At 39.8% G+C, this 57,671-nt stretch carries 49 protein-coding genes and 6 tRNA genes (1 of these 55 running past the window's edge); 26 read left to right on the forward strand and 29 right to left on the reverse strand.

Annotated features, from left to right (window positions below):
* Positions 1 to 215 precede the first annotated feature (215 nt).
* Positions 216 to 2,402 (reverse strand): OsmC domain/YcaO domain-containing protein, encoded by a 2,187-nt coding sequence (locus CMT41_RS11065; protein WP_058027296.1) that lies wholly within the window; start codon positions 2,400 to 2,402, stop codon positions 216 to 218.
* Positions 2,403 to 2,681: 279 nt separating this feature from the next.
* Positions 2,682 to 4,286: a SulP family inorganic anion transporter gene (locus tag CMT41_RS11070; protein WP_058027297.1), complete on the reverse strand. Its 1,605-nt coding sequence runs from the start codon at positions 4,284 to 4,286 to the stop codon at positions 2,682 to 2,684.
* A gap of 643 nt (positions 4,287 to 4,929) precedes the next feature.
* Here CMT41_RS11070 and CMT41_RS11075 point away from each other — a divergent pair.
* Complete coding sequence (locus CMT41_RS11075) at positions 4,930 to 6,384, forward strand: NCS2 family permease (RefSeq protein WP_088568975.1); 1,455 nt, start codon at positions 4,930 to 4,932, stop codon at positions 6,382 to 6,384.
* Positions 6,385 to 6,551: 167 nt separating this feature from the next.
* Complete coding sequence (gene hpt, locus CMT41_RS11080) at positions 6,552 to 7,082, forward strand: hypoxanthine phosphoribosyltransferase (protein ID WP_057181375.1); 531 nt, start codon at positions 6,552 to 6,554, stop codon at positions 7,080 to 7,082.
* 93 nt (positions 7,083 to 7,175) lie between these two features.
* Here hpt and CMT41_RS11085 read toward each other — a convergent pair whose 3' ends face one another.
* Positions 7,176 to 7,637 (reverse strand): Spy/CpxP family protein refolding chaperone, encoded by a 462-nt coding sequence (locus tag CMT41_RS11085; RefSeq protein WP_057181376.1) that lies wholly within the window; start codon positions 7,635 to 7,637, stop codon positions 7,176 to 7,178.
* 220 nt (positions 7,638 to 7,857) lie between these two features.
* Between CMT41_RS11085 and CMT41_RS11090 the strand changes: the two genes are divergently transcribed.
* Positions 7,858 to 8,586: a response regulator transcription factor gene (locus CMT41_RS11090; RefSeq protein WP_058027298.1), complete on the forward strand. Its 729-nt coding sequence runs from the start codon at positions 7,858 to 7,860 to the stop codon at positions 8,584 to 8,586.
* Positions 8,587 to 8,588: 2 nt separating this feature from the next.
* Positions 8,589 to 10,013 carry an ATP-binding protein gene (locus tag CMT41_RS11095; RefSeq protein WP_058027299.1) on the forward strand — a complete coding sequence of 475 codons (1,425 nt, stop codon included), beginning with the start codon at positions 8,589 to 8,591 and terminating at the stop codon, positions 10,011 to 10,013.
* Between the two features lie 101 nt (positions 10,014 to 10,114).
* Here CMT41_RS11095 and CMT41_RS11100 read toward each other — a convergent pair.
* From CMT41_RS11100 to CMT41_RS11190, 18 genes are all read right to left on the reverse strand, one after another.
* Positions 10,115 to 10,204, reverse strand: a tRNA-Ser gene (locus CMT41_RS11100).
* Positions 10,205 to 10,555: 351 nt separating this feature from the next.
* On the reverse strand, positions 10,556 to 11,614 hold the full coding sequence (gene nadA, locus CMT41_RS11105) for a quinolinate synthase NadA (protein ID WP_057181379.1): 1,059 nt from the start codon (positions 11,612 to 11,614) through the stop codon (positions 10,556 to 10,558).
* A 1,272-nt stretch (positions 11,615 to 12,886) separates the two neighbouring features.
* Positions 12,887 to 12,962 (reverse strand) — tRNA-Lys (locus CMT41_RS11110).
* Between the two features lie 119 nt (positions 12,963 to 13,081).
* A tRNA-Lys gene (locus CMT41_RS11115) sits at positions 13,082 to 13,157 on the reverse strand.
* A 119-nt stretch (positions 13,158 to 13,276) separates the two neighbouring features.
* Positions 13,277 to 13,352 (reverse strand) — tRNA-Lys (locus CMT41_RS11120).
* Positions 13,353 to 13,388: 36 nt separating this feature from the next.
* Positions 13,389 to 13,464, reverse strand: a tRNA-Lys gene (locus tag CMT41_RS11125).
* Between the two features lie 112 nt (positions 13,465 to 13,576).
* Positions 13,577 to 13,652 (reverse strand) — tRNA-Lys (locus CMT41_RS11130).
* Between the two features lie 174 nt (positions 13,653 to 13,826).
* Positions 13,827 to 14,618: a tol-pal system protein YbgF gene (ybgF, locus tag CMT41_RS11135; RefSeq protein WP_057181380.1), complete on the reverse strand. Its 792-nt coding sequence runs from the start codon at positions 14,616 to 14,618 to the stop codon at positions 13,827 to 13,829.
* 33 nt (positions 14,619 to 14,651) lie between these two features.
* Positions 14,652 to 15,206, reverse strand: coding sequence for a peptidoglycan-associated lipoprotein Pal (gene pal / locus CMT41_RS11140; protein WP_058027300.1), 555 nt, complete (start codon positions 15,204 to 15,206; stop codon positions 14,652 to 14,654).
* A 62-nt stretch (positions 15,207 to 15,268) separates the two neighbouring features.
* Positions 15,269 to 16,618, reverse strand: coding sequence for a Tol-Pal system beta propeller repeat protein TolB (gene tolB / locus CMT41_RS11145; RefSeq protein WP_057181382.1), 1,350 nt, complete (start codon positions 16,616 to 16,618; stop codon positions 15,269 to 15,271).
* 111 nt (positions 16,619 to 16,729) lie between these two features.
* Positions 16,730 to 17,674: a cell envelope integrity protein TolA gene (gene tolA / locus CMT41_RS11150; RefSeq protein WP_058027301.1), complete on the reverse strand. Its 945-nt coding sequence runs from the start codon at positions 17,672 to 17,674 to the stop codon at positions 16,730 to 16,732.
* A gap of 1 nt (position 17,675) precedes the next feature.
* A complete protein-coding gene (gene tolR, locus CMT41_RS11155) occupies positions 17,676 to 18,101 on the reverse strand; it encodes a protein TolR (RefSeq protein WP_057181384.1) in 426 nt (141 codons plus the stop codon).
* Positions 18,102 to 18,103: 2 nt separating this feature from the next.
* The gene (gene tolQ / locus CMT41_RS11160) at positions 18,104 to 18,796 is read right to left on the reverse strand and encodes a protein TolQ (protein ID WP_057181385.1); all 693 of its coding nucleotides are present in this window, start codon (positions 18,794 to 18,796) and stop codon (positions 18,104 to 18,106) included.
* On the reverse strand, positions 18,786 to 19,214 hold the full coding sequence (gene ybgC / locus CMT41_RS11165; protein ID WP_057181386.1) for a tol-pal system-associated acyl-CoA thioesterase: 429 nt from the start codon (positions 19,212 to 19,214) through the stop codon (positions 18,786 to 18,788). The genes tolQ and ybgC overlap by 11 nt, the downstream gene beginning before the upstream one ends.
* Before the next feature lie 210 nt (positions 19,215 to 19,424).
* The gene (locus CMT41_RS11170) at positions 19,425 to 21,248 is read right to left on the reverse strand and encodes a DEAD/DEAH box helicase (protein WP_057181387.1); all 1,824 of its coding nucleotides are present in this window, start codon (positions 21,246 to 21,248) and stop codon (positions 19,425 to 19,427) included.
* 368 nt (positions 21,249 to 21,616) lie between these two features.
* Positions 21,617 to 21,910, reverse strand: coding sequence for a hypothetical protein (locus CMT41_RS19575; RefSeq protein ID WP_232299947.1), 294 nt, complete (start codon positions 21,908 to 21,910; stop codon positions 21,617 to 21,619).
* A 394-nt stretch (positions 21,911 to 22,304) separates the two neighbouring features.
* A complete protein-coding gene (locus CMT41_RS11185) occupies positions 22,305 to 24,722 on the reverse strand; it encodes a Lon protease family protein (RefSeq protein ID WP_057181388.1) in 2,418 nt (805 codons plus the stop codon).
* 147 nt (positions 24,723 to 24,869) lie between these two features.
* Positions 24,870 to 25,355, reverse strand: coding sequence for a zinc ribbon-containing protein (locus CMT41_RS11190; protein ID WP_058027304.1), 486 nt, complete (start codon positions 25,353 to 25,355; stop codon positions 24,870 to 24,872).
* Positions 25,356 to 25,551: 196 nt separating this feature from the next.
* Here CMT41_RS11190 and leuS point away from each other — a divergent pair, with 196 nt between their 5' ends.
* From leuS to lipA, 13 genes are all read left to right on the forward strand, one after another.
* Positions 25,552 to 28,146 carry a leucine--tRNA ligase gene (leuS, locus tag CMT41_RS11195; RefSeq protein WP_058028214.1) on the forward strand — a complete coding sequence of 865 codons (2,595 nt, stop codon included), beginning with the start codon at positions 25,552 to 25,554 and terminating at the stop codon, positions 28,144 to 28,146.
* Between the two features lie 15 nt (positions 28,147 to 28,161).
* The gene (locus tag CMT41_RS11200) at positions 28,162 to 28,680 is read left to right on the forward strand and encodes an LPS-assembly lipoprotein LptE (protein WP_058027305.1); all 519 of its coding nucleotides are present in this window, start codon (positions 28,162 to 28,164) and stop codon (positions 28,678 to 28,680) included.
* Positions 28,681 to 28,741: 61 nt separating this feature from the next.
* Complete coding sequence (holA, locus tag CMT41_RS11205) at positions 28,742 to 29,806, forward strand: DNA polymerase III subunit delta (protein WP_057181391.1); 1,065 nt, start codon at positions 28,742 to 28,744, stop codon at positions 29,804 to 29,806.
* Positions 29,807 to 29,824: 18 nt separating this feature from the next.
* Positions 29,825 to 30,496, forward strand: coding sequence for a nicotinate-nucleotide adenylyltransferase (gene nadD, locus CMT41_RS11210; RefSeq protein ID WP_232299948.1), 672 nt, complete (start codon positions 29,825 to 29,827; stop codon positions 30,494 to 30,496).
* A 93-nt stretch (positions 30,497 to 30,589) separates the two neighbouring features.
* The gene (gene rsfS / locus CMT41_RS11215) at positions 30,590 to 30,910 is read left to right on the forward strand and encodes a ribosome silencing factor (protein ID WP_057181393.1); all 321 of its coding nucleotides are present in this window, start codon (positions 30,590 to 30,592) and stop codon (positions 30,908 to 30,910) included.
* Between the two features lie 199 nt (positions 30,911 to 31,109).
* Positions 31,110 to 31,580 (forward strand): 23S rRNA (pseudouridine(1915)-N(3))-methyltransferase RlmH, encoded by a 471-nt coding sequence (rlmH, locus tag CMT41_RS11220; protein ID WP_057181394.1) that lies wholly within the window; start codon positions 31,110 to 31,112, stop codon positions 31,578 to 31,580.
* A 65-nt stretch (positions 31,581 to 31,645) separates the two neighbouring features.
* On the forward strand, positions 31,646 to 33,607 hold the full coding sequence (gene mrdA / locus CMT41_RS11225) for a penicillin-binding protein 2 (protein ID WP_058027307.1): 1,962 nt from the start codon (positions 31,646 to 31,648) through the stop codon (positions 33,605 to 33,607).
* Positions 33,607 to 34,722, forward strand: coding sequence for a rod shape-determining protein RodA (gene rodA / locus CMT41_RS11230; protein ID WP_057181396.1), 1,116 nt, complete (start codon positions 33,607 to 33,609; stop codon positions 34,720 to 34,722). The genes mrdA and rodA overlap by 1 nt, the downstream gene beginning before the upstream one ends.
* A 90-nt stretch (positions 34,723 to 34,812) precedes the next feature.
* Positions 34,813 to 35,676 carry a septal ring lytic transglycosylase RlpA family protein gene (locus tag CMT41_RS11235; RefSeq protein ID WP_057181698.1) on the forward strand — a complete coding sequence of 288 codons (864 nt, stop codon included), beginning with the start codon at positions 34,813 to 34,815 and terminating at the stop codon, positions 35,674 to 35,676.
* Between the two features lie 181 nt (positions 35,677 to 35,857).
* Positions 35,858 to 37,057: a serine hydrolase gene (locus tag CMT41_RS11240; protein ID WP_057181397.1), complete on the forward strand. Its 1,200-nt coding sequence runs from the start codon at positions 35,858 to 35,860 to the stop codon at positions 37,055 to 37,057.
* Positions 37,058 to 37,274: 217 nt separating this feature from the next.
* Positions 37,275 to 37,538, forward strand: coding sequence for a DUF493 family protein YbeD (gene ybeD, locus CMT41_RS11245; RefSeq protein ID WP_057181699.1), 264 nt, complete (start codon positions 37,275 to 37,277; stop codon positions 37,536 to 37,538).
* A 128-nt stretch (positions 37,539 to 37,666) separates the two neighbouring features.
* The gene (lipB, locus tag CMT41_RS11250) at positions 37,667 to 38,299 is read left to right on the forward strand and encodes a lipoyl(octanoyl) transferase LipB (protein WP_057181700.1); all 633 of its coding nucleotides are present in this window, start codon (positions 37,667 to 37,669) and stop codon (positions 38,297 to 38,299) included.
* The gene (gene lipA, locus CMT41_RS11255; protein WP_057181398.1) at positions 38,292 to 39,278 is read left to right on the forward strand and encodes a lipoyl synthase; all 987 of its coding nucleotides are present in this window, start codon (positions 38,292 to 38,294) and stop codon (positions 39,276 to 39,278) included. Before lipB ends, lipA begins: the two co-directional genes overlap by 8 nt.
* Positions 39,279 to 39,407: 129 nt before the next feature.
* Here the strand turns inward: lipA and CMT41_RS11260 are convergent, their stop codons facing one another.
* The 3 genes from CMT41_RS11260 to CMT41_RS11270 all read right to left on the reverse strand — a co-directional run bounded on the left by CMT41_RS11260 (position 39,408) and on the right by CMT41_RS11270 (position 45,928).
* The gene (locus tag CMT41_RS11260) at positions 39,408 to 42,083 is read right to left on the reverse strand and encodes a DUF5011 domain-containing protein (RefSeq protein WP_198149742.1); all 2,676 of its coding nucleotides are present in this window, start codon (positions 42,081 to 42,083) and stop codon (positions 39,408 to 39,410) included.
* Positions 42,084 to 42,335: 252 nt separating this feature from the next.
* Entirely contained in the window at positions 42,336 to 44,195 is a 1,860-nt protein-coding gene (locus CMT41_RS11265) for a protein kinase domain-containing protein (protein WP_058027309.1), read from the reverse strand.
* A gap of 119 nt (positions 44,196 to 44,314) precedes the next feature.
* Positions 44,315 to 45,928 (reverse strand): sigma 54-interacting transcriptional regulator, encoded by a 1,614-nt coding sequence (locus tag CMT41_RS11270; protein WP_058027310.1) that lies wholly within the window; start codon positions 45,926 to 45,928, stop codon positions 44,315 to 44,317.
* Between the two features lie 137 nt (positions 45,929 to 46,065).
* Between CMT41_RS11270 and CMT41_RS19170 the strand changes: the two genes are divergently transcribed.
* Positions 46,066 to 46,206, forward strand: a complete 141-nt coding sequence (locus CMT41_RS19170; protein WP_157466366.1) for a hypothetical protein — start codon at positions 46,066 to 46,068, stop codon at positions 46,204 to 46,206.
* Positions 46,207 to 46,347: 141 nt separating this feature from the next.
* Positions 46,348 to 47,589, forward strand: coding sequence for a methionine gamma-lyase (gene megL, locus CMT41_RS11275; RefSeq protein WP_058027311.1), 1,242 nt, complete (start codon positions 46,348 to 46,350; stop codon positions 47,587 to 47,589).
* 200 nt (positions 47,590 to 47,789) lie between these two features.
* On the opposite strand, the gene CMT41_RS11280 is transcribed toward megL, so the two are convergent.
* From CMT41_RS11280 to CMT41_RS11290, 3 genes are all read right to left on the reverse strand, one after another.
* Positions 47,790 to 48,224, reverse strand: coding sequence for an HIT domain-containing protein (locus CMT41_RS11280; protein ID WP_058027312.1), 435 nt, complete (start codon positions 48,222 to 48,224; stop codon positions 47,790 to 47,792).
* 39 nt (positions 48,225 to 48,263) lie between these two features.
* Positions 48,264 to 49,196, reverse strand: coding sequence for a ribosome biogenesis GTPase YlqF (gene ylqF, locus CMT41_RS11285; RefSeq protein WP_057181403.1), 933 nt, complete (start codon positions 49,194 to 49,196; stop codon positions 48,264 to 48,266).
* 91 nt (positions 49,197 to 49,287) lie between these two features.
* Positions 49,288 to 50,205, reverse strand: a complete 918-nt coding sequence (locus CMT41_RS11290) for a helix-turn-helix domain-containing protein (RefSeq protein ID WP_058027313.1) — start codon at positions 50,203 to 50,205, stop codon at positions 49,288 to 49,290.
* A 152-nt stretch (positions 50,206 to 50,357) separates the two neighbouring features.
* Here CMT41_RS11290 and exaC point away from each other — a divergent pair, with 152 nt between their 5' ends.
* The 5 genes from exaC (at position 50,358) to CMT41_RS11315 (ending at position 54,939) form a co-directional block, all read left to right on the forward strand.
* Positions 50,358 to 51,878: an acetaldehyde dehydrogenase ExaC gene (gene exaC, locus CMT41_RS11295; RefSeq protein WP_058027314.1), complete on the forward strand. Its 1,521-nt coding sequence runs from the start codon at positions 50,358 to 50,360 to the stop codon at positions 51,876 to 51,878.
* 358 nt (positions 51,879 to 52,236) lie between these two features.
* Positions 52,237 to 53,046, forward strand: coding sequence for a ribonuclease H family protein (locus CMT41_RS11300; protein WP_058027315.1), 810 nt, complete (start codon positions 52,237 to 52,239; stop codon positions 53,044 to 53,046).
* Positions 53,047 to 53,120: 74 nt separating this feature from the next.
* Positions 53,121 to 54,389 carry an MFS transporter gene (locus tag CMT41_RS11305; RefSeq protein ID WP_057181407.1) on the forward strand — a complete coding sequence of 423 codons (1,269 nt, stop codon included), beginning with the start codon at positions 53,121 to 53,123 and terminating at the stop codon, positions 54,387 to 54,389.
* A 75-nt stretch (positions 54,390 to 54,464) separates the two neighbouring features.
* Entirely contained in the window at positions 54,465 to 54,701 is a 237-nt protein-coding gene (locus CMT41_RS11310; RefSeq protein WP_057181408.1) for a hypothetical protein, read from the forward strand.
* Positions 54,702 to 54,747: 46 nt separating this feature from the next.
* A complete protein-coding gene (locus CMT41_RS11315; RefSeq protein WP_057181409.1) occupies positions 54,748 to 54,939 on the forward strand; it encodes a hypothetical protein in 192 nt (63 codons plus the stop codon).
* A gap of 22 nt (positions 54,940 to 54,961) precedes the next feature.
* Here the strand turns inward: CMT41_RS11315 and CMT41_RS11320 are convergent, their stop codons facing one another.
* Complete coding sequence (locus CMT41_RS11320; RefSeq protein WP_057181410.1) at positions 54,962 to 55,306, reverse strand: YajD family HNH nuclease; 345 nt, start codon at positions 55,304 to 55,306, stop codon at positions 54,962 to 54,964.
* Between the two features lie 102 nt (positions 55,307 to 55,408).
* Positions 55,409 to 55,819 (reverse strand): acyl-CoA thioesterase, encoded by a 411-nt coding sequence (locus tag CMT41_RS11325; protein WP_057181411.1) that lies wholly within the window; start codon positions 55,817 to 55,819, stop codon positions 55,409 to 55,411.
* Positions 55,820 to 57,049: 1,230 nt separating this feature from the next.
* Here CMT41_RS11325 and CMT41_RS11330 point away from each other — a divergent pair.
* Both CMT41_RS11330 and CMT41_RS11335 read left to right on the forward strand, forming a co-directional pair.
* Entirely contained in the window at positions 57,050 to 57,334 is a 285-nt protein-coding gene (locus tag CMT41_RS11330) for a hypothetical protein (protein ID WP_058027316.1), read from the forward strand.
* 115 nt (positions 57,335 to 57,449) lie between these two features.
* Positions 57,450 to 57,671: the 5' portion of a PKD domain-containing protein gene (locus CMT41_RS11335; RefSeq protein WP_157466367.1), read on the forward strand. It continues 1,527 nt past the right edge of the window; the window shows 222 of its 1,749 coding nt (coding positions 1–222); its start codon is at positions 57,450 to 57,452; its stop codon lies off the right edge, out of view.

Consider the following 57,671-nt stretch of genomic DNA (forward strand, 5'->3'; position numbering starts at 1 on the left):
CAGGCGAACCAAGCGCTGTGGCTAAACAGTAAAAACATGCCATAAGTCCGTCGTAAATGAGCGAGCTTATTCAATAAAGCTCAGTAACACTGATGATATTCGCTCACACGGCATAAACACTTGATAAAGAGGACATTAGATAGAAAAAGCCAATATTCACGATTAATATTGGCTTTTTGATTTATTCACCGTGCTGACAGCACCAGCTAATTAGGCTATTTCTCTGCAGCAAGCTTACGCGCTTGATGCAATTTCTTGTAGCTCTCAATCAAACGTTGATGCTTATCTAAACCTTCAAGCTTCATACTAGTAGGTGTTAAGCCAAAGAATCTGACTTCACCAAAAACAGAGCCAACAACATTGGCCATATTCTCTTCACCAAACATTCTATTGAAGTTACCGATAAAGTCTTCCAGTTCCATTTCTTCATCAATAGTAACTTCAAGGACAGCATGAATTGCTTGATAAAATAAACCACGTTCTACCGTATTATCATTGTATTGTAAAAACTCGGCGACTAACTCAATAGCATCTTCAAGTGCGCCAAGTGCTAGGCAGATTAGAATTTTCAATTCAAGAATAGTTAACTGGCCCCAAACGGTATTTTCATCAAACTCAATACCAATTAAGGTTTTGATATCAATGTAATTATCTTGTTGGCTTTCTTCTAAACGGTCAAACAAACTGGTTAATTGCTCTTCACTTAAACTATGCAGATTTAAAATATCTTCACGATAAGCAAGTGACTTATTAGTATTATCCCAAATCAAGTCTTCTACCGGATAAATTTCCGAATAATCTGGTACTAGAATACGACAAGCAGTAGCACCAAGTTGATTAAACTCCGCAATATACACTTCTTTACCTAGGCCTTTTAAAATGTCCATTAAGCCGGCATTTTCTTCTTCATTGCTGCCAGAGAAATCCCATTCGACAAAATCATAATCATGCTTATTAGAAAAGAAACGCCATGAGATAACACCGGTTGAGTCAATAAAGTGATCAACAAAGTTTTCCGGCTCAGTCACCGCCATGCTATTAAAAGTAGGTTTAGGTACGTCATTTAAACCTTCAAAGCTACGACCTTGCAATAATTCAGTTAAGCTACGCTCTAATGCCACTTCAAAACTTGGATGGGCGCCAAATGAGGCAAAGACTCCCCCGGTTTTTGGATTCATCAAGGTGACGCACATCACTGGGAATTTACCGCCTAATGAAGCATCTTTTACTACCACAGGAAAGCCCTGTGCTTCTAAGCCTTCAATGCCCGCTAATATGGCTGGGTATTTAGCAATAACTTCTTTAGGTACATCAGGAAGAACGATTTCTTCGGCGATGATTTGCTTTTTAATCGCGCGTTCAAATATTTCTGACAAACATTGTACTTTCGCTTCAGCTAAGTTGTTACCGGCGCTCATGCCATTACTTAAAAATAAATTTTCAATTAAGTTTGAAGGGAAGTAAACCGTGGCACCATCAGACTGACGCACATATGGAATTGAACAAATGCCACGTTCCGCCATACCCGAGTTAGTATCTATCAAATTTGAACCGCGCAACTCATCTTCAGGGTTGTATATAGCTAAACAATAGTCATCTAAAATATCCTTGGGTAGCGCATCATCATTGCCCGGCTTAAACCATTTTTCATTGGGATAATGAACAAAGTCACTGTTAGCAATGTCTTGACCGAAAAATTGATCGTTATAAAAGAAGTTACAGTTAAGGCGTTCAATGAACTCACCTAAGGCTGAAGCAAGTGCACTTTCTTTGGTTGCGCCTTTACCATTAGTAAAACACAGTGGCGATGCCGCATCACGAATATGTAATGACCAAACATTAGGCACAATATTACGCCACGAAGATATTTCGATTTTCATGCCAAGGTCAGCCAAAAGGCCTGACATATTGGCAATGGTTTCTTCTAGTGGTAAATCTTTACCTAAAATAAAGGTGCTAACACCATCTTCAGGTCGTTGCATCAACATAGCTTGAGCATCTTCTTCAAGGCTAGTAACGGCCTCAACTTTAAATTCTGGCCCATTCTGCACGACTTTTTTCACGGTACAGCGGTCAATTGACCTTAAAATACCTTTTTTGTCTTTTTCAGAAATACTGTCAGGCAACTCCACCTGAATTTTAAAGATTTGGTTATATCTGTCTTCTGGGTCAATAATATTATTTTGTGATAAACGAATATTATCCGTTGGGATATCACGAGCATTACAATAGACCTTAACAAAGTACGCTGCACAAAGCGCCGAAGATGCTAGGAAGTAATCAAAAGGACCTGGCGCTGAACCGTCACCTTTATAGCGAATAGGCTGATCGGCGATGACAGAAAATTCGTCAAACTTGGCTTCAAGCCTGAGGTTGTCGAGAAAGTTAACTTTGATTTCCATTGATATATTTCCGAAGTTGTATGCCGCCAATCGATAGACTGGTGTTAATGGCGCTAATTATCGGATTTTTTGCGCCATTAGTCTTGGATTAATTAAGCAATAATGAAATAAAATGAATAAAGCGCTATTTTTTGGTGATATGTAAGTCAGTCCGTAACTTTAGCGGAAGATACCTAAGGATAAATAATAAAAAACTGGTTAGTAAACCGAGTTTTTTATCCAGATAAAATATTACTATGACTAGCAGTAAGCCAAGCACTTAATATTAAATATTCTACTTTAGACTCTTTGTTTAAGGTAAGTCAGTGCATCTAACCTTGTAGAAAAGATATGCTCAGCAGGAATTTTATCAAGTAATTTTAATTTATTAAAATCTTCTCGTACACGGTCACAGACACTCGATAGTAAAATATCGCGCCCTTGATTTCGATAACTGACAATAATTTCTTCGATAGCAATGGTACTGGTAATACCAACAAAGCGGGCATCGGTTAAATCAATCAATAACGTTTTATTTTGATCCGTCTCTGAAACACTTTGTTTTAATCCGCGCGCAACACCGAAACCGATGGGCCCTGAGATATTAAGTAATAACACGCTATCGTCCATCGCTTCTAATAACTCTCTCTCTGGCTTTGATAGATGCTCGGCCTCTTTGGCTGTGCATAGCTTTATATTATCGAGTTGGATGTCTGACAAACGGCGAATGGTCACTAGGTTTGCTATAAAAACACCCACTAATACCGCGGTAACTAAATCAAAGGCGACCGACATTATCATAGTAGAGATCATCAAGCCGACACTAAACAAAGGCACTTGATGAAGGCGTTTAAGGAAGTTCCAATCAATAATGCTGATGCCAACATGGGTCAAAATTGCCGCTAACACAGCCACAGGAATATAGGCGGTGTATTCCCCTGCCCATAAGACAATAGCTAAAATAAACAGTGCATGAAGAATGCCCGATAAAGGCGTAGTACCTCCAGCCCTTAAATTGGTTACTGTGCGCATAGTCGCGCCACCACCCGGTAATGCACCAAAAAGGCCGGCGACAATATTACCAATACCCTGACCGACAAGCTCTTGGTCAGAGTCATGTAATTCGTTGGTGATACTATCCACCGTTAATGAAGTCATTAACGAGTCTAAAGTACTTAAGGTGGCAATTAATAACGCCGATTTAATCATTTCACTGGCTAAAGAACTTTCCCATACCGGCATATTAAAAGCAGGTAATTCACTGGCAATAGCGCCAACAACCGGCATTTCCGCGCCAGAAAAAACATAAAAACAGGTTGCGCCAGCAACCGCGATAATACTTGCGGGTACTACCCGACTATATTTTTGCGGCCAAATGAAGAGTATTGCTAAACAAGCTAAACCCAATAAAGTATTCGTGCTAGTTAAAGTGCTTAATGACAGCTCTAATTCAGGTAATGAGTGACCAAATAAGGGCTCAATTTGCGAGAGAATAATGAGTATGCCAATACCCGAGGTAAAACCTGAAATAACCGGATATGAGACTAAAATGAAGTACTTACCTAGCTTAAAAAAGCCAAATAACATTTGAAATAAACCCGCCAGACTGACCACAGTAAATGCTGCGGCAATACCATTGTCCGGAGATTGCGCGACAAAGCTGGTTAATATAGCAACCATAGCAACCGTTAAACCGGTATTAGGGCCAGATATTTGTTGATTTGTGCCACCAAATAAAGAAGCAAATAATCCGGTTATAATCGCACAATAAATACCGGCACTAGCACCCGCGCCTGAGGTAACGCCGAAAGCTAAAGCAAAAGGTAGAGCAACGATGGTTGATGTTAACGCACCAAAAATATCACCTTTAATGGTTTTTCGGTTAAAATGTGCTAGAGAAAGCATGGCTACCTAATTTAATTGATTGTTAGTGGCATTTACTTACCTTAAAAGTATTCTCGCAGATAGATATCGCGTACTTTTCTCGCGTAATGCCATGAAAACACTATGACTAAACGATTTACAACGTTATTGCTATAAGTCGAATCAGACCCTAATTCAAATTGTACACTAAAAAAGCATTCTTGACACTATTGACAAGTTTTCTATTTTAAGGATAGGATGAAGTGTTAATGATCAGATAAAAACCAAAGACAATAACTACTTTAACAAGAACCAAATTCTGGGAGCCATGTTGAAACCTTTGAATTTATGGAATTAAGTTCAACTCGATTTTACCAAGTGAAATTGTACATCTAACTTTTCACCGTACTTTCTAGTTAACTTTAATTTTATCGGCTATAGCGAATACCCTATAGTTTTGATGAGTTTCACCATGTGGAATTAACAAACTGTTATACTTATTAACTTTAAATTTTATTTGTGCACTAATGAGTCAGCTAAACGGAAATTGGGTCCAACACAGCCTCTTTCTAACATTAGCAATCGTTGTTCTACCTGCTGTATCGGTAGCACTGCGACAAGCAGGTCACACTTAAAAAACACCAATAAACGACCTTTAATATCAACCAATGAGAGAACTGTAGTTATGGAACAGGTTAGTAAATCTTACGAAAACGAAGAAGACAAAGAAGATAAAACTAATGACGTCGGTCTGTTAGAACGTCTTTTTAAACTATCAGAGCATAATACATCGGTAAAAACTGAGCTTATGGCCGGTCTTACCACCTTCGTGACCATGTCATATATTATGTTTTTAAACCCGGTTATTATGTCAAATACTGGCATGCCATTTGATGGTTTGTTCTTAGCAACCTGTTTAGGTGCTGCTATTGCCACTATCATAATGGGTTTGTACGCAAACTGGCCTGTTGGTCTTGCGCCAGGAATGGGCTTAAATGCTTTCTTCACTTTCTCCGTCGTCGGTGGCATGGGTTATAGTTGGCAAATTGCCTTAGGTGCGGTATTCCTGTCAGGGGTCCTTTTTGTTTTTATGAGTGTTACCCGACTTAGGGAATGGATGCTTGATAGTATTCCCATGAGCTTACGGCTTGCCATGACCGCAGGTGTTGGGCTTTTCTTAGGCTTCATCGGCCTACGCTTCACCGGCATTATTGTTGCTAGTCCTGATAACATAGTTGCCCTTGGCGACATGACTCACTTTGGCTTTGGTCAATTTGGGCCAGAAGCACCAGCACTAGGTTTCTTAAGTTTCTTACTTATTTCTGTGCTTAGCTATCGTAAAGTTTTTGGTGCGGTAATCATTGGTATTGCGTCAGTAACCTTACTTGCATTTGTTATGACTTGGGTATTACCTGTTGATTTCTTTGTTGTTGCCGAGGCTGCTAAATCTTTTGCTCCTCAATCTGGTTTTGTTGCTTATAATGGCATACTAGCTGTTCCTGAGTTTTCGGCTCTTGAACCCATTTTATGGAAAGCCGATATTGCTGGCGCTTTTCAAGTAGCGTTAATTCCTGTCATTGTAACTTTCTTATTTGTTAACATTTTTGATACCGCGGGTACCTTAATGGGTGTTGCTGAGCGCGCTGGTTTGCAAGACAAAAATGGTAAGATTAAAGGCTTAAGCAAGTCTTTAAAAGCTGACTCTATTGCTTCTGTTATTGGTACAGGTTTTGGTTGTCCTCCGGTAACTTCTTATGTTGAGTCTGCCGCTGGTGTAGCTGCTGGTGGTCGTACTGGTCTAACCGCAGTAACCATAGGTTTATTATTTGCTGTTGGGATGTTCTTCTTACCCCTGGCAAAAATGCTACCTGCCTTTGCCGTAGATGGCGCTCTTATCTATGTAGCTATGTTAATGATGAGCTCACTTAAAGGTTTAGATTGGGATGACTTGACGGAATACGCTCCAGCTGTCTGTACTACAATTATGATGGCGTTTACCTTCTCTATTGCGAACGGTATTGCTTTTGGTTTTATCACTTACACTGTCTTAAAAGTGGGTACAGGTAAATCTAACCAAGTATCTAAAGGTGTTTGGGCGTTAACTGTTTTATTTATTGCTAAATTTATATTTTTAAACTAAAAACAGCATTTGCTTAACGTTAATAAAAAGCCTTTGCTCGCAAAGGCTTTTTTGCATGAATAATAGCGACAAAAGCTAACACCTACACCTATTATTGACATAGGTTATACCCGACCAGGCAGCTAATCGCTGCCTTTAATAATTAACTCAATAAGAAATAAATAACAATGAAACATACCATTGAGGTAATGATCTCAGCAGAGCAAATTAAAACGCGCGTCGCCCAATTAGGGCAACAAATCAGTGAACATTATCAAGATAGTGATAACTTAGTTATGGTTGGTTTACTGCGGGGCTCATTTGTTTTTATGGCTGATTTAACCAGAGCCATTTCTGTTCATCATAGTGTTGATTTTATGACCGCATCGAGCTATGGCAATAACACGGAAAGCTCTCGTGATGTTCATATACTAAAAGACCTTGATGATAATATTGAAGGCAAAGATGTGTTGCTGGTAGAAGATATTATTGATACCGGCAATACCTTAAGTAAAGTGCTGGAAATATTAAAGTTACGTGGCCCTAATTCTATTCAAATATGTACTTTATTGGATAAACCGACTCGCCGTGAAAAACATGTCGATGTTAAGTGGGTAGGTTTTGAAATTGCCGATGAATTTGTCGTTGGTGTCGGTATTGATTATGCACAAAAATATCGCCACCTGCCCTATATAGGTAAAATTATTCCTACTGAATAAAAACGCTAATCGCTGCCTTCGTACATAAAAAATCCGACACTAGGTCGGATTTTTTATGTTGAAACTCAATACATTTAATATAATGCCAAACAATTATCGATGTGAACGTTTATGTTTCATCGAATAAAACTTTTCAACTTGCTCCTCAGTCAATACACTTTTCATGGCAAATTTACTTTTTGCTTTTACTAACGCCATCGCCGCAAAGACATCTTGGTTACTCGCCTGCAATTGGCTAAAAGCTTGCTCATCAAAACTTTCCGCCGACATTAAGGTTTTAACTTGCTCTCGAAAGGCATTCATTGCTGGTTTTAATGCTAGCATTTGCAGCTTTTCTTCCTTTTTAAGTGCTTTTATATCGGCTTGCTGGCTTGCAGACAAACCCAGTTTTAGGGTCAGTTTAGCGAATTTTTTTTCACTCATTTGCTGGTAGCTTTTATCGCTAGCTTTATCATGAGCATGATTACCCTCATAACCGGCAAGGCTAACAGGCGATAACAGCAAAGCTGAGCAAAGCGAGATGGCAATAGTAATATTTTTAAGTTGAGTTTTCATTTGATATTTCCTTGTTAGGTATTTTCAACTCTCTTGTTAACGAGTTAAATTATCTTTAATTAGCTTAAGCTTTAGTATAACGAGGCTTTTTGCAAAACAGTGCAAAGCAGTGTAAAGCTATGTAAAGTTATCTTCTGCTGAGCGAAGATCACGTAAACTAATGAAATAATGAACTTCCTAGCCAGAAGCTGCTGTCACTAACATAAAAAGAGCCCTTGAAATGAGCAAAAGTACCTCACAAGTTAAACACATTTTATTGATAGATGATGATAAAGAGTTTGCCGAGTTACTTACCGAATATCTTGCCTGTGAAAACATCAAGGTAACGGCTTGTTTAGATGGTGCCAGTGGTTTAGCAAAAGCATTTGATGACTGCTTTGATTTGATTTTACTTGATGTCATGATGCCTGTACTCAATGGCTTTGAAGTGCTAAAAGCATTAGGTGGCAATCATAAAATCCCTATTTTAATGCTAACCGCTAGAGGCGATGATAATGATAAAATTTTAGGACTAGAGTTAGGTGCCGATGATTACCTAGCAAAACCGTTCAAACATAGAGAGTTATTAGCACGTATAAATGCCATTTTTAGACGTATCGCCATTGTAAAAAAACAAAATACTACAGCGATAAATGAACCGACCGAGCAACTTATCATTAATCAGGTCAGGATAAACCAAGCTACTCGTGAAATTTTTTGTCGAAATAAATTACTTGAACTAACGGGCACTGAATATTTAGTACTGGTTTATATGCTTAAACATCACGGTAAAATTCTCAGTAAAGCAGAAATATCCGAGCAAGTGTTACAACGTAAACTAAGCCCGTATGATAGAACTGTCGATGTGCATGTCGGCAATGTCCGTAGAAAGCTACTCGCTATTGACCCAATAGATAAGATAAAAACAGTGCGCGGAGCGGGTTATGTGTTTTTACAAGGAGAACAGTAACTATGCTCAAGCAATTATCACAGTGGTATAAAAATTTCTCTTTAGGCATTAGCTTAAAGCTATTTCTGGCGTTTTGGCTGGTCATTCTCACCTCAGTACTGATCAGCTACCTAGTGACCATGCAATTTAGGCATACTCCCACCCAAGAGCAAGCCAACCCAGAGCAATTAAAGCTATTAACAAACTACCAGCAGAAACTGGCGGGTAAATCGCACATTAGACTGAGAGAAATACAGCATAAGTTTCACCAAAAACATCAACAGTATTTAATTTTTAAAAGACTAAGTACCAACGATATCTATACACCAAGGCAGCGTATTTGGTCAAAGGTAAAAAACTATTTAAAAAGACACCCGTTAGAGAACCCAGTCACTATTGACTTTGCCTTTACCCAAGTGACCAGTTCGCAACCTATAATGCTCAATGGTCAACAGTTTCAATTATTTATTGCCAGTGAACCACACCATAAACGCTTGGTTAGCTTGGTCAACCGACTCCCTGTTGCTTTGCGTCTGATCTTATTGCTAGCCATCAGTTTTTTGTGTTGCTGGTTACTCGCAAAAAGCTTTACTAACCCCTTAATAGCGCTGCAAAAAGCCAGTAAAGCCTTAGGTGATGGTAAATTATCAACCCGCATCACAAAGTTTGACCGACGCTCAGATGAGTTTGGCGATCTAGCGCGAAGTTTTAACCAAATGGCACAGCAATTAGAAAACAATATTACTGCGCATCAACGTTTATTAGGCGATGTCTCCCATGAACTAAGGTCGCCACTAACACGCTTACAGTTAGCCATTGCTCTAGCTGAAAAAAACATGGGCAATAGCGCTGAGCAACAAAAACATTTGACCCGTTGTGAAACTGAAGTCGACCGTCTAGATGAAATGATAGCCGATGTACTTACGCTTTCAAGACTTGAGCATAGCCATAATACTTTTACTGTCGATGAGGTAGAATTAAAGACGTTACTTACCCAAGTTGTTAATGATTGCCAATACTTTGCTACCAGTAAAAATGTCACTATAGCGATAAAAGGGCTAGTTAGCTGCACCCTTTTCGCCGACAGTAAACTACTCGCCAGTGCTATCAGTAACATATTAAATAATGCGATAAAGTATTCGCCCAATAGCCAAATAGTGACAGTTGAATTATCTCAGCAAGATGACAAAATAAGGCTAAGTGTTATCGACCATGGTCCTGGCGTACCAAGTGAAATGATAGCAAAGATTTTTACGCCGTTTTTTCGAGTGGCTGATGGTAGAGAACGCAGTAGCGGTGGCACAGGTTTAGGGCTAGCCATTGCCCAGCAAGCCATTCATTTGCATCAGGGTGATATATTCGCACAAAACCAACCGACAGGAGGACTAAAAGTAACCATTACACTACCGGCATTATTGAATAAAAATGAAAACAATACGTCATTATAGACAAGAAGAAATTTAAGCTTTTTATTGTGGATTGTAATGAGGGTCTATTCGAATAGGTCTAAAAAAAGGGTCTCAGATATTAATCTAAGACCCTTTAATAATGGCGGAGAGCATGAGATTCGAACTCACGGAAGGGATAAACCTTCACTCGCTTTCCAAGCGAGCGCCTTAAACCACTCAGCCAACTCTCCAAAACTTTTCTCAATCCTGATAGTATAAAAAACTGTCTATCAAAATTGTCTAATTACTGTATAACAATCTCTTTTTCAGTATGCTAAGTTATTATTTAGTAATAACTCTAAACGTGATGGTGTGTATTTAAACTCTCGTTCGGGGCTAAATCTAAACACTCTTTGTATGTGTATCAATTCAACCTACAGACACTCAGCTAGCGCACCACAATTTAACAAGCGCTATGGTAAAAAAAAAGCGGCACAGGTGCAAGGCTATTTTAGCTTAATCGTTGTTTAATTTTAGCAAAATAGCTTAACTGCTGCTTATTTATTCATAAATGCTAAGGAATCAATAAAGTAGGCGATTAACTAAGCATTACCCTTAACTATCAACTTATTTTCAGCCGCAAAATTAAGCATTCTATTTAACGGTATTAATGCTTTTGCAGCTAGCGCTTCATCTACGTTTATTACTTTACCTACCGGGCTTACTAACGCATCATGAATCGATTTTAAGCCATTCATTGCCATCCAAGGGCAATTAGCACAACTACGACAGGTTGCGCCGTTACCGCCTGTAGGTGCAGCGACAAAGGTCTTTTCTGGGCTAGCTTGTTCCATCTTATAAAAAATACCTTTATCGGTTGCGACGATAAAGTGTTTATTAGGCATTTCTTGACTTGCTTTAATTAGCTGACTAGTAGAGCCCACGGCATCAGCAAGCTCAATGACATTGCTAGGCGATTCAGGGTGTACTAATACCGCAGCATCAGGATATTGTAGCTTAAGGTCACGTAATGCCGAGGCCTTAAATTCATCATGGACAATACAAGCACCCTGCCACATCAACATTTTAGCGCCGGTTTCTTTTTCTATATATGCGCCTAAGTGACGGTCAGGCCCCCATAAAATCGGTTTTCCTTCACTCGCAAGCATCTCGACTATTTCAAGGGCAATACTCGAAGTAACCACCCAATCAGCTCGCGCTTTAACAGCAGCTGAGGTATTTGCATAAACTACCACGGTATGATCAGGGTGTTGATCACAAAAAGCTGAGAACTCCTTAATTGGACAGCCTAAATCTAATGAACAAGTTGCTTCCAGCTCAGGCATCAACACCAATTTTTCAGGTGTTAATATTTTAGCGGTTTCGCCCATAAACTTAACACCTGCAACAATTAATGTTTCTGCTGCATGCTGCTTACCAAAACGAGCCATTTCAAGAGAGTCGGCAACACAACCTCCCGTTTCTTCGGCAAGCGCTTGAATTTCAGGGTCAGTATAGTAGTGAGCCACCAGTACGGCATTTTTTTCTACTAAGAGCAGTTTAATTTTCTTTATGTATTGCGCCTTTTCATCATTTGTTAAAGGCTTTGGCTTAGCTGGGAATTGAAAATCAAAATCTACCGCGATATTACTTACACTCATGGGTTCTCTCTAAATCAGGACACGTTCAAACGCGGCAATTATAAGGGAAAGCGCTACTAATGTGTAGTAGATAATAAGCAGTATAACCGCTTCGTTATAGAGTAACTGTCAGCTATATATCAAGACATGCTAATAAAGTGTTTTAACTGAGTGAGATTGGCTTAAATAAGCTAGCTAGGGTAAATGAGAGTATTTAGTATGCTATGAGTAAGAAATGTCTTATTGAGTAGTAGGGTTGGTGATTTTATTGAATTAGCAGTGGTCGGCCGTGAAGAATTTGAACCTTCGAATTAATTGCGGTAACGGTTAAAAGCTTGGCTTGAATTATAAGTAAGTACTTTCAATTAGCAGTGGTCGGCGGTAAAGGATTGGAACCTTCGAGCTAACTGAGTTAACGGTTAAAAGCTTGGCTTGAAATTATCAGTAAGTACTTTCAATTAGCAGTGCTCGGCGGTAAAGAATTTGAAGCTTCGAATTAATTGCGGTAACGGTTAAAAGCTTGGCTTGAATTATAAGTAAGTACTTTCAATTAGCAGTGGTCGGCCGTGAAGGATTTGAAGCTTCGAGCTAAGTGAGTTAACGGTTAAAAGCTTGGCTTGAATTATAAGTAAGTACTTTCAATTAGCAGTGGTCGGCGGTAAAGGATTTGAAGCTTCGAATTAATTGCGGTAACGGTTAAAAGCTTGGCTTGAATTATAAGTAAGTACTTTCAATTAGCAGTGCTCGGCCGTGAAGGATTTGAACATTCGAGCTAAGTGAGTTAACGGTTAAAAGCTTGGCTTCAATTATCAGTAAGTGCTTTCAATTAGCAGTGCTCGGCCGTGAATGATTTGAACCTTCGAGCTAAGTGAGTTAACGGTTAAAAGCTTGGCTTGAATTATAAGTAAGTACTTTCAATTAGCAGTGGTCGGCTGTGAAGGATTTGAAGCTTCGAATTAATTGCGGTAACGGTTAAAAGCCTTGCTTAAATTATCAGTAAGTACTTTCAATTAGGAGTGGTCGGCTGTGAAGGATTTGAAGCTTCGAATTAATTGCGGTAACGGTTAAAAGCCTGGCTTAAATTATCAGTAAGTACTTTCAATTAGCAGTGGTCGGCCGTGAAGGATTTGAAGCTTCGAATTAATTGCGGTAACGGTTAAAAGCCTGGCTTAAATTATCAGTAAGTACTTTCAATTAGCAGTGGTCGGCTGTGAAGAATTTAAAGCTTCGAATTAATTGCGGTAACGGTTAAAAGCTTGGCTTGAATTATAAGTAAGTACTTTCAATTAGGAGTGGTCGGCCGTGAAGGATTTGAACCTTCGACAAATTGGTTAAAAGCCAACTGCTCTACCAACTGAGCTAACGGCCGTTCCTAATCTCTATAACTTAACTACTTCACCAATCAAACGTTCAGGCTGACCTTTCGTTAAACTGGACAAAGCTTAAAAGCTTTAATCGTTTTCTTTTACAACACTAATCAATTAGGAGTGGTCGGCCGTGAAGGATTTGAACCTTCGACAAATTGGTTAAAAGCCAACTGCTCTACCAACTGAGCTAACGGCCGTTCCTAATCTCTATAACTTAACTACTTCACCAATCAAACGTTCAGGCTGACCTTTCGTTAAACTGGACAAAGCTTAAAAGCTTTAATCGTTTTCTTTTACAACACTAATCAATTAGGAGTGGTCGGCCGTGAAGGATTTGAACCTTCGACAAATTGGTTAAAAGCCAACTGCTCTACCAACTGAGCTAACGGCCGTGCCTAATTGTGAGTAAACGATAAATAGTCTTGAATTGGTCGGCCGTGAAGGATTTGAACCTTCGACAAATTGGTTAAAAGCCAACTGCTCTACCAGCTGAGCTAACGGCCGATTCAAGTTTTCTATTTTATAATTTACTTGCTCCACCCTCTATTACGAGAAGGAGACTTTTCATTCAAACTCAACTTAACCACTTATAAAGTCATTACTTTGAATTAGAAAGTGGTCGGCCGTGAAGGATTTGAACCTTCGACAAATTGGTTAAAAGCCAACTGCTCTACCAACTGAGCTAACGGCCGACGTTGTGTTGAGTTACTGCCTCAACGCGGGGCATATAATACTCATAATATATTTAAGTGCAACAATAAATTTCGTTTTTATTGATATAATTTACTGCTAGTGTAATTTATCAACAATACGCTAGTTTTATCAACAACAAAAAGCCAATAAAGGTGATTCTCGTCCAAATTAGCTTAGTTTGTTAAACTAGCTAAGCGGGGCTTGGCAAGTTTTGCTGCTGTTGATTCCGGGTATTCTACTAATAATTGTTGATAGCGAGCAATGGCTTTTTTATTATCTTTTTGCTTTTGAGCAACAATAGCAAGTTTTAATAGCGCATCAGGACGCTTAGATGACTCTTTATGCTGGTTAACGACAATGATAAACTCTTGGCTTGCTTGGGCAAGTTCCCCTTGATTAAAGAGCAACTGACCTAACCAGTAATGAGCATTGGGTGCGTAACTAGAATTTGGAAAGTGCTTATTAAAGCCTTTAAATTCTAGAATAGCTTGCTGGTAACGTTTATCCTTTAACACTAAATTAAGGGCACGGTCATACGCTTCATTTTCAGTTAAATTATCGCTATAACTGCCCGCATTGACTGCCGTATTAATACTCATACTAGGACGATGAGCAACTGAAGCAGGCTTACTGGTTGAGACAAGTACTTCATTGACTCGTCTATCAATTTCTTGATAAAGCTCTCGTTGACGCTCTAATACTTGGCCTAATTTATGAGTATGTAATTCTGTTATACCACGAAGTTCATTCACTTCTCTTTGTAGTTGGTCCAACTGACGCTGAATATTTACTTGCGCCTTATTACGTGAGTCTAACTTACGTGACAAGGTGCTTAATTGCTCTATCAACACAGCAGAATCAATAGCATTGGCGTTAACATCAATGACTGGCGCTTTAGCTACAGCTAACGCACTCATGGCGCTAGCTGTAATCATCATGCCAAACAAAACTTTATTTAGTTTCATTCAGTTACCTGTTTAGTTGAGGCGTATTAAGTATTAGTAAACTAATACCGCACGACGGTTTTTAGCAAAAGCATTTTCGCTACGATCTTTAATCATTGGCTTTTCTTCACCATAGCTAACAACAGTAATTTGGCTAGCGGCAACACCCATATTCTCTAAATAAGTAACGACAGATTTAGCACGACGCTCACCTAAAGCGATGTTGTATTCTGGCGTACCACGCTGATCGGCATGTCCTTCAACTAAAATTTTAATCTCTGAATTAGCAGTCAAAAATTTAGCATGAGCATCTAAAATTTCTGAAAATTTCTCATTTACATTTGAAACATCAAAGTCAAAATAAACAATGTGCTCAGCACGTAATGTCTCTAACTCTTGACGTTTTTGTTCTTCAATTTCTGCAGCACGTTTAGCAGCAGTAACGAGTACGGCTTCTTGCTCTTTTTGAGCGGCTTCAGCATTTTGAGTAACTTGGGCATTAGTATCTATTTGGCTTTGCTCATCTGTATCTGAGTTTGAGCTACAAGCTGACAAAACGGTAAGAGGTAAAGCAATTGCTAAGCATTTTACTATGTTATTAAAGCGCATTTTATTTTCCTTTATTCAAAAATATAAGTTAAAGATTAATTAGTTTTTTTTACATATTATTATTATAAAAATGGTGACCAGGCTGGTGACTTCACTTGACCATCAAGTGCCGGTAATCTAGCTTTAAATCGTCCGTCTACCGACACTAAACCCAACACTTGTCGATTATTATATAAGGTGCTATATATGATCATACCACCATTAGGTGACACACTTGGCGACTCGTCTAAACGTGTATCGGTTAATACCTGGAATAAACCAGAAGTTAAGTCTTGTTTCGCTAAACGATATTTACCGCGAGTTCTATTGACCATGATCAGCTGTTTACCATCAGGGGTTACTGAACCGCCAAGGTTCATTTCGCCGTCAAACGTCAAACGTCTTACTTTCCCCCCGGCTAAATCTACGCGATATAGCTGAGGTTTTCCACCCCGTTCTGAACTAAATATCAATGATTTACCATCAGGTGTCCAACTTGGCTCGGTATCTATTGCTCTATTTCGGGTAATACGACGTATTTTTTTGCTCGCTAACGACATGACATAGATATCCGGATTGCCATCTTTTGACAGTACCATAGCCATACTTTTACCATCGGGTGAGAAGCGAGGTGCACTGTTTATGCCCTTAAAAGAGCTGATCAGCTTGCGCTCACCAGTATAGATATCAATGGTATGTATTTGTGCTTGACGATTTTCAAAGGAAACATACGCCAACTGCTCGCCATTTGGTCGCCAGGTTGGCGACATTAGTGGTTCTTTAGAACTTAACAAGACGTGTTCGTTAAAACCATCATAATCGGCAAAAGCCAGTTGATATGGATATTTCCCTTGATCGCGAACAATAATATAGGCAATTTTACTTAAAAACGCACCTTTACTGCCGGTGAGTTTTTCATAGATAACATTGCTAATACTATGAGCATAACGACGAGCTTGGTTAGTATTAATATTGGCACTGCTTTGCGCTAAGATATGATCTTGTGCTTGCACCAGTTTACCATTACTGAGCATTGACGTTTGACCGCCGGTAATTTGCCCGCGAATAACGTCAATTAATTGGTAGCTTACTTGATAACGGCCGATGGAAATTTCTTTGATTTGACCAATAACAAGGGCTTCAGCACCCAAACTTGCCCAAGCACTGTAATCAATATTTTTCTCATCAACAATAGTCTCAGGGAACTTGTCTGCTGCGATAGGACTAAATTTACCACTTCGTAATAAATCATCACTAATAACCTGTGATAATGACTCAGGTCTGACGCCACTACCCAGCCATTTAAAAGGAACAATGGCAATAGGACGAGCACTATCTACGCCGCCGGTAATGACTATTTCTAATGCTGCCATCGCACGAGGTGAAGCCAACGCAATAAGTGCGCTGATTAGTATGCTTGGTAATAATCTCATGTTCTCTATTTTATCCCTTTAATTAGGTGCATTTTTAACGTAATACCTAGGGCAAAACTACGTTCGGCACTAAATATTTTTTACTCAACACCACGTTAGCGCTAATAAATGCTAAAACTCAGGTACAACGGTTACTGCTAATCGACGCATTTCTTTAAAGACTTCAGGGTCTTTAGATACCGGTAAAGTACCCGCTTTATAAATGGCATTTTTCGCCGCAGCACATACCGTTTTATCACCTTGCCCCACTTTAACGTCGGTAACAAAGCCTGAAGGCGCCAAACTGATGGTCAATTTACAAGACTTATCAGCCATGGTGCTACGATCTTTTCTCATATGACGATTGATACTCTGGGTGATCAAGGCAGAATACCGTGCAATCTCAGTCATCACTTGTTGCTGACGAGCTTGATTACGGCTTGCCATTTCAGCCGCCATTTGTTTTGCTAACATATCATCTTGAATTGCTTGTTCTTTAGCGGCTACTTCTTGTCGCTTACGTTCAGCAATTTTTTCAAGACGAAGCTCTGCTACTTTTTTAGCTGCAGCTTCTTCTTTTAAACGCTTTGAGCGAGCAACGGCAGCCGCTTTTTCAGCCACTTGCTTTTCTTGCTCTTTTTGTAAGCGAATTTTTTCAGCTTTGGCCGCTTTTACTTTCGATGACTTAGCCGCTTTATCCGCCTTAATTTTTTCTTGTTCTTTTTTCTTACGCTGACGCTCTAATTTCTTGATACGAGCTTCTTCTCTGGTCCGACGCTTTTTGGCATCAGTTACCCGCTTTTCTACCGCTTTTAAACGTTTTTTCTCTGCATCAAGTTGTGCTGTTTTTTGTTGCTGTATTCTCTTTATTGCTTGTTCAAATTTTGCTTTATCGATAATCACAGCTTTTATCGGCTCTAAAGTTTGTGCTGACGGGGTGGGTTTCGGCTCGGGAATGGAGGAAAAATCCCCGGCAAACAAGCCAAAAAGTAACACTAGGTGTAAAGCAATACTGAACGCTATGGCTTTAGAATAGGCCGATTTTTTAATAAAAACAGAAGCTCGTTGCTGTGCCACGCTATTCCCCTATAGAGTCTGTCATTAAACCTATCGATGGCACACCGGCAACAGTTTGCAACAAGACCATAAGTTGAATAACCGCATTATAAGAAACAGCGCCGTCACCATTTACCAGCACAGGTGTTCCCGGTTCAATCGCTAGATGCGCTTTTACTAATATTGCCACTTCTTCTGCCGACATAGGCTCTTTTTCGTTGGCCCCGACGGTGAGGTAATACCGTCCTTGCGCATCAATACTGGCCACTAATGGCGTTTTACTTTGCTCATCTAAGGGCTCAGCGTCCGCTTGTGGTAAGTCAACTTTAACCCCTTGGGTAATTAACGGGGTGCTAATCATAAAAACAATTAGCAATACCAACATTACATCGATATAGGGTACTACATTAATTTCAGCCACTATACGGCGTCTAACTCTTTTGTACATAGTTATGCCTTACGTGCAGATTGCTCAGCGGCAGATTGACGTTGTAATATACTTGAAAATTCATCCATAAAATTGCCATAGCTGTTCTCCAGCTTTTCTACTTTATGACTAAAACGGTTAAAAGCAATGACGGCAGGAATAGCAGCAAAAAGACCCATGGCGGTAGCGATTAATGCTTCGGCAATGCCGGGGGCCACCATAGCAAGTGTCGCCTGTTTTACCGCACCTAAAGCGATAAATGAATTCATGATACCCCACACGGTACCAAATAAACCAATATATGGACTAATAGAGCCAACGGTTGCCATAAAGGGCAAGTGGGTCTCTAAACTATCTACTTCTCGGGATAATGCGACACGCATGGCACGATAAGTACCATCGATAATAATTTGTGGGTTATCAATATGACTTTTTCTTAATCGGGCAAATTCTTTAAAGCCGGCAATAAATAAGGTTTCAATACCTTGCACTTGAGGTTTAGCCGAGATATCACTATAGAGCTTACTTAAATCGGCACCACTCCAAAATTTATCTTCAAACGCCTTTAACGCTAACTCGGCCTTTTTCAGTACGTTTCTCCGCTGGAATATCATTGCCCAGCACATAATTGAGAAGATGAGTAAAACAAGCATAACAAATTGCACTAATATGCTTGCTTCTATGACTAAGCGAAAAAAGGAAATTTCAGCTGACACGTTTAAAGACTCCTAGTATTGGTTTTGGAATAGCACAGGGTTTTTTCTGGCTAAAATCAACACAAGCAACACGTATTTTAGCGGTACAAAGTACTTGCTGTGCTTGGTTGGTTATTTGTTGTTGAAACACTAAACTGGCACGTTTCAAGGTTATTATTGTTGACTTCACCTCAAGTAAATCATCGAGCATGGCTGAGGCAAGGTTATCCATTTCAACCTTTCTGACCACAAAGCCTAGTTTTTGTTGCAAAAAATATTGTTGATTTATCCCTATCTCTCGTAACCATTCGGTACGTGCTCGCTCAAAAAACTTTAAGTAATTGGCATAATAGACAATACCGCCAGCATCCGTATCTTCGTAATAGACACGAATAGCAAAATGGTGCACGGTTGATAATTTAGATACTTCTTCAGACATTACTATGGGTATTATTTTGTAGTTGATTGATGACTTAAGCTAGATGGCTCTATAGTAATAGAAAAAGCAACAGGCAAACAAGGTTGCGGAGTTAATAATTTACAATTTTTAGCAGAAAAACCACTAAAATCGCTTTTCTGCTAACAAAAAACAAAAAAAGCGCCATCAGGCGCTTTTTAAAGATTAAATATTAACAAACATTAACAAATATTAACTATGGCGTGGTGCACGGTCAGTACGACGAGGTGCACGTTTTTGACTAACAATAACTTCATCTGAAGTAGTGATTGCTAGAGGTTGACGACGGACACGGACAGCTTTTAATTTGTTAAACAAGTCGGCAGGAATACCTTTTGGTAATTGCACAAAACTATGTTTATCGTGCAAGTTAATCGCACCGATATAACTGCTATCAAGTGAAATTTCATTGGCAATAGCACCAACGATATCACCTGGACGTGCCCCATGGTCTTTACCTACTTCAAGACGGTAAGTCTGCCAATCAACATCGTTACGGTTTACTTTTTCTTTACGAGGTCTGTCATCACGTGAGCCACGGTTGCCATTTCGCTCTCCACGGCTATCACTACGAGAGTCACGACGATTATCTCTACCACCTCGGTCATTACGATCTCGGCTGTTTCTGTCGCGACTATTATCACGAGTATCACGACGCGGTTTAGGATCTTCTTTCGGCTGTAGTGGTTGCTTTAACTGTTTTTGATATAACAAAGCTGCGGCTAAATCAGTCATTGACAGCTCAGACTCTGCAGCCATGGCTTCAATAATTTCGCGCATACTAGTTAAATCTTTATCACTGACAATAGTCGAAATTTCAACACGAGCACGTTCAATACGTTTTTTACCAAGTTCTTCAATATTTGGTAACTCATACATATTCACTGTGCCAGAGGTTAAACGCTCATAGTGACGTAATGAATACATTTCACGAGGACGAACAAATGAGATTGCTGTGCCTTCACGACCTGCACGTCCGGTACGACCAATGCGATGCACATACGCTTCGTTATCACCAGGCAAGTCATAGTTAATTACATGAGAAATACGTGGGATATCTAAGCCACGGGCAACAACATCGGTTGCTACTAAGATAGAAGATTGACCCGACTTCATTTGAGTAATACAACGTTCACGTTGTACTTGGTTCATATCACCATTTAAGGCTAGTGCAGGATAACCAGCACGCTCTAACTTTTCAGCAATATCAACGGTATCATTTCGTGTACGAACAAAAACAATCATGGCATCAAATTCAACAGTTTCAGCAATACGTTCCAATGCCGTCATTTTGCTAATACCGCTTACTTTCCATGCGTACTGAGTAATATTTGCTTTGGATTTTTTTAATGCTGCAATTTTTATATGCTCCGGATCTTTTAAGAAACGGTTAGCAATTTTTCTGATTGCTTGTGGCATAGTTGCCGAGAACAAACACATTTGTGTAGTTTTTGGTAAATGGTCTAAAATCCACTGGATATCTTCTAAGAAACCCATGTTTAACATTTCATCGGCTTCATCTAATACACAAACGCGTAAGTCATCTAATTTTAAGCTTTTACGACGTAAATGGTCCATTAAACGACCTGGAGTGCCGACAACAACTTGTGCGCCACGCTCTAGTTGTTGAAATTGTGGTCCATAGGATTGACCACCATATAAGGTAGCAACACGTAAACCTTGCATGTTTTTACCGAAAGATTCTATGGCTTCAGCAACTTGCATTGCTAATTCACGTGTTGGTGCTAAAACCATCAATTGTGGTTTTTTAATTGAAGTATCTATTTTTGCTAGTGCAGGTAAGCCAAAAGCAGCTGTTTTACCTGTACCTGTTTGCGCTTCACCTAAAACATCTTTACCAGCTAAAAGCGGAGGAATAGTTTGTGCTTGAATATCAGTTGCTGAAGTGAAGCCGATAGACGTTATCGCAGATAATAAATCTTCAGGTAAACCTAAAGAATCAAATGTAACAGCTTCAGTATTTTCGGTATTTTCGGGATTGCTTTGATCGGTCATAATAAATGTTCATCTTCTCAAGGCAGGCATATTACTTGGGAGCAATATTAAAAATCAATCACCAAGAGGCCGCCAAATTAACGGTTGTTAATTAGCTGCACTTTTATAGCATTTGATTTAAATTGCTAAGTCTTAACCTGCGTAAATATACGAGGAAACCACCAGGAAGACTTTAGGCATATAGCGTGCTCTTGACGCTATATTTCTTGCTAATTCTAGGGGCGAATTAGCTGGGCAAGTCTATTGGGCGGTAAAACCCCACTCATCTCGATATACTTATACATTTGTTTAACTATTTGATAATTAGTATAAGTAAGCCGTCGGACTAACTTAAGGTAAAAACATTCACCTTGTTATCGAGGCGCGCATTATACAGAGAACGACAGAATTAACAAGAACTTTATAAAATAACGTCTTGATATAGGTTGGGGGTATTTGATTTTGTCTGAATTAAATAGAAACGTTCTTAATGCCTGCCGACCTTGTTGTAAGTCTGTAAATTTAGCGGCAACAACATTTTCTTCATGTTGAACCAAGTCAAGTTCGAGTTTTAGCGGCTCTTCGCCCGCTAAACTCATTTCTAATGAAGCCTGCTGTAAATCTAAGTTCTTACCCTCGGAGCTAGCAATTTTTAACGTTAACCCAGTGGCAGAAAGTGACATCAATTATTTCGGGGGTAGCTAACTTAGGTGAGAACTCACCTAAGTTATTCAGTGAGAGCGAGACAGGAAACCATAATTGATAGTGACTAATTTCGGCTAATAGTGTTAATTTACTGCCAACTAACACTTGTTTTAACGATTGCGGCACCTCAGTTTGCATACGTAAGCTGGTGTTGTGTACCCGTCACCATGCAATCAGTTGATGTTTTAGTAAAAATATTATTGAAAAAATCCAGTTCTTCCGTCGAAAATTCCATTTAAATGTTATACCGCAGGTTTGGTTAGGTTAGGTTAAACACCATAACAAAAACCTGGACGCACTGTAATTATTGAGCTACCAGAGCTTGCATTTACACTAGGCATGAATACAAATAAGATGACTCTTCGGCGCCATTTATTCCTCAGCACCATTAAGTAAATCGGCAAAATTTTGGAGTTTATCAAGGGCTAAACCATGAATAGATTTACGTGGATAGCGCCCGGTTCGACTAATAACACCGGCATCAACTTTCATTAAGAGTTCCAGCGCTTGATCAATAGTTTCAACGGCATAGATGGAAAATTCACCGCGAGAAACCGCCGCTATCACCTCATCATTAAGCATTAAATTAATAACATTGGTTTGTGGAATGATGACCCCTTGCTTTCCGGTTAAACCTTTGTCTTGGCACAACTGGAAGAAACCTTCTATTTTCTCATTAACACCGCCAATAGATTGCACTTCACCATGTTGATTAATTGATCCTGTTATCGCTAGGCTTTGATCTATCGGTAATAAGGTAATGGCAGAGATAAGTGCACAAAGTTCAGCCATAGAAGCACTATCACCATCAATATGGCCATAGGATTGTTCTATGGCAATATTAGCGGAAATATTTACCGCAAATGTTTGCCCGTATTTATGGCCTAAATATCCTGTTAACAGTAAAACCCCTTTTGAATGAATAGATTTGCCTAAGTCTACCTCTCCCTCAATATCGGTTACGCCTTCACTACCCGCATATACGGTTGCGGTTATACGGGCTGGGGTACCAAAAACACTATCACCTATTTCTAAGACAGTTAAACCATTTACCTTAGCTAGGCATTCCCCTTCGGTATTAATTAAAACTTGCCGCTCTTTAATTTCACTGAGCCAGGTTTCACTGATTCGACCAATACGACGTTTTTTAGCCGCTTGTGCCAAAGCAATATGCTGTGCGGTTAAATTCCCCGTAGCACCTTGCTGTTGCCAGCAATAATTTGCTTCATCGAGTAAATCATTTACTTGCACTATATTGGCTGAAATTTTGTGTTTATGTTCACCGCGTCTTAGCGCATAACGAACCAACTCTAATACCGCTTCATTACTAACCTCGGGGTAATTATATTGCTTAGCACGTCGCCTTATTAAACGACCAAAAGCAATTAAATTACTATCCGTTTTATCGAGATGGCGATCAAAATCAGCTAACACCCGAAAAAGTTCAGTAAACTCCTGATCATAATCTTGTAAGGTATAATAAATTTCAGCATCACCAAGTAGTACCACTTTAACTTGCAGGGGGATTTTTTCTGGCTGCAAGCTATAGCCATTTGGCTGACTAAGGTCTGAATAAGGATTCTCAATGGTAATTTGCTGAGTTTTCAAGGCAAGTTTCAAGCGCGACCACACCATAGGTTGGCTTAATACTTTATCGGCATCTAATAATAAATAACCGCCATTAGCCTTATGTAAAGCACCAGGTCTGATTAAACGATAACTGGTATAACTACTGCCTTGAAAGCTGGCAAAATCAACATGACCAAATAGGTTTTGATAGCTTGGGTTTTGCTCATAAATGACCGGAGCGCCTTGAGATTCATCGCGAGGTACAAGTAAATTGGGCAAAAAACGCTCCACCATCAATTTGCGTAACTCTTTATCTGTTGGTGCATCATCAGATTCGCTGACTAAAATCTCTAATACCACATCCACTACATGGTTTTTTACTGTCTCTAAATATTTTAATACATCTTGATTATTACTAAATGATTTTTCCAATTCAGTTAAATAAGGTTTAATGGCTTTTTCAGCGGTGTCATTTTTAAGTTTTCTTAATTGATCAAAAGACAGTCGCTTCCACAGTGGTAATTCTAATAATTGCTCAGAAAGAACATTCTCTAACACGCTCAGTAGTTGATAAAACTTGGTTCGTTCCGTTTCCTTTAAATTAGCAAATTCTTTATCACTTAAGGGTTTACCGTCAACCAAAGGCGAGAAGCCCAATTCGCCATTTTCTTCATATAAAACCACGTTATCTTTTAAGGCCGCTTCTTCCACAATACTAATGGCTTGGTCGTATTTTTTATTAAATTCCCTATCAATGGCTGATTTTTGTCTTTGGTAACCCGGGTTATCAAAAACATCAGGGAATAAACTGAGTAAACCATCAATAAACTTATTCATGCTGAATAATAGTTGCTTGCCATCGCCTGGTTTAAGGGACAAGGTTAATGGAATATGGCTTTCCTCAAAGTTATTGGTGTAGCACCATTCATCAGGTGCCTTTTTCTCAGTGGCCAGCGAAGTTAACATTTGTTTAATTAATGTTTGTCGCCCCGTGCCGTGTTCACCCATAGCAAAAACATTAAAACCTATGGTCGACATTGATAAACCGAATGCTAAGGCCTCTTTGGCCCGTTCATGGCCAACAAAGCCTTGTGAGTCAGTATCAAGGGCGCTACTGGCTGATTTTTGATTATCGGAAAATAATGAAGCTGACAAGGGAGAGGTTAGATCATCTACCCCAATACGGGTTTGATCTGCAAGGGCAGTAAAAGTTTTAGTCATATAAATCCTTTAAAAAGCGTTATTAAATAACGAGTTTAATAAATAACATATCGACGCTAATATTTGGAAATCATTGCATCGAATTAATGTATCGAAAATTGCGCTAGTGTACTGGCAAATATTTAGGCTAACAAGTTGATTATAAAACTAAGGGTTTAGCGGCAGACGAAAAAACTCTGTTGAGCCACAATGAACACAATCACCAATTTCACTAAAGTGCAAAATAGTTATTTTTTCATCGCATTGTTGACATTGCAGCTCGCCAAAACCAATGAAGTCACCACTTTTGTATAAACCATCATGACTAAAATCTTCAACCAGTTCAGCCCATTCTACTTGTGATTTATCGGTTAACTTAGCGAGAGTATCCCAAAGGCTTTCATTTAATAATCCCAAGTAGAGCGAATGTTTAACTTGTGAGCGATTTAATTGATAAAAGTCATGCAGATCATATTTTAAATTATCGGCAAATTGTTTCAGCTTTTCTTCAGACATAGCTTCAGCGGCATTGGCATACAACTTAGCCTGTTTAATAAATTCATCAATGTGTGGCTTTTGCTCAGCTTTTACTGCGACTAACCAGTTATTGAGATTTTTATAGATATCAGCAAAGTAATCATTTTGATGTGACATTAATATTCTCCCTCACGCGTATTACTTTCACTATAGGTTCAAGTATAGGAAAAGTTGAAAGATCTGCTTGTTGTTACCCAACGAGATAAGGTATTCTACTGCGATAATCTAACATTGGTTTATTCACTATTCATGCAAATTCCCCTTGGGTAGTAAGCAAGCCGGTAACACCTTAAAAGCATTCGAGAAAACCTTAATGGAAGCCATTTATAATCATCAAGCTATTGAAGCAACAGTACAAAAATTTTGGACTGATAACAACACATTTAAAGCGACCGAAGACCCTGACAAAGAAAAGTTTTATTGTTTAGCTATGTTCCCTTACCCAAGTGGTCGGTTACACATGGGACATGTGCGTAATTACAGCTTAGGTGATGTTATTTCTCGCTACCAACGTATGCAGGGCAAAAATGTCATGCAACCTATGGGCTGGGATGCTTTTGGCTTACCTGCTGAAAATGCGGCTATTAAAAATAATACCGCGCCAGGAAAATGGACCTACGAAAATATTGATTATATGCGTAATCAATTAAAATCACTTGGTTTTGCTTATGATTGGAGCCGAGAATTAACGACCTGTAAGCCAGATTACTATCGTTGGGAACAATGGTTTTTTACCAAACTTTTTGAGAAAGGCTTGGTATATAAGAAAAATTCTACCGTCAATTGGGATCCCGTTGATCAAACTGTGCTAGCAAACGAGCAAGTGATTGACGGTCGTGGTTGGCGTTCAGGCGCTCTGGTCGAGCGTAAAGAAATTCCACAATGGTTTATCAAAATTACCGATTACGCCGAAGAATTACTCGATGATTTAGATCAGTTAACCGAATGGCCTGAGCAAGTAAAAACCATGCAACGTAACTGGATTGGTCGCTCGCAAGGTGTTGAGATGACTTTTGTGCTTGCAGATTCAACAGAAAGTTTTGATATTTACACCACACGACCTGATACCTTAATGGGTGTTACCTATGTAGCGCTCGCCGCGCAGCATCCATTAGCGCTAGCAGCAGCAAAAGATAATGCCGATTTAGCGGCTTTTATTGATGAATGTAAAAACAGTAAAACCACTGAAGCCGACATGGCCACAATGGAAAAGAAAGGTGTCGATACCGGTCTTAAAGCTATTCACCCTATTACCGGTAAGTTAGTGCCTGTTTGGGCGGCTAACTTTGTCTTAATGGATTATGGCTCAGGTGCCGTTATGTCAGTACCCGGTCATGATCAACGCGATTATGAGTTTGCCACTAAATATGGCTTGGCCATAGAGCAAGTGATTGCCGGTCAAGAGTCTGATGATATTAGTAAAGCCGCTATCACAGAAAAATCGACTTTAATAAATTCTGGTGAGTTCGATGGTTTAGATTTTGAACAAGCATTTAAAGCCATTAGCGATAAATTGACCCGTGAAAATAAAGGTAAAGTTACCACAAAATACCGTTTGCGTGACTGGGGCGTTTCTCGTCAACGTTATTGGGGTACACCAATCCCAATGATTAACCTAGCAAACGGTGAATCAGTGCCCGTACCTGAAGATCAATTACCGGTAATCTTACCCGAAGATGTGGTAATGGATGGCGTGACCTCGCCGATTAAAGATGATGCAGAGTGGGCAAAAACCACCTATAACGGCGAAGAAGCCTTACGCGAAACAGATACCTTTGACACCTTTATGGAGTCTTCTTGGTATTACGCCCGTTATTGTTCACCCAATGACAATAGCCAAATGATTGACCCGGTTAAAGCGAATTATTGGTTACCGGTAGATCAATATATCGGTGGTATTGAACATGCTATCTTGCATTTACTTTATTCACGATTTTTCCATAAATTATTACGCGATGTCGGCTTAGTTAACTGTGACGAACCTTATAAAAAGTTGTTATGCCAAGGCATGGTATTAGCTGAAACTTATTACCGTGAAGCTGACAACGGCGCGAAGGATTGGATTGCACCAACAGATGTTGAAGTATTAGAGCGTGACGATAAAGGTCATGTTACTTTAGCAATAAGTAAACTTGATGGTCTGCCAGTATTATCTGCTGGCATGAGCAAGATGTCTAAATCGAAAAATAACGGTATTGACCCACAAAAAGTGATTGAAAAATACGGTGCTGATACGGTGCGTTTATTTATCATGTTCACTTCACCACCAGAGCAAACTTTAGAATGGTCTGATGCCGGTGTCGAAGGCGCGTATCGTTTTGTTAAACGTGTTTATAAATTAGCCCATGATTTCGTTGAAATGACCACTGATACCCCCGTGGCTGATATTACTGGCTTAACCTTAAACAGTGACCAGAAGAAGTTACGTCGTGAGTTACATAAAACCATTGCTAAAGTAACCGATGATATAGGTCGTCGTAATACCTTTAACACAGCTATTGCTGCCATCATGGAGTTAATGAATCACTTAGGCAAAGCTAAACTTGAAAGCGCTGAAGATAAAGCGGTAATGCAAGAAGCTATTCGTGCTGTCGTGTTAATGCTAACACCTATCACCCCGCATGTATGTCATCACTTATGGCAAACGGTTGGCGGTAGCGACTTACATGTTGAAGATGTCAGCTGGCCAGTCGTTGACCAAAGTGCTCTCGTTGAAGATGAAAAATTGATTGTGGTACAAGTGAACGGCAAATTACGGGCAAAAATCACCGTTGCTATTGATGCCAGTAAAGAAGAGGTTGAAGCACTGGGTTTAAATGATGTAAACGTGTTGAAATTTACCACGGGTAAAACGGTACGAAAAGTTATTTATATCCCAGGTAAGTTACTTAATATTGTCGCTAATTAACGTGGTAAATGCCCAATGACTAAATTAAGCCTTGTCATTAAAAGCTTAACCTTTAGAAAATTAGCTATCGCTCTGTTAACCACAAGCTTATTGTCTGCTTGTGGTTTTCAACTTCGCGGTGATTATTTACTCGACGATGAGTTGCAAACACTTTACCTTAGTTCCAGTGATGTTCACGGTGAGTTGACTCGGTTAGTTAAACTCAGTTTAACACGCAACCAAGTTCAGGTATTAAAGCACGCTAAAACTGACATTCCTGAATTACGTATTCTTACTGATAAATTAGATAGACGGACGTTATCGGTATTTTCTAACGGTCAGGTGGCAGAATATGAATTGATTTATTCAGTGCATTATCAAGTACGCTTTACTGGCGAAGATGCGCTAGATTTTCGCTTTGAACTCTATCGCGATTATCAAGACGATCCTAACCTCGCCCTAGCAAAAAGCCGCGAGTTATCATTATTGTTAAGTGAAATGAGAACATCAGCGGCCGATAAAATACTACGTGATTTAGCAAGAATCCAACGCTAGTTATTCGCACAGCGCTTTTGTTAAAAAAAGCCAGTTACTGTAAAATTTACCTAGGGTATTTATGAAAATTTACCATAACCAGCTAGACAACACCTTACGACAGGGATTCAAACCTGTTTGGTTGGTTTTTGGTGATGAACCTTGGCAAAAAGATAACAGCCTAGCGGTTATTAAAGCTCATGCAAAAAAACAAGGTTTTAGTGAAGTTATTCGTTTTAGCAGTGACGCCAGCTTTGACTGGCAACAATTACTTGATGAGTATCAAGCGTTAAGTCTTTTTGCCAGTCAACGTATCATTGAAGTGGAGTTAACTACGGTAAAAGTAGGCGATTCAGGTAATAAAGCCTTATTAGCTTTAGCGGAACGATTAACACAAGACTTCACGGGTGCCCATGCCCCACAAGATGTAATGTTCATATTTCACGGCGCAAAACTTGATGCGGCGAGTGCTAATCGAAAGTGGTTTAAGAGTCTATCGCAATTAGGCTGCTATTTACCCTTGTATGATATTGAGTTAAAAGCCATGCCGCAATGGTTGAATAATCAAACCAGACAGCGACAAGTTAATATATCTAGCGAGTTAAACGCGCTACTTATTGAACTGTATGAAGGTAATTTACTCGCCCTTGCCCAAGAGCTAGATAAACTTGCTTTATTATTTGGCTCACAGCCCATCAGCATTGAGCAAGCCGAGCCGTTAATACTAAAACAAGCAAAGTTTAACCCCTTTCAAGTTATCGATGCCTTACTTAGAGGGGATTGCGCAAAATGTATCGTTATGCTCGATCAACTGCAGCAAGAAGGCATGGCACCCGCACAATTAATTTGGGTTTTCCATAAAGAAATAAACCAACTCTACAGCATGCTAAATCAATTAGCTCAAGGTGAGAGTCTTGCTAATATTTATAAAGAATTTCGTATTTGGGACAAGCGAAAACCCTTGTACCAACATGCCTTAACTCACATCAAACTTGATAACATAAAACGTGCCATGAGTCGTATTGCAGATATAGACCTATTAAGTAAAACCAGCAGCGAATTTAATATTTTCATCTTGTTGGCTGACTTGTGTATCACTGTGTATCACGGCGAAAAGACTGCCGCCTTTAGCCTGAACTATGGCTAATAACTGATGACTAGTGACATGAGTTCAGCAACGCCTGCTATGACTAAGGGTATAGGTGTTTTAGGCGGTACTTTTGATCCAATTCACTTGGGGCACACTCAATCAGCACAAGCGGTTGCCCATGAGCTGGGCTTAACTAAGATACTGTTAATTCCTGCCCATATTCCCCCACATAAAGCCTCAGCAGATCTAGTGCCCAGTGCCAGTGCTGAGCAACGCGCCGCTATGGTGGAAATTGCTTGCCTAGACAGTAGGCTATTTAGCTGTGATCAACGAGAATTAAAACGTGCTGGCCACTCTTACACTGTTGAGACCCTGAAAGAGTTAAAGCTACAGTACCCTGAGCAGCCTATTTATTTTATAATAGGTATGGACTCACTGATGAGTTTTACCTCCTGGTATCAATATCAGCACATATTAACCCTTTGTCACCTAGTGGTTAATACCCGCCCTAACTATCCCATGGCACAGTTTAATGAGGCCACAAAAAAATTGCTCACTAATTATCAAACAACTGATATTGCACAGTTATCTCGTAATAATTGTGGTAATATTTTTTTTGCCCAAGCGAATTATGTTGATATTTCATCAACACAAATTCGTCAACGTTTGGCGCAACAACAAAGTTGTCAGCAGCAGCTACTACCGGCAATAGCAGAATTTATTCACAAAAATAAGCTTTACCGTTAACCCTGAGCGTAAAAAGTGTTAATATTGCAATATTATGTATTGTTGCTCGTAAAGAGCAGCCCAAACGTTACGATTAACGATAGGAATAACACCTTGCAAACTGAACAACTTAAAGCATTTGTCATAAAAACACTTGAAGACATGAAAGGCAGAGATATCATCGCTCTTAATATTAGCGACAAAGCAAGCTTTGCTGATTACATGATTATTTGTTCAGGTAATTCAAAACGCCATGTAAAATCTATTGCGCAATCGGTAGCTATTGAGTATCGAGCTCAAGGTCAAGAGCCGCGTGGTATGGAAGGTCACGATGTTGGCGAGTGGGCATTAGTCGACTTAGGCGATATCATTGTTCATGTGATGACGGATGAACAACGTGATAAATATAACCTAGAGCAGCTTTGGGCAGAATAGTTAACTTTTGCTTAATGAAAAGACGAGTGCCAGCTGGGTTTTAAACAAGAGGATGTACTTTCCTCTATCAACCGCCGGCTCTCGTTACTTTGTTCAGTAGCATTTCGCTCGACTCTACTTTCCAGCGAGTTAGTTTTAACCGAACAAAGAATGTAATAACCTTGTCGATGATAATAAACCCAATAATCAAAATAGATTTATGAAACTCACCTTATATGCTGTTGGCAACAAAATGCCTGCATGGGTTAGCCTAGGCTTTGCTGAATACAGCCGTCGCTTCCCCCGTGATTTAAGCTTTCATCTAGTTGAAATTCCGGCAGGCAAGCGCGGTAAAAATGCCGATATCACCCGTATCCTAGCAAAAGAAGGTGAATTGTTACTGGCGGCAATCCCCAAGGGTAACCGTATTGTCACTCTTGAAGTTGAAGGACAAGCGTGGACAACAGCAAAACTTGCCAAACAACTGCAAAGCTGGCAACTTGATAGCAGAGATGTCGCTTTACTTGTCGGTGGGCCTGAAGGTTTAGCGCCCGCTTGTATTAAAGCCTCTGAGCAAAAGTGGTCATTGTCCGCCTTAACACTACCTCACCCCATGGTGCGAATACTCATTGCAGAGAGTCTCTATCGCGCTTGGAGTGTAAATACTAACCACCCTTACCATAGAGAATAGCTTGTGTTGATGACTACGTTGGCCATACTTTTAGTAAATAGTTTTATTGTTGATAGCGTGCGCTAGTGTCTCCACGTCGTATTGTCATTCGAAATCGCTCCGCTGAAGCAAACTTATTTGCCCGACGTACTTTTATTGCTTTTGTCGGCGTGGTGCTGGTATTACTGATACTCTTTGCCAATATCTATAACTTACAAGTTGAATCTTTCGAAAAATATCAAACACGCTCAAACTCTAATCGTATCAAGCTACTGCCGGTAGCGCCAAATCGTGGTTTGATTTATGACAGAAATGGCGTATTACTTGCTGATAATAAGCCAGTCTATAGTTTAGAAGTGATAGCCGAGGATGTCGACGATATAAAAGCCAGCATAGCGCAAGTAAGCCTGTTACTAAATATCAGCGCAGACAGACAAACTAAGTTTTTCAAATCGATGAAACGCAAACGTCGTTTCAAACCCGTAGAATTGCACTCACGTTTAAGTGATCAACAAGTGGCTTTATTCTCGGTAAATCAACATAAATACCCCGGCATTTTTGTTAATGCCCGTTTAAAACGCTATTACCCTTTTGCTGATTTAACCACCCATACCTTGGGGTATGTGGCTCGTATCAATAGAAAAGATCTCAATAAATTAGAGCAATCAGGTCAGTCTGAAAACTATGCAGCCACCTATGCTATTGGCAGGTTGGGTATTGAAAGATATTATGAAAATATGCTGCATGGCACCATTGGCCATCAAGAAGTAGAGGTCAACAACCAAGGCCGAGTGATCCGCACGCTAAATTACACACCGCCTATACCGGGCAAAGACCTGACCTTGACCTTAGATATTGAATTACAAATGATAGCTAAACGTGCCTTATCAGGAAAACGTGGTGCTGTAGTTGCTATGGACCCACGAACTGGTGGCATTTTAGCCATGTATTCAAATCCAAGTTACGACGGTAATTTGTTTGTTCATGGTATTAGCACTAAAAACTATAAAAAGTTACTTGAATCAAAGGACCTACCGCTTATTAACCGCAGTGTACAAAGTGGTTATCCGCCTGCCTCTACTGTTAAGCCCTTTCTGGCGTTAACCGGTTTAGAAGAGAATGTGATCACGCCAAGCACAACCATTAATGATCCAGGCTGGTATCAGTTGGCAGGTTTACCCAATAAATATCGTGATTGGAAACCTTGGGGCCATGGTATAGTGAATCTAAGCAAAGCCATTGAGCAGTCTTGTAACATCTACTTCTATGATCTCGCCTTTAAATTAGGTATCACCAAAATCAGTAATATGATGCAACGATTTGGCTTTGGCGAGCGTACCGGCCTCGATATTCACGGAGAAAGTAAAGGTATTATGCCCAGTGTCGCTTGGAAGCGCGCCCGTTATAATCAACCTTGGTACACAGGAGAAACACTTTCAGTGGGCATTGGCCAGAGTTTTTGGACAGTAACGCCACTGCAATTAACCCAAGCATTAACAACCTTAGTAAATCATGGTGAGCGTAAAATTCCACATTTATTAAAAGCTAATACTGAGTTGATTATTGAAAGTAATGGTAATACTTATCATCAAATTATACCCGCCAACTATGAGCCCCCAGCACCTTTAGTATTAAAGCAAGAAAAAAATTGGGATCTGGTGTTAAATGCCATGCATAATACCGTGCAAAAATTTGGTGCTACCGCTTACAAACCATTTAAAGGCACTACCTATGATGCCTCAGGTAAAACTGGCTCAGCTCAGGTTGCACGTATCAAACAAGATGAAAAATATGACGCTAAAACCACATCCGAAAACAAACGTGATAACGCCATGTTTATTGCTTTCGCCCCCTTTGATAACCCTGAAATTGTCATTGCGGTAGCCATTGAAAATGTCGCGAAAGGTGGTGGTGCCACTAATGCTGCGCCAGTGGCAAGGCAGATTATGGATCAGTATTTTGGTGACAGAGTGATTACCAGCCAAGCGTCTACCATGACATACCAAATACCTGCAGCCATAGCAATGTTACCCCAAGAGGCTGACTAATGCGCAGAAACAGACAAGAGCAACAAAAAAATCACAGTTTTGCCCAGCGGCTTCATATAGATATACCCTTGTTGTTAGGTATTTTATCCTTATTAGCTTTAGGGCTTTTTCTGGTCTATAGCGCTGGCGGTCAGGAAACCGCCGTGGTTTATCGAAAAGCTCGAAGTATAGGTGTAGCTCTGGTTGGCATGTTTGTTGTCGCGCAAATTCCGCCACTGGTATATCGTAAGTGGGCGGTACCGGTTTTTGTCTTAGGTTTATTATTGCTGATCAGTGTCTTACTTTTTGGTCATGTCGGTAAAGGTGCACAGCGTTGGCTTGATTTAGGTTTTATAAAGTTTCAGCCCTCTGAGATTATGAAATTGATAGTCCCTATTATGATTGCTTGGTTTGTTAGTCAAGAAAACTTACCGGTAAAAATATCAACGGTGATGCTTGCTTTTATCCTAGTACTACTACCGACATTACTTATCGCTAAGCAGCCTGATTTAGGCACATCCTTACTTATAGCGAGTTCAGGGATCTTTGTAATTTTTCTTGCTGGTGCCAGTTGGCGGTTAATTGTTTTTTGTCTTGGTTTAGCTTCGGCCTTTGCGCCTATTTTGTGGTTCTTTTTAATGAAAGGATATCAAAAACAACGGGTTATGACCTTTTTAAATCCAGAGAAAGATCCCCTAGGCTCAGGCTACCATATTATTCAATCTAAAATAGCCATTGGCTCAGGCGGTATTGACGGTAAAGGCTGGTTACAAGGTACCCAATCACAATTAGAGTTTTTACCAGAGCGCCATACCGACTTTATCTTCTCGGTATTCAGTGAAGAGTTTGGCTTAATTGGTGTTGCCGCCCTGCTTGGCGTCTATTTATTTGTGGTAATGCGCGGTTTGTGGATTGCCGTCAATGCTCAACACGCCTTTACTAAGTTACTCGCGGGCAGCCTGACGTTAACGTTTTTTGTTTATGTTTTTGTCAACATAGGTATGGTGTCTGGCTTATTGCCTGTTGTGGGTGTGCCATTACCCTTAGTTAGTTATGGCGGTACTTCTATGGTGACATTAATGCTAGGTTTTGGCATATTAATGGCTATTAGTACCCATAGGCGTATCCATGTTTAAGCTGAGCAAGTCACCAGCCCCCTTCTTCCCTGTGCGATGAAAGTTATAAAATTGATGAACCTTATAAAATTGATGAAACTTATAAAAGTGATGAACCAACGACTGCTACTGCTCTTGTTAATATCCATGCTAACCTTGTTAAGTGCCTGCAGCTCTGGCCGCTATCAACAAAAGCATGACAGTACACCTATACGTCTACCAAGCCAAGCAGAATTGAAAGATGCTATAGCCCGCGCAGAGCCCTATAGTCGCGGCGGTAATAAAGATTATCAAGTATTTGGTAAACCTTACCAAGTATTAACCACGGCGCAAGGCTTTGAACAAACCGGCACTGCCTCTTGGTACGGGAAAAAGTTCCATGGCCACCTCACCTCCAATGGTGAAATCTATGACATGTATGCCATGAGCGCCGCCCATAAAAATTTACCTTTACCCACCTATTTAAAAGTCACCAATACCGCCAATAATAAATCGGTTATTGTCCGCGTGAACGACAGGGGTCCTTTTCATCAGTCACGTATTATTGATTTATCCTATAGTGCCGCTTATAAGCTCGACATGTTAAAAACCGGCACCGCAAACGTTAAAATAAGCGCAATAACTAATTTCGATAAACAAACGGCTAAAGTTAAAGATGTCACTACTATCCAAGCAACATCTCAAGTCATAGTAAGTCCAGCCATTAAGGAAAAGCCAGTCAGCCCAAACACACCAGATAACATGGGCATTGCCACACCTTTTATTCAAGTATTGGCAACCCGCAACATAGAATTAGCTAGCCGCACAGCCAAGCTGCTAAAAAGTCAATACAAACAAGAAACTAACTATGCAGAACATCAAGGACTTTATCGTATTCAACTTGGACCTATTAGCGATCTTGCCACGTTAAATGCGCTTTTATTGGCCTTAAAACAAAATGGCTACCCTAATGCTTATCCAAGAACCTCGCCATAACAAAGCTAAAAAGAAGCCAGCAGCAGTATCTACAACAAAAGCTTATAAATCTTGTTACATTTATAAGCTTTTATCGGCGAAATTATTGATAATATCGGTTTTTTTCCCGTAGCCAAGTTTTTTATAAGTGGTATACTTTCGTTCAGTTGCTTTCCCTTACTTTTCACACACGACTAACACCATGACTAAAACAACAAAACTTTCTGGCAAATATAGCGCCAACAATTTATTTACCTTTTTCAGTGGCGCTGTTTTTAGCGCGGCCGTTATTCTTACACCAACGGCTTATGCCCTTACCATTATCCCCGACGCGCCACAAATTAATGCCAAAGGTTTTATCTTAATTGATTACACCACAGGTAAAATTATTGCTGAAGAAAATGCAGATACTCTGTTAGCGCCAGCAAGTTTAACCAAAATAATGACCAGTTACATTATTGGTAAAGAGCTTCAAAACGGTAATATTAAAAACACTGACAAAGTGTTGATCAGTGAAAAGGCTTGGGCGAAAAAATTCCCTGACTCCTCCAAGATGTTTATCGAAGTGGGTACTGAAGTAACGGTTAGCTTATTAAACCAAGGGATAATCGTTGCCTCGGGTAATGATGCTTGTGTTGCTATGGCTGAGCATATTGCCGGCAGTGAAAGTGCTTTTACTGATTTAATGAATGCCCATGCCCAGCAACTTGGTATGACCAACAGCTTCTTTGAAAATAGTCACGGTTTAGACAGCGACTCACATATGACTACGCCTAGAGATATGGCAACACTAGCTATCGCGCTGATCCGCGATGTGCCAGAAGAGTATGCGATATATAAACAAAAATCTTTCACCTATAACAATATCAAACAGTATAACCGCAATGGTTTATTGTGGGATAAAAGCTTAAACGTTGACGGTATGAAAACCGGTCACACTTCAAATGCTGGCTACAGTTTAGTGACCTCAGCAACTAAAGGCGATATGCGTTTAGTTACCGTTGTTATGGGCACGGCAAGTGAGCGAGCACGAAAAGTAGAAAGTAAGAAATTATTAAATTATGGTTTCCGCTTTTTTGAAACCATAACACCTTACAAAGCTGGTGAAATATTTATTTCTAACCGTGTTTGGATGGGCGACAAAGAGAATGTTGACTTAGGTATTCTCTATGATACCCCGATCACTATTCCTCGCGGCCAACGTAAAAATTTAAAAGCAAACTTTGAGTTAAACCAACAATTAACAGCGCCATTAGCTAAAGGCACGGTAGTTGGTACTTTATTTTTACAACTCAATGATAAAGATATAGCACAATACCCTCTGGTAACACTTGAGGAAGTAAATGAAGGCAGCCTAATTAGTCGTTTGGTTGACTATGTGAAACTACAGTTTGCTAATTAATTAGCATTCATTATGGTAAATAATCAATGCATAAAAAAGCCTCTTTATTGAGGTTTTTTTGTTTTTAGCAAGCAAAAATCGCCGCCCTTAAACACGACTAATACTGCCCTAGCAACAAAACATATAAGGCAGAGAATAAAAACAATATCAGCACATGATAATTGATGATAAAATGGCGCTAAAGTAAAAACCTCGCTAGATAAAGAAGTAAATGACCATGAAAACCCATTTTGACGAATTATTAGAGTTCCCAACGGTATTAAATTTTAAAGTGATGGGCCTTGCCTGTGACGAATTACCGGACTTGATCATTGCCGAACTACAAAAACACACACCCGGTGATTACTCTCCCAAAATAAAAACCAGTTCCAAAGGTACTTATCATGCGGTTTCTATTGCGGTAACCGTTACCAGTAAAGAGCACATTGAAACTATCTATAAAACCTTAATGGCTATTGAACAAGTACGGTACGTTTTATAACCCCCCTTTAACGCTATCAGTTTTCAACACCCTAGATTAACGAGGTTTGCCCAGTGCAGTCAAATTCAACAGTCGAGCGAGACATTATTAACCTTGCCGACTCATTAGTCATCCGACAATTAGATACCATGGATTACAAGCAAGTTTGGCATGCCATGAAAAGCTTTACCGATAATCGTGATGACAGCATTGCTGATGAATTATGGTTAGTAGAACACCCTGCTGTTTTTACCCAAGGGCAAGCTGGCAAAGACGAACATTTGTTACTACCTGGCGATATTGAAGTAGTAAAAGTAGACCGTGGCGGTCAAGTCACTTATCACGGTCCAGGTCAGCTCGTTATTTATTGTATGATTAACCTGCGCCGTAAGAAAATAGGCATAAGACAGTTAGTCACTTTGATCGAAACCAGTATTGTCTCGGCTTTGTCGGATTATAATATTGCCGCTTATGCCAAAGCCGACGCACCGGGTGTATATGTTGATGAGAAAAAAGTTGCCTCCTTAGGTTTAAGAGTACGCAAAGGCTGCTCTTTTCATGGTTTAGCCATCAATGTGAATATGGATTTATCACCTTTTTTACGAATTAACCCCTGTGGTTATGCCGGTCTAGAAATGATACAAACTGCTGATTTACAAGGCCCACAAGATACCGCTAGTGCAAGTACTGCGTTAGTGAAACATTTAATAAACTTACTTGAAGCTAATAATGTTAGTTATCAAAGCGGTTTACCAAACGAGAATAACACGCATCATGAGTAGTGATTTAACCTCAGTAACAAAAACAGCCAATCGTGCCGCCGGCGAAAAATTTCGCGATGCCGATAAATTAGCTCACATTCCAATTAAAGTAGTTAGCTCAACAAAAGCGACTATGTTACGTAAACCAAGTTGGTTACGTATCAAGTTACCTCGCTCTAGTGAACGTATTGATGCCATCAAAGCTAATTTACGTAAACACGATCTACACTCGGTCTGTGAAGAAGCATCATGCCCCAACTTAGCAGAATGTTTTAATAACGGTACGGCTACCTTTATGATTTTAGGTGATCTATGTACCAGGCGTTGCCCATTTTGTGATGTTGGCCATGGCCGCCCACTACCGCCCAACAAAGATGAACCGAAAAAACTTGCCAATAGTTTAAAAGATATGGGCTTAAAATATGTGGTTATCACCTCGGTAGATAGAGATGATTTACGAGATGGCGGCGCTCAACAATTTGCCGACTGTGTTAGAGAAATTAGTAAACAAGCACCCAATACCAAAATAGAAATTTTAGTACCTGATTTTCGTGGTCGTATGGACCGAGCGCTTGAAATCCTTAATCAACATCCCCCCCATGTGTTTAACCACAACATGGAAACTGCGCCACGCCTTTATACTAAGGTACGCCCAGGCGCCAACTATCAATGGTCGCTAGACCTATTAAAACGTTTTGGTGAAGCAAATCCAAGTGTTACCACTAAATCAGGTTTAATGGTCGGTTTAGGTGAAACTAACGATGAAATTTTAGAAGTAATGCAAGACTTACGCAACCATGGTGTAACTATGTTAACCATTGGCCAGTATCTGCAACCGAGTAAAGATCATTTAGCGGTTGAGCGTTATGTTCACCCTGACGATTTTGCCATGTTTGAACGCGCCGCACACAAAATGGGCTTTGAACATGCGGCTTGTGGTCCACTTGTTCGCTCAAGCTACCATGCTGATAAACAAGCGGCCGGTGAAGAAGTAAAATAACCTTATTCACTTTAGTTAGTTAGTTAGTCAGTAACTTAACGTTAAATATTAAAAGCCAGTATCACTACTGGCTTTTTTATGTTTACACCTTTGCTACGTTCACCTGCGGGCGCAGAGCTGATGCTGCCTTTATGGCGTAGCCTGCCAAGCAGCCCAATCAAAGTCTGCATCTACAGCATAACCCGCAGTGCGTAATTCGCCCCCTTGATGGGCTTTATCAATATTATCGCCATCAGACTCGGCCCAGTCATAAAACTCCCAAAGAAGGACCGCAGTAAAGATAACTTTACCTTGAAAACTACTTTCTGCTTTAACTCTGATCAAGTCACGGCCAACAATGTCTCCACCTGGAGTAAATGAAAATGAAAACTCAATAACATTAGTAGCGTAATCAGCAACTGTGCCATAAAAAGTTTCATCATCACCACCGCCTAATTCACCATCATCACCATAGGTAGTAATAACAAAGGTATCAGCGCTAGAGTCAAAGACAATCCGTTCATCCTCGACATACCAAGTAAGTCCCGCTAAGTTAGCTTTAGTAAAATTAAGCAGTGATGCTTGGCTGGCGCAATCTGCGACCGCGGTTTCAAAGTCATTAATCGAATAAAATACCGTTGGTTTATCGTTAGCATCATCCCAAGGCGATTCGGTATTGCACATAACAGTGGCCGTGCCATCACCCGGCTGAGTACCATCACCCGGCATAGTGCCAGCAAATGTCCGGCGATAATCAGTCGAGTGTGTTTGCCCCGTTGTCGGCACTATCGAGTAAATGCGCACTAACAAGGTCATATTTGTTTGATCAAAATCAAGGTCATTTAATAAGTCTTGTGAAAAAACCGATGAATCAACGGTCGTACTGGTTACATCTGGCGCAATACTTTTATCGTTAACATCATAGTAGTTACCTTGGTTATCACTGATTTCAACCCAAATAGAATCAATAACAGTGCCCGGTTGTAAAGTCCATGACACGGTTAAGTCTTCATCTAAGGTGAAATTATTTAAAGCAGTGAGACCATCAGTTGTTAATGCCGGGTAGCGACCTGTGGTTTCAGGTAGGTACATTAAAATCTTATCAAACATTGCCACTTCATTACCGCTACTGACCATAGGTTGGCCTGGCACAGTCAAGTCAAGTTGTTCGGTATACAGCTTATATCGAATGATATCCCCTACAACAAAGATATTCGGATCCACTTCCCCATCGCTCATGCCAAAACCGGCATAGTCCCACTGATACATTTGTGTAGTCTGGTTATACACTTGTAATTCACCTGCTGCTATGTAATCAGGATTACCTAAATAAACAATATCTTTCACCGTTTCGCCATCGGTGCCATCAATAATAGTCATGGTTCCAGAGGCTATTGGCGCATCATTGGTGCCATTATTAGAGAAGTCATTATCATAAAATGATACATTTAAGCCACAACCTCCCGCCATATCATCACTACCATCAAAATCGTTACAGTGGAAAGTTAACAAGTCGGCTTCATAGAACCTTTGGTTACCTAATAGCTGCCAAGCTTGGCTACTGTCTTTTTGTAACAGCCAGGTTTCAACTTCAACGTCAACAATACCGTTTATATACACGTTAAAGTCCACCGTTGCTGTGCCTGCCATTGAATCAAGATCTCGTACAGCGATACTGGAAAAGACCAGGCCAATAAGACTAGGATCGGTAGTAATATCGGTTAAAAACTGGCTTTTAGCTTGATCTTCATGAAGAAAGCTATCGGCAAAAAAACCATCCAGACTCGCTAAACTTGGTAAACCATCAGTAAATTCCGCGGCAAAACTAGCAAATAAAGCCGCAATTGCTTGGGTATCGGTGACCACAATAGTTAAGGCGGCAGAGTCTACAATGATAACTGACTCATTATCATCACTATCAGTAATATCATCTTCAATACTTGAGCCATCTAGGACATTAACTATGGTGGCAATATTGGTTATCGGATCGGTTTCTATTTGAATAATATCTAAAGCAGCATCTAAACCCGAGTGGTCGGCACTAAAAGCGGAAGTGAGCAGGTTAATTGCAGAGTCTAAACCTAGGGCATCAAATACCGCTTGCAGTTTCGCTTGCAGTGCATCTTCTTGGGCGGCAATTTCTACAGGATCTAGAAATGTCGGCGAAACTTCATCAAAATAAGCGGCCGCTATTTGATGAGCAGCATTGGCAATAATCAAGTCAGTAAATGGTGTGATATTAATCGTACCATCTAAGGTCGCCTCTTCGGCATAAGAGTGAATTCGATAACTTTTGCCACCAACAGTGCCCTCTGCACGTAATCTAAAGGGTGCGGTTAAACCAGTAACATCAACCGAGTAAGTACCATCGGCTTCGATCAATTCCGACCTTGTCTCTCCTAAGGAATCTTTTATAGTCACAGTGCCAACAATAGCAGCACCTGCAGCAGCGGTGCCGGTTAGGGTTGGCGGTACGACTGTGACCGTACGTGTTAACGTGCTCACATTACCTGCGTAGTCTGTGGCGGTATAGGTAAGGATATAACTTCCCGCCGTCATGGTATCAACACTACCCGTGATTGCTACACTAATTTTCCCGTCGACATTATCATTTGCACTTGCACCGGCATCGGTATAGCTGCCATTCACTAAGACACGAACCTCTGCATCACCAATCAACGTTATTATCGGGGCAACGTTATCGACGGTAACTTTATCATCGCCATAACTACTACCACCACAACCCGATAACGATAAGACTAAAATCATCGTTGCGAATAAAGCATAGCGTCGATATTGACCAAAACACTTAGATATTTTATCCATAATAACCTTCATTTAGTTTCTTATAGTAAAATAAAGATAGATTAGTGCTTAATATTTTGCTAGTAAGACTTGCTTAAATCCTAAGCTTTTGCTGAGTTCGATACTACTCAATAATCATAATCTGCCAGTGGGCTAACACTGAGCTGGGTACAATCTTAGTCAGCACGTCTTTTAGTGTATTGATGCCATGGTACCAGCAGGAATTTTATCAGCATATAAGGATCTATGCTGGCAGATCAGCATACTTCAACATCAGTGTTGCTCACTATCTTGACGGTTTAGCTTAGGATTTTTTGGATAGAACTTATCTGGCATGCTACTAATATGTTCAAAAAACCGGGTGTCTTTATAAGGTAATTTCATAAAGCCCGAAATACCAATACCATCGATAGTAGGTAATAAGGTTAAAATTTTCGCCAAACAGGCTTTAAATTCAGCTTCTTTTTCATGGTTTAGCAGCATTAAATAACTATGAATTTTTAAATGTTTGGGCAAAACTTCAAAGATAATACAACCGGTATGATGAATTAAGTTCAACCTGGCTAAAACCGTCATTAACTCATCGGGTAGATATAAGTATTCATCGGGATCTTTACCATCCTCAAAATAGGAGTGCAATCGGGTTATATCATCAACATCAGCGACATCACTTACTTCAAAGGGTAGTTCTTGGCTACTGTCCGCAATAAAAGGCTGACTTTCACTCAGCCGCTCAACATGCAAAGTATTACGGGCATTAAATAAACAACTTTTAAAGACCCCGATACGAAATATACCTTGCGCCAAATAAATAATATTGTTTACCGCACTGGTAAATGAAGCTTTCAGTGTTTCATCAAATAAGGTTAAATTAGAGTCAATGTAAACCCCCTCTTTGGCCCAACGAATGGCAATACCACCAACCACAGGGAAATTACCTAGCCGGCTTAACGCCGCGATAAACGCTTTTTCATTATCACCCATGCCCATAAGGTAATTTTTATAGTATTTATCCAATTGAGCATCATCAATATCCGCTAAACTATCATGACCGCTTTGCTCTCGTAAAAATGACTTGCGCGAGCCATACACTACCGTATCAATGTGCTCTCTTTGAGGTTTTACCCAAATAGGTATCTGAGCAATGGCGGCAATTTTTGTCGGTTTATCTGCCAAGACAACTTGTTTGAGGTAGTTGAGGTTATTAAAAAAGTAATCCCCTGCTTGGTTGCGCAGCTTTTTATCGTCACTTAACATACCCGTTAACACTTGCGCCAATAACTTAGGTAAACCTAAGGCATTTGGCGGTATCACTTTGATACCATATCGGCATGATTGCCCTGACGCTAGTGCATACAAGGTTGCCGCTAAGCCTTGCTCATCAAAACGAGGGCTAGATAATCCACCATTAAGTTGCTCTGGCCCAATAAAATAGACATCGCCTAAACGGGCGTTACTATGTTGTAAATCACTGCTCATCAGTTCCATCACGTTAGTGCTAGTACTTTGCTGATGACAATCAAGTTGTGCACTCACTGATGAGCCCCAATCAATGAGTTGTACCTTGCCGGTATTTTCATCATAAACCAAGTTAGAAGGCTTGATATCGCCATGAACAATGGGTTTTAACTGCCTATGATTATTTTCTGCCCGTAAATACAGCAATATATCAGCCAATTGTAAGGCAATACTAACCACCAACTCAGGCGATAAAGGGCCAACTTGTAAAGATAATTGTTCTAAATCTATGCCTGGGGCCCGAGTCATCTGCAAAATAGATTGGCGTTTAATTTTTTGGTAGTCAATCACATGAGGGATTTGTGGGTGTTTAAGTTGACCTTGAATATCGGCTTCTTCAGCTAAACGGTCTTGCACATGTTGAGGCAAATTAATGCGCGAGAATTTAAAGACAACCGGCTGTGTTTGCTCAACAGAGCCTTTACGCTTAATAGCCGAAAAAACAAAGCCATACGCCCCTTTACCTAACAGAGCAACGTCCTCAAAGCCGAGTTGTTTTAATTGCTGCTGGCAAAGTTCCACCCATTGTTTTAACTTAGTCGCGTCTTTATGACTGAGTAAGTAAATGGATTGCTCTTGAGCAATGTAGAAATGCTGTAATTTTTTATTGGTCACTTTTATTTGCCATTTATATTTACTACTTATATTTACTACAGGGATGTCTCTACTTAAAGGGGTAGTTACGGTTTAAATAACAAGTACCGGGCTGACGGTTTATCAAGCTCGCTCAGCGCTCATCGAATATCATGCTGCCTTAACTTCATCGCAATTTTATTGTGTGATACTTTTAAACGCTCTGCTAGTTTACGCGTCGTTGGAAATAAGGGGTAAAAATGCCCGAGTAATTTAGCTTCAAAATCTGCTTGTGCACTTGACCAATCTTTAACATCTTCCATAGCTAGCTCACCGCCTTGTTCCCTATTACCTGCATGACTATGACCTGCATGTTTTTTGAGTACAGGTAACAATTCCTCAACACAAATATCACCACCATTACTTAAGGCTACCACGCTAAATAAAACATTTTGCAATTGCCTGATATTACCTGGCCAAGCAAAGCTCTGTAATAAGGCCAGTGCCGAAGCGGTAAGTTTAGGTTTAGCACGCTTGCTTGGTTGACTATGGCTGACTTGTTTGGCGGCATTGTCAATAAATAAGTTGGCTAATAAGCTCATATCAGCAATGCGATCTCGCAGGGGGGGCAGCTCAATACTGAGTACATTTAACCGATAATAGAGATCTTCTCGAAAGGTTTTTTGGCTAATCAACTTGGCTAAATTTTGGTGAGTAGCACTGATAATACGAATATTGGCGATCAACTCCTTTGTCCCGCCCACACGGCGATAAGTCAAATCTTGTAAAAAACGTAATAGCTTAGCTTGTAAATAGGGTGACATTTCAGCAATTTCATCTAAAAATAAACAGCCGCCTTCCGCCAACTCAACTAAGCCTGGTTTACCGCCTTTTTGTGCGCCAGTAAAGGCACCACTTTCATAACCAAACAGTTCACTTTCTAATAAATGTTCCGGTAATGCCGAACAATTAATCGCTAAAAACGGCGCTTTAGCTCTTGAACTCGCCTGATGTAAAGCCCGAGCAATTAATTCCTTGCCAGTACCTGTTTCACCGCTGATTAATACCGGTAAATCTAAGGCAGCAAAGCGCTCTCCTTGGGCCTTAATTAAACGGATACTTTTTGATTGACCAATAATATTATCAAAACTGTGCTCTTGATGGCTTTGCATTAACGATATTTGTCGTCCTACGGTATTCATAGAGCGCAGCAGTAAGACCGAGCCGTTGATTTCTTTGCCTTTATTAGCTGTCGAGTTCGTGGCGGAATTCGATAACACTGGGCTTATATCAAGAATGTAGGCTTTTCCTTGAATGGTAATGGCCTGGCTCGTTGCGGTATTCGTCAGCATGGCGCTACTAATTTGCTCTATATAGGTGTTAATAGGTTTGCCTAAGTAATCCGTAGCCATAAAATCAGGCTTAACGCCCGTGGCTGGTGGCATAAGTTTATGGCTGGCCTTATTCATCGCTAAAATAAGCCCCTGACTATCAACATCAATGATAGGCTCTGGCATTTTGTCTAATAATGCTTGTAAGTGATTGGCTCGCTGCTCGCTAGGTAGCAAGTTAATTAACTCGACACTTATCACTCCCGCGACATGAGCTAAACAACGCTTAATTTGCGCCAAACTTAGTCCATCATACTCAAGATAAAGATAGGTAAAACAGCTGGTGATTTCTACCGCTTTTAAATTCCAAGCTTGTTGGGCGAACACCGCTAATATTTCTTGTGAAATACCAATTCTGTCGCTTGATTCAATAACAATACGCATAAAAAGACATGTTAATAAATAGATCGTACTATAAATATGACACAGTAATAAAAATAGTACAAATCATAATGACTGCAGTAATAAAGGCCTGAAGCAATAATTTACCAAAATTGTCGTTAAAAATAAGTTTATTTGTAATGATAATATTACAAATAAAACCTATTTACCCTTGCGATAAATCTATCTCATTGAAAAATAAAGACTTTATTTGTTGGCAGTATAGTTGCAAGGCTAATGGCAAGAGTAAACGAGTATTAGATGCCATTGAGCAAGACTAGGTTAGCGTTATAACGGTGAACCATTCACTCCGCTTACATCGCAAACCTGTATTGACCCTGCTCACCTTGAAAGAGAATAAAACAAGACCAGACAAACAAAACAAAATAATAATAATTACACCTTATTTAGGAAGAGAAGCTATGACCAAGTTTAAGAGCAGCAATATAGAAACTAAAGCCATTCATGCGGGTAGAATAGATGATACACAATTTGGCTCACTTGCCACGCCGTTATATCAAACTTCAACCTTTATTTTTGATAATGCTAAGCAAGGTGGCGATCGATTTTCGGGTGAAAGCGATGGTTATATCTACACCCGTTTAGGCAACCCTACCACCCGTCAATTAGAGCAACGTGTTGCTGCCATGGAATGCATGGAAGATGCTGCTGCAACCGCAACGGGTATGGCGGCAGTTTCTGCGGCCTTATTGACCAACTTGCAAGCTGGCGATCATATGATTTCATCAAAAGCGGTTTATGGTTGTTCTTTTGCCTTAATGAGTCATATGCTAAAAAAATTCAACATTGAAGTGACTTTTGTCGATATGACCGAGCCGGAAAATATCAAAGCGGCCATTAAAGAAAATACCAAGTTGATCTTTCTTGAAACGCCCATTAACCCCAACTTAGTCGTCTTAGATTTAGAAAAAATCTGCGCCATTGCCAAAGAGTATAAATTATTGTCAATCGTAGATAACACCTTCCTTACCCCAGTATTACAGCAGCCAGCAAAATTTGGCGCCGATATTGTTGTCCATAGCGCCACTAAATACCTTAATGGTCATGGCGATGTTGTTGCGGGTATAGTATGTGCTAGTTTTGAGATGATTAACGAAATAAAAATGACCACGTTGAAAGATATAGGCGCAACAATCAGTCCTCATGATGCTTGGTTGATCATCCGAGGTCTGAAAACATTACCTATTCGCATGGATAGACATTGCAGTAATGCTCAAACCGTCGCTGAGTTTTTAGAACAACACCCAATGGTGAAAGAAGTTTATTACCCAGGTCTTAAAAGCCACTCAGGGTACAAGTTCATTGGTAAACAAATGAAAGCCGCTGGTGGTGTCATTGCTTTTGAATTAAATACCGACCTCACCGGTGGCACAACCTTTATTGATGCCATGGAGCTTTTCTCCATTGCGGTGAGTTTAGGTGATGCCGAGTCATTGATTCAACACCCAGCGTCCATGACCCACTCACCTTACACACCAGAAGAGCGAGCAGAGGCTGGTATTAGCGATAGCTTAATCAGAATTTCAGTTGGCTTAGAACATGTCGACGATCTTATTGCTGATTTATCGCAAGCCTTAGCACAGGTGACTCAAGGTAAAGCCGATAATGTTACCCCTATCACTAAAACATCCAATGCTGCCTAGCTGGCATTCATGACATCTGTGCTTTAAGTACATGGATGTTATCAGTGATTAACCTCTCGAGTTAATTCAGGGGGGAGTGTTTGGATTTCTGCTAATAAAAAACCTCAATAGGCGCTGAGCCTATTGAGGTTTTAATGAATACAAATAACATTTACTACTCAAAAGAATGACTTATCTAATAAAGTGACTTACCGGTAAAACTACTTCTCCGCAAAAATCACCGCTAACTGTGGTAATAACTTATCTTTTAATGCCGCTAATTCTTCATCGGAATAAGGCGTTAATGCTTGTTGCCCCCAAATCGGTTTTGGCCATTGAGCATCGTCTTTAAAGCGTACCACATGATGGACATGCAGTTGCTCAACCACATTACCGAGCGCTGCCACATTCATTTTATCGCCGCTAAATACTTGCATAAGTAACTCACTGAGCAAACTCGACTCATTGAGTAATTGTTGCTGCTGTTGCCAATCTAGTTGGTACACTTCACTGATATCAGCTACTTTTGGCACTAAAATAAACCAAGGGTAAGCACTATCATTACACAGTAGCAACTTAGACAAAGGAAAATCGGCCAACTCAATACCATCTTTTGCCAACTGTGGATGTAGGGTAAAAAGTATTTCTTCGCTCATATCAAAACCTTATAAATCAAAATATTATAAATAAAAATATTAACGTTTGTTTTTACGACCACGACCACGAGCCGTTTTTTTAGCTTCTCGCGCCGCAATGCGTTTCTCTTCTAATTCGGCAAAGTGCAGATTCTCTGCCACTACCATATCTGGTAACTCAAAAGAAATAGGCCCTAGGGTTTTATCACGAATTTCATTGATCAGAATGACCGACGCTTTATATAAATCCACCCGACCACCACTTTTAACACAACCGCGTATTCTGCCAATGGCTTCAATGAGGTCTTCTTCATGCTCAGGTAATTCGTCAAGCTTATAGCGATCCATTAGCCGTTGAGGATAATTTTTCAGTAAGTACTCTGCGGCAAAGTAGGCAATATCGTCATGTTCAAAGGCAGTATCTTTCACCGCACCCGATACCGCTAAACGATAGCCCGAATTTTCATTGTAAATTTTAGGCCATAACATGCCAGGTGTATCGAAAAGGTATAAACCTTCTTCAAGACGAATACGCTGCTGACCTTTAGTTACTGCTGGTTCATTACCCACTTTAGCTTTTGCTTTACCTACTAAGGTATTGAGTAATGTGGATTTACCAACATTGGGTATACCCATTATCATGGCGTTAATTTGTTTACCTTCTTGATTTTTATTCGGCACCATTTTTCGAATTAATTTGACCAGGTTTTTTGCTACACTCGGCTGTTCCGTGGTTAACGCAATCGCTTTTACATTATGCTGAGATTCTAAATAATCTAACCAAATTTTGGTGATTGCCGGATCGGCTAAATCACTTTTATTAAGGATCTTTATCAGTGGTTTATCACCTCGGATCTCAGTGATCATAGGGTTTTCACTACTAAAGGGTAAACGCGCATCACACACTTCAATTACCACATCTATTTGCGGTAATATCTCTTTTATTTCTTTTTGTGCTTTATGCATGTGGCCTGGAAACCAGTTAATCGCCATGAAAATCCTAATCTAGCTAATAATAATGCGCTAATTTTAACAAGTTTTTAGCCCAGGTGGCTAGCCATACTGACAATTTAGTTCAAACAAGCTATAGCAAACCACTTAAATGCCGTTCTTTGTACTGTCGAGGACTGATACCGTAGAACTTTTTGAAACATCGGCTAAAGTGACTGGTATTACTAAAACCTAAAGCAAAACATGTTTGAGTTATCCGCTGACCTTTTTTCAACAGAGTAGCGGCTTTTTTTAAGCGACGTTGGCTTTGATAAACCATCGGACTGCAGCCTAGATGCAATTTAAACGCCTGAAAAAACTTCGTCCTACTCATGCAAGCAAGCCGCGCTAAATCATCAATATTGAGGTGTTCATGTAAGTGTAATTCAATATGGTTTACCGCGGCATTTAAGCCGTTGTTATCGGGCTCTTGCTGTGAAAATGCCAAAATAAATTCACGGGTTTGTTGATGTAATAACCGAATGGTTAACTCCGATACCGCTAAAGCAACCATGGCACTGCGCTCTGGGTGGTTTTCCGTATAGATGTGCACTATACGGTTTAATACGCTTTGTGTGGCACTATTATGATGGGTATGCACCAGTTTATTATCATAGTGCCAATGACCAAAGACTTTATTAAGCGGTTGCTGCTGGTTTAACATGGCCGAAACTTGCTGCACCCTATCACTTGATATTTCAATGGCTAAACACCTTGTCGGCTGAGCAAGTTGTGCTACGGGAAAATCAATTTCTACTGAACTGCCCGGCGCCATAATAAAGGATTCATGGGGCAAAAACTCACCATGAAAGTTATCTTGCATACTATGCATCACTTTTTTACCTGTCACCATGGCACAAAAAAGTAGTTGATCAGACATTAGTTTAACTTTTGTAGCCTGTTGATAAGTATCATAAATACTTAATTCCGATTCAGGCCCAGCAAAGCTGATTTTATTTTCAACCAGTACCTTAAGTGGGTTTCTGACACTATCTATAGCTTGTCTGATCATAAAAGTTTATCCGCTAATTTGAACTAGTAGGCAAGTTTTCTGAATTTACAGCACAGTTAAGCAATTGCTTATTGACTAAGGTAAATAAACTTAGTCAAAAACACAACCATAATAACCAGCTAAATAAGAGATTACACTTCAGAGGAAATATTATGATTTATGCAAAACCCGGTGCAGAAAACGCCATAATGAACTTCAAGTCACGCTACCAAAACTTTATTGGTGGCCAATGGGTTGAACCACAAAATGGTAAATACTTTGATAATATTAGTCCGGTAAATGGTCAAATTATTTGCCAAATCCCACAATCTGATCACCTTGATATTGAACTTGCGCTTGACGCGGCACATAAAGCAAAAGATGCCTGGGGCACAACATCGGTGACTGATCGCTCAAACACGCTATTAAAAATTGCTGACCGCCTCGAACACAACTTAGAATTACTCGCCGTGGCCGAAACCTGGGATAACGGTAAACCAATAAGAGAAACATTAGCGGCTGATATTCCATTAGCCGTTGATCACTTTCGCTACTTTGCCGGTTGTTTGCGGGCCCAAGAAGGCTCTGTCGGTGAAATTGATGAACATACCGTTTCCTACCATTTTCATGAACCATTAGGGGTTGTTGGGCAAATTATTCCGTGGAACTTCCCCATTCTCATGGCTGCTTGGAAACTTGCACCAGCCTTAGCGGCTGGTAACTGTATTGTGCTAAAACCGGCTGAACAGACGCCGGCTTCTATCTTGGTATTAATGGAACTGATTGAAGACTTATTACCACCTGGGGTACTCAATATTGTCAATGGTTATGGCGGTGAGGCGGGACAAGCCTTAGCAAGCAGTAAACGTATTGCTAAAATTGCCTTTACTGGCTCTACCCCGGTTGGCTCACATATTTTAAAGTGCGCGGCAGAAAACATTATTCCTTCAACGGTAGAGCTGGGTGGTAAGTCAGCCAATATATTCTTTAACGATATTTTAAATCATGAAGATGCCTATTTAAGTAAGTGTGTAGAAGGTGCCGTACTGGCTTATTTTAACCAAGGTGAAGTATGTAGTAGCCCTTCCCGCCTTTTAGTACAAGAAGAGGTTTACCCTAAATTTATTGAAATGGTGATTGAACGTACTAAAGCCATTAAACGCGGTAATCCACTAGACACTGAAACCATGGTCGGCGCGCAAGCGTCAAAAGAGCAATTTGATAAAATTTTATCTTACATTGAAATTGGTAAACAAGAAGGTGCGCAATTATTAATGGGTGGTAATGTTGAACAGGTTTCAACTGACTTAGACCAGGGTTTTTATATTCAACCCACCTTATTGAAAGGCACAAATGATATGCGTGTTTTCCAAGAAGAAATTTTTGGCCCGGTTATTTCGGTAACCACCTTTAAAGATGAAGCAGAGGCCATTGAAATTGCCAACAGCTCTGAGTTTGGTTTAGGTGCAGGTGTCTGGACTCGAGATACCAACCTGGCTTATCGCATGGGTCGTAAAATCCAAGCCGGTCGTGTTTGGATCAACTGTTATCATCTATATCCTGCACATGCAGCCTTTGGTGGTTATAAAAAATCAGGTATTGGTCGTGAAACCCATAAAATGGCCTTAGAGCATTATCAACAAACCAAGAACTTATTGGTAAGTTATGATGTTAATTCACTCGGTTTCTTTTAACCGTTAAATTAGCAAGCCGCCACGTTAGTCAGTATAATTTGGCTCTGTTGTAGTTTAGTATTGCTGAGTAAACAAGCGAGACGCGTAAACCCGTCCATGGGGCTCTACACAAGCATCCATGCTTGTGATGCTCGCTTTTATCACTTCAGCAATACTCGCCATAAAATCATCTAGTTACAATGTAGACAACAGTATTATGGAACAGAGCCATAATTTTATACTCAATGAAAGATATACTTACTTTTCTGCTGTTAATTTATTGCCACTTCCCTCTACTTTTAGTAGCAAAGAATTGATTTTTTGATGATAATGCTAACCAATATTGTCTTTATCCTTTATAAAAATTAGCTAATCATTTATGAGTAAAAAATTCTACGTTATCTGGAAAGGTGCAAAAACCGGCATTTTCACTACTTGGCCTGAAGTACAGCAACATACTGCTGGTCGCTCAGATGCACAATATATGGGCTTTGAATCGAAAGGTGCCGCGGAGCAAGCATTTGCTGCAACTTATACCAAAGCGTTAATGCAGCGTTCCTTAAATAACAAAGGGACTGCCAGTACAGCACCTAACTCTAGCCGTAAAGCCAGTAGCAGCAAAGGTACTCGCGCTAAAACAGCGACTGTCAGCCCTAATGGTCCCAGCGATATTGAAATTTATTGTGATGGTGCCTGCTCACCTAATCCAGGTAAATCAGGCACCGGCATTGCCGTTTATGAACAAGGTAAAGTAACCTCGTTATATTATGGCTTGTATGAAAAAAACGGCACCAATAATACTGCCGAGTTAAATGGCTTACTTTCTTCCTTTCAATTAGCACAGCACTTTATTGATAAAGATAAAGAGCAAAGCATTTGTATCCTCTCTGATTCAAAGTATTCAATTGACTGTATCACTAAGTGGGCAAAAGGCTGGCAAGCAAAAGGCTGGACTCGCGGTAAAGGCGAAGAAGTCAAAAATTTAGCGCTGGTACAACAATGTTATGCGCTCTATAAAACCATGCACACTAAAATCACTATTCGCCATGTTAAAGCCCATGCCAATATAGAGGGTAATGAATTAGCCGATAGAATGGCGGTATTAGCAAGAAAGCAACACCAAGAAACTATGATTCGTTATAGCGAAGTAATCGACATAAAAGCCCTGCTTGCCCTGCAATCTGGTTAGGCTGATTTACACTAAACTAATATCAACTTAAGCTGAACTCAAATTGAACGGACCTACATTAAACGGATAAGAACATGCCAACGAATATCCTTATTACTATCGCGTTTTTGTTGTTAACGGCCTTGATACTTTCTCGAATATTTACCCTACCGAGAAACATCTGGTTGTTATTTGTCTCTCAACCCTTAGTGATGTCAGCGTCGTCAATTATCGTTTTTATTGGTGGTATTTTATCGAGTAAAATGGCCAGCGATCCTTCGTTGGCGACACTGCCATTAACCTTAATGATTCTCGGTGTTGCCGCAGGCTCTATTCCTGCGGCTATGTTAGCTAAAAATAAAGGTCGAAAGTTTGCCGTATATACCGGTTTAAGCTGCTCTTTAATGGCGGCAATTATTGCCATGTTTGCTGCTATAACCGCCCTGTTTCAGCTGTTTTGTTTTGCTAGCTTATTAATTGGCGTTGGTGGTGCCTTCACTCAACAGCTACGTTTTGCCGCGATTGAAAGTAGTTTGCATGCTGACGATGTGCCTAAAATATTATCGATATTAATGCTCAGCGGCGTCTTCGCTGCCTTTTTAGGCCCTGAGGTGGCATTAGTTGGTAAAGATTTATTAAGCTCTCCATATGGTTATGCTGGCTCTTTTTTATTACTGGCCATCCTTATCCTTTGCGCAATGCTGATGATGATAGGCTTCAAAAACCCGCCAGTGAATGAAGATGAAATAGTGGGTGATGCCAGGCCGTTAAAGGTAATCACCAAGCAACCCATTTTTTTAATTGCCATTTGTACCGCGACTATCGGCTTTGCCCTGATGAGTTATTTAATGACTGCCACACCTATAAGCATGCATCATATGCAAGAACACAGCTTACAAGAGACAAAATGGGTGATTCAAAGCCATATTGCCGCCATGTACCTACCGTCATTGTTTACCCCTTGGTTAATCAAACACCTGCAGTTAAAAGGCCTTATGTTTATCGGTATATTAATTTATGCCATAGTCGCCTTTATAGCCTTGTCAGGCCAGGAGGTGATGCATTATTGGTGGGCACTAATTTTACTCGGCATTGGGTGGAATTTCTTATTTTTAACCGGTACCTCTTTATTGCCACAAAGTTATCACGCCAGCGAACGTCATAAGGTACAAGCAACCAATGACTTTATTTTATTTGGTTTTCAAGCGGCGGCTTCGCTATTAGCGGGCTGGGTCCTATTTAATGCTGGCTGGCATTGGGTGGTGATAACTAGCATTCCTTTTATCCTAGTACTTTTTGCGGTGCTAGCGTTTTATCATAAACATCAGCAAGCGCTATCGGCGCAAGAGCAAGTAAAGCATTAACTTGCTAAGATGAAAAAGATAACGGCTGACAAATATGTCAGCCATTAACAATAATAAATAAAGAAGGAAGTGATTATGAGTGGTACAACTATGGTAGTCGTTATTGTCTGTGTGGTCTGTGGTATTTTATATAAGATGTATAACAAACATCTTGAATTCAAAGCCAAAACCTTTGCTCACAATGACAATACTGACGACAAGAATGATGAGTTAAAAAAAGAAATACACGCGCTTAATGAACGAGTACAAGTTCTTGAAAAAATAGTAACCGACGAAGGCTACCAAGTGCAAAAGGATATCAATAACCTTTAACGCTGTGCATCACTCTTTGTTTCTCTTATTAAGGTGAATACTTGCGATGAAACTGATTATGAAAACTGAGTTTGATAACCTTAGACTCAACAGTAAACATGATTATGAAACTGACAGCAATGGCGATAAACAAGTAGTAAAAATTTATTGTGGTGACTTGTTGATTGCCAAAAAAATCAAACAGCATAAATCTATTCGTTTTTTTGGCATTTCAGGCTATGAACAGTACCTTAGCTAAAAAGCCATGTTGAACTAGTGTGCTACTTCTTCAACATAGACTTTAAATCGGCGAAGGGATTATAGGTGGCAGTATCTTGATTGGTATCGCCCGCTTTAACTTCCCTTTGATACCTAGCTTGATCAGTATATTTATCATGTTCGTTATCATGGCAATAGATGCATAATAATTCCCAGTTGCTACCGTCATTAGGATTGTTGCTATGATCGTGGTCGACATGATGTACGGTTAATTCTTTTAAGTTAGAGAATTCAAAAGCGCGCGCACAACGACCGCATACCCAAGGAAACAATTTTAATGCTCGGTCACGATAACCTTTTTCTTGTTGTTTGTAGTTGGCACTGGTGCCAAAGCGATCTGAGGACATAGGATTTCAGGACATAATAAAGTAAACAATAAGGCTAGTGTATTGCTAAGCACCTTACTTAGCAAGACTGAGGGCTTAGCAATAGAGATGTGTCAGCTAATGCTACATATTAAGGGTATTAATTTCTATTTTTGTTTGCTGCTCTAATAGTTCCAGCGTTTTACCGTGAGGAATAGGTAAACGTGTTTTCGGATCAACTTGTACAAAAACAATATCATCAGCCAAACAAATGGTTTTTTTAGTGGCTTTATTACGCACCAAACAAGTGACAGTAATAGAAGTACGGCCGACCTTCTTAGTCTCTAAGCCAAACTCAACCACATCACCCTGCATAGCGGCAGACTCAAAACTAATTGCACCAATATGCTTGGTCACTAGACAATTAGTTTCTAATTGACAGATAGCATAAATAGCGGCCTCTTCATCAATCCATTCAAGGGCACGACCGCCAAATAAAGAGTTGGCGTAATTTAAATCATTGGGCATAACAAGACGACGGGAAAGGAAATGCATAATAAGCCTTAAGCTAATGTAGGTTTAACTGGTATGACCTATTATAGCACTTTTAATAGCACGTACTGAGTATTAACTCTAATGGCTATGCTGTTAACTTTTCCTAGACTAGCACTGGGCTATGTGTGGATCGTCACAAATAATGAGAAATGCGTCATGTGATAAGAAAATTTAACAATTAATTTACAATGATTTGTGACTGCGCATTATGTTTGAGTTTATCAATCCGCAAATGAAATTAACTTCTAATGATCACTTTTACCACCAAGTAGCCCTTAACAAAAGGGCTACTTCCTTTAAAATTTACTAATTTTTTAAAATTAGATGCTAAGGGCGGTAACTACCACAAAGCCGTCCTAATTATTAGAGCGAACAAGTCTATTTTTATGTCAGCTATCTTCAGGGATAGCTGACATTAAGATATATACTCTATGGCGCTAACGCCCCCAAAACTGAGATAGAATGATTATTGTAGTGTTACCTAAATGGTGCCTTCTCAATTAAAAACAGGAGGTTTATTATAATAATTAAACCTTTGATAATTTAAGTCTTTATATCAAAACAAAACCACATAAGTTAGCTCAAAGCTTATAGGTACCAACTGTTTTTATCTGGCTATTATATTCACTCCTTCTATAAGGTTTCAGTCATCTCCTAATTTTGCTATCTATTAAAAATTTCGAACACATAATTAAAAAATATAAGTTTATTTTTCCTACGAACGATTTTCCCAAATCAAATATAACTGCTTTTACCTGTCGAACCAGTGTCCGTTTTTTTTACAGTTTAATGTTTTTTAAAATTTATTTTTAAAATATAAGCCGGCCAAATTAACGACTCCATAGCAAATAGTTAAATAGTTAAATAGTTAAATAGTTAAATAGTATAGTTATTTTTATTGCTATCTATTTTCTCAAATAAAATATAACTGTTTCTCCCTGTTTAACTAGTGTCAGATTCTTTTACAGATAGGTAGTTTTATAATTAATTTAAAAAACAACTGGTTGAAAAGTAGTCAATATTTGCTTTGGTCTGATATATGCTTCATTTATTTCTAGACCACATATGTAAGTGTTAGTTAAGTCTTTTTTCGTGGGGTTATTGTAATCCCGTTTAATGTTGAGATAGGTTTAAAGTTTAATTCGTTATTTTTAGGCCGTTAATGTTAATAAAGCAGAAAGATATTAATTCCTGAGTACATTTTCAATATAAGCAAATGGAGAAATCATAATGAAAAAGGCCATAAAAAGTAAAGTGCTAGCTGTAATTATGTTGATCTTGCCCCTGTCCTTTACCGCACTGGGGAGTGATGAAGAAGAAGTTGCAATAAAGCAGTGTGATGTAGCTCCCGCAGCCTTCGATGAATACCTTGCTAATACAGAAGGTATTGATGTCGCAACTCGTGATCAGGCGGTTGCCATTAACAATGAAATTAAAGCGGCGTGTGAGGGAGGCGATGAAGTAATGGCCGCACAAAAAACAACTGAATTTGTTGTCTTACTTGGTATCGAGTAAATTTATAGATCCTTCTTTCAGTTCATTAAACAGTTAGTTAATTTATTGCGGTATGTTGGTTCCCGTTGAACTGCGATACCTCATCATCGACTAAAAAACACATAGTGAGAAACATATGATAAGTAATAACTCTTCAACTTCTTTCTACAAAATGAGGATGCGATTAATTCTCCCTCTATTCGGATTTTTACTTCTTGCCTTTATCAGTGTTAGTTATGCAAACTCAAATCAAAGTATTATAGGGCTAGGGGTAACTCCCAATACAACGCCGGCGGGGAGCATAGTTAACGTGCAGTTCCGTTATACCATTGGACATAACCATAGTACAACTACAGGT

Origin of the sequence: Colwellia sp. MT41 (assembly GCF_001444365.1) — a bacterium.
Classification (GTDB): Bacteria; Pseudomonadota; Gammaproteobacteria; order Enterobacterales; family Alteromonadaceae; genus Colwellia; species Colwellia marinimaniae.

What these genes read in the sequence shown, in the direction of transcription:
- CMT41_RS11065 (WP_058027296.1), bottom strand. Translation starts at nt 2,402, where the DNA reads ATGGAAATCAAAGTTAACTTTCTCGACAACCTCAGGCTTGAAGCCAAG.
- CMT41_RS11070 (WP_058027297.1), bottom strand. Translation starts at nt 4,286, where the DNA reads ATGCTTTCTCTAGCACATTTTAACCGAAAAACCATTAAAGGTGATATT.
- CMT41_RS11075 (WP_088568975.1), top strand. Translation starts at nt 4,930, where the DNA reads ATGGAACAGGTTAGTAAATCTTACGAAAACGAAGAAGACAAAGAAGAT.
- hpt (WP_057181375.1), top strand. Translation starts at nt 6,552, where the DNA reads ATGAAACATACCATTGAGGTAATGATCTCAGCAGAGCAAATTAAAACG.
- CMT41_RS11085 (WP_057181376.1), bottom strand. Translation starts at nt 7,637, where the DNA reads ATGAAAACTCAACTTAAAAATATTACTATTGCCATCTCGCTTTGCTCA.
- CMT41_RS11090 (WP_058027298.1), top strand. Translation starts at nt 7,858, where the DNA reads ATGAGCAAAAGTACCTCACAAGTTAAACACATTTTATTGATAGATGAT.
- CMT41_RS11095 (WP_058027299.1), top strand. Translation starts at nt 8,589, where the DNA reads ATGCTCAAGCAATTATCACAGTGGTATAAAAATTTCTCTTTAGGCATT.
- nadA (WP_057181379.1), bottom strand. Translation starts at nt 11,614, where the DNA reads ATGAGTGTAAGTAATATCGCGGTAGATTTTGATTTTCAATTCCCAGCT.
- ybgF (WP_057181380.1), bottom strand. Translation starts at nt 14,618, where the DNA reads ATGAAACTAAATAAAGTTTTGTTTGGCATGATGATTACAGCTAGCGCC.
- pal (WP_058027300.1), bottom strand. Translation starts at nt 15,206, where the DNA reads ATGCGCTTTAATAACATAGTAAAATGCTTAGCAATTGCTTTACCTCTT.
- tolB (WP_057181382.1), bottom strand. Translation starts at nt 16,618, where the DNA reads ATGAGATTATTACCAAGCATACTAATCAGCGCACTTATTGCGTTGGCT.
- tolR (WP_057181384.1), bottom strand. Translation starts at nt 18,101, where the DNA reads ATGTACAAAAGAGTTAGACGCCGTATAGTGGCTGAAATTAATGTAGTA.
- ybgC (WP_057181386.1), bottom strand. Translation starts at nt 19,214, where the DNA reads ATGTCTGAAGAAGTATCTAAATTATCAACCGTGCACCATTTTGCTATT.
- CMT41_RS11170 (WP_057181387.1), bottom strand. Translation starts at nt 21,248, where the DNA reads ATGACCGATCAAAGCAATCCCGAAAATACCGAAAATACTGAAGCTGTT.
- CMT41_RS19575 (WP_232299947.1), bottom strand. Translation starts at nt 21,910, where the DNA reads ATGTCACTTTCTGCCACTGGGTTAACGTTAAAAATTGCTAGCTCCGAG.
- CMT41_RS11185 (WP_057181388.1), bottom strand. Translation starts at nt 24,722, where the DNA reads ATGACTAAAACTTTTACTGCCCTTGCAGATCAAACCCGTATTGGGGTA.
- CMT41_RS11190 (WP_058027304.1), bottom strand. Translation starts at nt 25,355, where the DNA reads ATGTCACATCAAAATGATTACTTTGCTGATATCTATAAAAATCTCAAT.
- leuS (WP_058028214.1), top strand. Translation starts at nt 25,552, where the DNA reads ATGGAAGCCATTTATAATCATCAAGCTATTGAAGCAACAGTACAAAAA.
- CMT41_RS11200 (WP_058027305.1), top strand. Translation starts at nt 28,162, where the DNA reads ATGACTAAATTAAGCCTTGTCATTAAAAGCTTAACCTTTAGAAAATTA.
- holA (WP_057181391.1), top strand. Translation starts at nt 28,742, where the DNA reads ATGAAAATTTACCATAACCAGCTAGACAACACCTTACGACAGGGATTC.
- nadD (WP_232299948.1), top strand. Translation starts at nt 29,825, where the DNA reads ATGAGTTCAGCAACGCCTGCTATGACTAAGGGTATAGGTGTTTTAGGC.
- rlmH (WP_057181394.1), top strand. Translation starts at nt 31,110, where the DNA reads ATGAAACTCACCTTATATGCTGTTGGCAACAAAATGCCTGCATGGGTT.
- rodA (WP_057181396.1), top strand. Translation starts at nt 33,607, where the DNA reads ATGCGCAGAAACAGACAAGAGCAACAAAAAAATCACAGTTTTGCCCAG.
- CMT41_RS11235 (WP_057181698.1), top strand. Translation starts at nt 34,813, where the DNA reads ATGAACCAACGACTGCTACTGCTCTTGTTAATATCCATGCTAACCTTG.
- CMT41_RS11240 (WP_057181397.1), top strand. Translation starts at nt 35,858, where the DNA reads ATGACTAAAACAACAAAACTTTCTGGCAAATATAGCGCCAACAATTTA.
- ybeD (WP_057181699.1), top strand. Translation starts at nt 37,275, where the DNA reads ATGAAAACCCATTTTGACGAATTATTAGAGTTCCCAACGGTATTAAAT.
- lipB (WP_057181700.1), top strand. Translation starts at nt 37,667, where the DNA reads ATGGATTACAAGCAAGTTTGGCATGCCATGAAAAGCTTTACCGATAAT.
- lipA (WP_057181398.1), top strand. Translation starts at nt 38,292, where the DNA reads ATGAGTAGTGATTTAACCTCAGTAACAAAAACAGCCAATCGTGCCGCC.
- CMT41_RS11260 (WP_198149742.1), bottom strand. Translation starts at nt 42,083, where the DNA reads ATGGATAAAATATCTAAGTGTTTTGGTCAATATCGACGCTATGCTTTA.
- CMT41_RS11270 (WP_058027310.1), bottom strand. Translation starts at nt 45,928, where the DNA reads ATGCGTATTGTTATTGAATCAAGCGACAGAATTGGTATTTCACAAGAA.
- CMT41_RS19170 (WP_157466366.1), top strand. Translation starts at nt 46,066, where the DNA reads ATGATAATATTACAAATAAAACCTATTTACCCTTGCGATAAATCTATC.
- megL (WP_058027311.1), top strand. Translation starts at nt 46,348, where the DNA reads ATGACCAAGTTTAAGAGCAGCAATATAGAAACTAAAGCCATTCATGCG.
- CMT41_RS11280 (WP_058027312.1), bottom strand. Translation starts at nt 48,224, where the DNA reads ATGAGCGAAGAAATACTTTTTACCCTACATCCACAGTTGGCAAAAGAT.
- ylqF (WP_057181403.1), bottom strand. Translation starts at nt 49,196, where the DNA reads ATGGCGATTAACTGGTTTCCAGGCCACATGCATAAAGCACAAAAAGAA.
- CMT41_RS11290 (WP_058027313.1), bottom strand. Translation starts at nt 50,205, where the DNA reads ATGATCAGACAAGCTATAGATAGTGTCAGAAACCCACTTAAGGTACTG.
- exaC (WP_058027314.1), top strand. Translation starts at nt 50,358, where the DNA reads ATGATTTATGCAAAACCCGGTGCAGAAAACGCCATAATGAACTTCAAG.
- CMT41_RS11300 (WP_058027315.1), top strand. Translation starts at nt 52,237, where the DNA reads ATGAGTAAAAAATTCTACGTTATCTGGAAAGGTGCAAAAACCGGCATT.
- CMT41_RS11305 (WP_057181407.1), top strand. Translation starts at nt 53,121, where the DNA reads ATGCCAACGAATATCCTTATTACTATCGCGTTTTTGTTGTTAACGGCC.
- CMT41_RS11310 (WP_057181408.1), top strand. Translation starts at nt 54,465, where the DNA reads ATGAGTGGTACAACTATGGTAGTCGTTATTGTCTGTGTGGTCTGTGGT.
- CMT41_RS11315 (WP_057181409.1), top strand. Translation starts at nt 54,748, where the DNA reads ATGAAACTGATTATGAAAACTGAGTTTGATAACCTTAGACTCAACAGT.
- CMT41_RS11320 (WP_057181410.1), bottom strand. Translation starts at nt 55,306, where the DNA reads ATGTCCTCAGATCGCTTTGGCACCAGTGCCAACTACAAACAACAAGAA.
- CMT41_RS11325 (WP_057181411.1), bottom strand. Translation starts at nt 55,819, where the DNA reads ATGCATTTCCTTTCCCGTCGTCTTGTTATGCCCAATGATTTAAATTAC.
- CMT41_RS11330 (WP_058027316.1), top strand. Translation starts at nt 57,050, where the DNA reads ATGAAAAAGGCCATAAAAAGTAAAGTGCTAGCTGTAATTATGTTGATC.